Below are 57,671 nucleotides of genomic sequence, written 5' to 3'. Positions count from 1 at the left end.
GGCAGCACCCGAAGCCGGCACAAACTTGACGATTCGGTGCGTACCCGACTTATATCGATTCCACGCATCGATATATTTCTCACAGTCATCGGTACTCGGCGCCAGAATGCCATTGCCCACAGCAGCAACCGATTCGATCTTCAAAAACGGGAAACCGGCTTTGATTTGCGCGATCTGGTGATTCACCTGTGCTTCCGACATACCGTGAGCGGCAATTTGTTTAAGATCTTTTTCTGTCAGCATAATAAAATGAGTTAATGACACAAAAGTACTTAGTTTTCTTAAAAAAGCAAAGAATTATAGCCTTTTTTTGTACTTTTGCATCAGCTATCTGGCTTTTCCGAAAAGTCGGTCAACTAAAAAGACGTGTTATGGGAGATAGATTTGAATTTACGAACACTGAACGAGAAGAAACCGTCAGAATATGGAAAAAATTGCGGGAGACCATCGGCAACACATTGAAAACAGGCGACGAGCAAACCCTGTGCAGGCATATCGGGAAGGCTGTTCACAACCATCAGATTCAGAGAGATGTTTTCGGACTCAACCCCATCATACTTTCCTTACAGACGGCAGAAGTGGCCGTCGATGAGATCGGGCTGAAACGCGACGGTGTTTTAGCCATTTTGCTTTATGAAAACGTGGTTAACGGATTTGCCGACGAGAGCGAAATCACGAACCTGTTCGGCACAAGCGTAGGACAAATCATTCACGGTCTTGTCAAGATTCACGGTCTGTACAAGAAGAATCCCATCATAGAGAGCGAGAATTTCCGCAACCTACTCATTTCGTTTGCAGAAGATATGCGCGTTATTCTCATTATGATTGCCGACCGTGTAGTGCTGATGCGGCAGATCAGAGACACCGACAACCACGATGCTCGGCGCGAAGTGAGCGAGGAATCGTCTTATCTTTACGCACCGTTAGCTCACAAACTGGGCCTATACAAGCTGAAAAGTGAATTGGAAGACCTCAGTTTAAAGTATCTCGAACACGACGCCTACTATCTCATCAAAGACAAACTCAACGCCACAAAGCGTTCACGCGATACTTACATCGAGCGTTTTATCGGCCCAATTCAAGAGCGGTTAGAGGCCGCAGGACTACACTTTCAAATGAAGGGTCGTACCAAAAGTATCCACTCGATATGGCAGAAGATGAAGAAACAAAAATGCGGTTTCGAAGGGATTTACGACCTTTTCGCCATCCGAATCATCTTAGACTCACCCTTGGAAAAGGAAAAAATGCAATGCTGGCAGACCTACTCGATCGTTACGGATATGTATCAGCCCAATCCGAAACGTCTTCGCGACTGGCTGTCTGTGCCCAAATCGAACGGCTATGAGAGTCTGCACATCACCGTGTTAGGCCCCGACAACAAGTGGGTAGAAGTGCAAATCCGAACCAAACGGATGGACGAAGTGGCTGAACACGGCCTTGCCGCACATTGGCGTTACAAAGGAATCAAGAGCGAAGGAAATATCGACGAGTGGCTGGCCAACATTCGGTCAGCTCTCGAAAGCAACGATGACTTGCAGTTGATGGACCAGTTCAAAATGGATCTTTACGAAGACGAGGTGTATGTTTTCACACCGAAAGGCGACCTGTTCAAGTTTCCCAAGGGCGCGACCATTCTCGATTTCGCCTACCATATCCACTCGGGCGTAGGCAGTTGTTGCGTCGGCGGCAAAATCAACGGCAGAAATGTACCTATCCGCCATCCGCTACACTCGGGCGACACCGTAGAAATCCTTACGCAGACCAACCAGAAACCCAATCCCAACTGGCTGAATATTGCCAAGACAAGCAGAGCCAAGGCAAAGATACGTTTGGCGCTGAAAGAAACGCAGGCCAAAGATGGTCTCTACGCGAAAGAGCTACTCGGGCGACGTTTCAAGAACCGAAAGATCGAACTTGAAGAGGCCCTCCTCTACCATACCATCAAGAAGATGGGATTCAAAGAAGTGTCCGATTTCTACCGACAGGTGGCCGAGGAGAAACTGAATCTCAATGAAATCATCGACAAATACGTCGAAGTGCGCAACCATGAGCTGAATATCAACTCACCCAAGACAGCCCAAAGCGCAGAAACGTTCAGCTTTGAAAACCTCGGCGAAGGTTCTACCAACGGCACGGATGACGTGCTGGTTATCGACCGAAATCTGAAAGGCTTAGACTACTCGCTGGCCAAATGCTGCCACCCGATATACGGCGACCAAGTATTCGGATTCGTAACCGTCAACGGAGGCATCAAGATTCACCGAACCGATTGCCCCAATGCACCCGAACTGCGGCGGCGTTTCGGTTACCGAATCGTAAAAGCACGCTGGAGCGGCAAGGGGTCATCGCAATACAGCATCACGCTCAACGTCATCGGAAACGACGACATCGGCATTGTCAACAACATCACAAGCATCATCGCCAAAGAAGAAAAGACCGTGTTGCGGAGCATCAACATCGATTCTCACGACGGTCTATTCCGCGGAAATTTAGTCGTCCGGCTTGACGATGTAAGCAAGTTAGAGGCTCTGTTGAAGAAACTCCGTGTGGTCAAAGGGGTCAAACAAATCAGCAGGATATAACCTCTTTTTAGCAATAAAGGAGGAAGGAGGTGAGTCATAAGAAAAAAGAATTGTGGTAGAAATCTCGCCAAACATCGTTTAAAATACTCTCGAATATTACTAAAAAGACAGCCGAACGCCTTGCAATGAACTGTTTATTGCAAGGCGTTCGGCCATTAACCACAACCATTTTCTCAAAAATCTATCCCTTTTTCACAGAATTTCTATATCCTTTTTTCTAAAACCCTATACCAGGCCTACTACACTATTACTAATAACTATACATAAGAAGAGGTAATGTCAACTATGTATTGTTAGGACCTACAAAAGAGGGGACAATCTGTAAAGACTGCCCCCTTCTTCCATTCATAATTATTTTATTCTTTTACATCATTCCACCCATACCCGGTTGAGCCATCGGCATTGTCGGCTTCTCTTCGGGTTTGTCTACAATGACACCTTCCGTTGTGAGGAACATACCTGCAATAGAAGCTGCATTTTCAAGTGCAACGCGTGCCACTTTGGCCGGATCGATAACACCAGCTTTGTGCATATCCTCATACACATCAGTGCGGGCATTATAACCGTAATCACCCTTTCCCTCGCGAACTTTCTGTACAACGACAGCGCCTTCACCTCCTGCGTTGACCACAATCTGACGGAGGGGCTCCTCAATGGCACGTTCTACGATATTGATACCGGTCTGCTCGTCGGCGTTATCGCCTTTCAAGTCCTTCAATGCATCCAATGCGCGGATATACGTAGTACCGCCTCCAGCAACAACACCTTCTTCAATGGCTGCACGAGTAGCACAGAGTGCATCGTCAACACGGTCTTTCTTTTCTTTCATTTCGACCTCACTGTTAGCACCTACGTAGAGAACAGCTACACCGCCAGCCAATTTGGCAAGACGCTCTTGCAGTTTCTCTTTGTCGTAAGAGCTTGTGGTATTAGCAATCTCATTTTTAATCTGAGCCACACGATCGGTAATGTTCTTCTTGTCACCAGCTCCGTTAACGATGGTAGTATTATCCTTGGAAACCGTAACCTTGTCAGCCGTACCCATCATTTCGAGAGTTGCTTGTTCGAGTTTCAACCCTTTCTCTTCACTGATGACAACACCACCGGTCAGTACGGCAATATCTTCGAGCATAGCTTTACGTCGATCGCCGAAGCCTGGTGCCTTAACAGCACAGATCTTCAAGCCGCCACGCAAGCGATTGACAACCAACGTGGTCAGTGCTTCAGAATCGACATCCTCAGCGATAACAAGCAACGGACGCCCACTCTCAGCTGCCGGCTGAAGAATCGGCAAGAAATCTTTAAGATTGCTGATCTTCTTGTCATAGATGAGAATATAGGGATTCTCCATCACACACTCCATCTTGTCGGCATCCGTAACGAAATAGCCGGACAAGTAACCGCGATCAAACTGCATTCCTTCTACAACACCGATATTCGTTTCACGGCTCTTGCTTTCTTCAATCGTAATAACGCCATCCTTAGAAACCTTGCGCAGCGCGTCAGCCAGCAATTTACCTATTTCAGGATCGTTATTAGCACTCACCGTAGCAACCTGTTCTATTTTCTCGTAATTATCGTCTACCTTCTCAGCTTTGCTCTTAATGAACTCGACAATAGCATTGACAGCTTTGTCGATACCACGTTTCAAATCCATCGGATTAGCTCCCGCAGTAACGTTTTTCAAACCTTCTGTCACGATAGCCTGCGCTAATATAGTAGCCGTTGTTGTTCCGTCGCCAGCATCATCTCCAGTTTTGCTAGCTACACTTTTAACAAGTTGTGCACCAGTATTTTCAAAACGATCTTCCAACTCGATCTCCTTAGCAACAGTTACACCATCTTTAGTGATCTGTGGAGCACCGAATTTCTTTTCAATAACAACGTTACGCCCTTTTGGTCCTAATGTAACCTTAACAGCATTGGCCAACTGATCCACGCCCTGCTTCATCAAATCGCGGGCTTCTATGTTAAATTTAATTTCTTTTGCCATAATAATTTATTTGAATGATTGAAATTAAACAATTACTTATCTAATACTGCCAGCACGTCGCTTTGACGCATAATCAAATATTTCTCACCTTCAAACTCAAGCTCGGTACCTGAATATTTGCCGTAAAGTACATTGTCGCCAGCTTTCAATACCATTTCTTCATCTTTCGTTCCGTTACCTACGGCGATGATCTTGCCGTGTAATGGTTTTTCCTTTGCCGTGTCGGGAATAATGATTCCACCAACTTTCTCTTCCGCAGTAGCAGGTTGTACAAGCACTCTGTCTGCTAATGGTTTAATGTTCATAATCCTGTTATATTTTAATTGTTTAAATGTTATCTCATTGAGAATTACTTCTTACTCTGCCAAAATCGTGCCAAAGACTACTCAGTGACAGTTTTGGCACGATAGCACTGACATATATGTCATTCTTTATTCTATGCAATGGAGATCTACAAATCCACCGCGTTTCTTACGCTCTGCAATCAGTCGTTCCAATTTGTGCCTACGATCGGGAGCAATCCAACGACGAGCGAAAATATTGGGAATGGCTACACCGATAGCAATACACAATATCAGCAGTGACGCACGAATAGCATTGTGCGTGGCAATGGTAACTTCGCCCACCACACCGTGCATCTCGATAATGGCGAAAAGAGCACGATACATCAGCACCCCTGGCACCATTGGGATAACGCTCGGAATGGAGATACAATGGTGTGGAGTATGAAATACGTGCACCAATTTAATGGTAATAATACTAATGAGCGATGACCCGATGAGCGAACCGAGCACAGGTCCCCAATCAAGTCCTATATTATTATTGCTGGGCCCTAAGTTGACAAAGTTCCGCGAACACACAGCAATAATACCACCGATGGCTACCACCCACAATAAACGCTTCGGAAGGTTGAATATCATAGAGAATCCCATTGCCGAAATAGCCGCAGCAATAGCATACTCTATATAAGAATGATGAGGTATCATCGGCAAATCTTTCACGAAATTGTCGATTCCGCAGATCTTAATAGCAAGTGCGATACCGAACGCCATTGCTGCAACCATCAGTAGTGTGTTCACCGCCCGTACAATTCCCACTTCGATATTGTTGTCCAACATATCACTGACGAAATTAATCAACGGTACACCGGGCACGATAAACAGCGCACAGGCCATTAATGGATGCCACGGTGTGGCAGAATGGGTGAAAGGTATCAGCCAAGTGGGTAATAAAGACTCGATGACGGGCATCGAAATAAAGGCCGTTAAAAAAGCCAATAATGTGGAGAGAAATGCAGCAAAAGCAATATTGGCATAGCCATTGGAGCCGATTTCATTGAGCTTTGTGCGAAGTCTGAATCCAAGAATAGCAGCAACAGAAGCATAGAGAAATGCTGGCCAATCACAACCAAATTGAATGCAGAATCCACCACAGGCAAACCCTGCTCCAATAGCTACCTGCCAAGGAGTATAGTTCCGTTTTCGTGAGCCTATTTCTTCCAAAGCAACTTCGTATTGCTCAAGTGAATAATCTTCACTGATGGCTCGCCAAGACAGTCGACTGACAGCAGAGATCGCTTCCATATTGATACCGTGCTTGTCACAACGTTGAAACTTCGAGAATGAATGTTCTTCATCGCTCAAATTCACCATCAACATATTGTAATTAATGTGTATATGCAGAACGTCTTCGGGCAAACCGAGATACGCTGCAGTGCGTTTCATATTGCGCATAATGCGACTTGTGTCGGCCGAACTCTCCACCAAGATCTTTCCTGTACGCAGAAGCAAGTCGAGTTTTCTGCGTAGGAGACATTCGGAATAACCTTTAATTTTCTCCATTTTTATCTTATCAAAATCTCTGTAAGTCTTTTTCAGCTGCAAAGGTAGTACAAAAACTTGAAGAAAACAGGCAAAGACAAGGATATTTGGCGATTTTTCCACGCACTTTACTTGGTATCTGTAAATAAATCTGTACTTTTGCAGTCGAATAACACTACTATTATTATGGAATGGTTAATTAACCTCTTTACAACAACTGACTCTGTGGCGCATATCGCGCTGCTCTACTCTATCGTTATTGCATGTGGAGTCTACCTGGGAAAAATTAAAGTCGGAGGAATTTCTCTCGGTGTAACATTCGTCCTTTTTGCCGGAATCGTGGCAGGACATGTGGGCTTTACAGCTCCCACCAACATTCTGACGTTCATTCAAGACTTCGGACTCATCCTCTTTGTCTTCTGTATCGGACTTCAAGTCGGCCCCGGATTCTTCGAGAGTTTTCGTAAAGGCGGAATTACGCTCAATCTTCTTTCCACAGCACTCATCGTGCTCAACATCGGCGTTATGTTCGGATGTTATTATTTGTTCTTCGATACCAACGATAAGAATAACCTCCCGATGATGGTCGGAACACTTTATGGTGCTGTGACAAACACACCGGGTCTTGGTGCCGCCAAGGAAGCTCTTACCAGTGTTTTTGCACAAGGATCTGTGCCAGAAATCGCTTCCGGATACGCTTGCGCTTATCCTTTAGGTGTGTTGGGTATCATTGGTGCCACCATTGCTGTGCGTTATATCTGTCGTGTAAATCTCAGTGATGAAGAGAAAGAACTTGATGTGCAGGAAGCTGATAACCCGCACGCCAAGCCGCATATTATGCATCTCAAAGTGAGCAATGCCTATATGGCAGGCCGTACATTGGAACAGATTTCCGAATTCTTAAATCGCGACTTCGTGTGTACACGCCTTTTGCATGATGGCGAAGTTTCAATTCCACTGCAAGAGACTGTACTCGAACTCGGTGATGAGGTGCTCATTGTCTGTGCTACGGCCGATGCCGAAGCCATCCAGGCCTTTATCGGTCCGCTAATTGATGCCGAATGGACCGCCGAAGACAAGGCACAACCGATGGTTTCACGTCGAATTGTTGTTACCAAACCATCAATGAACGGAAAAACATTGGGTAAAATCCATTTCAACAGCGTCTATGGTGTTAACATCACACGTATCACACGCCAAGGAATCGACCTTTTTGCCAGTCGTGATCACCGTTTCAACGTGGGCGATCGCGTGATGGTTGTTGGTCCCGAAGATAATGTCAACCGTGTAGCTGATATGATGGGTAACTCTGTGAAGCGACTTGATGCCCCCAATATTGCTACTATCTTTATCGGCATTATCATCGGAATCCTATTCGGGAGTATTCCCATTGCTATTCCCGGAATGCCCGCACCTTTGAAACTCGGTATTGCTGGTGGTCCGTTAATTATCGCTATTCTTGTCGGTAGATTCGGTTACAGGATGAAACTCGTTACTTATACCACGACCTCTGCCAATATGATGCTGCGTGAAATCGGCCTTGTGCTCTTCTTAGCAAGTGTCGGAATCAAGGCTGGAGCCAATTTCTGGCAAACCGTTATCGAAGGAGATGGACTGAAATACGTTTACACCGGTGTGTTGATCACAATCATTCCGATTCTGATTATCGGCACGATTGCCCGCCTGAAATACAAATTCAACTATTTCACTATTATGGGAATGCTAGCCGGAACGTGTACCGATCCACCTGCATTAGCTTATGCCAATCAGGCTTGTTCCAAAGAAGCACCGGCCATCGGTTACTCAACGGTCTATCCACTCAGTATGTTCCTGAGAATCTTTACAGCCCAATTGATCGTGCTTTTTTGTTGTGGATGATGTTCTGAAATTCAGGAGTTAAAGAATAAAGGAGTTAAACCATTGATTTAGTATTTGGTTTAACTCCTTTATTCTTTAACTTCCAGACTTCTTAAACAAGAAATAACAATTTGTTTTCTTAATGATTAGTTATTTGCATCGTCATTTTTCCTGTGTAAGAAATGATAACTTCAATCAAATAGCTACTGGGATTATCGGGCATACAGATAGAAGTATTGTAATGAAGACCGACTACATCGACGTACGTTAATTGCATATCGCTCAATATGCTTTGGTTCAAGAAGTCGGCAGGGACTTTATTTTGGAAATCATTCTTATGGAAGTCGCGTGAGAAAAGTTTTTGTGCACCCTTAAAAATACTGATGTGTATGATATTATCGTGATAAACATTGTCCACCTCTACACCCTCATCGTTATACGAAGTTTTAACAACCTTGAATGTGGTCGGGTTTACTTGTACATAGCTATGATATCGTTGCCCCTCAAAAGTGACTACAGTATCGCGCTTGATCAGCCGATTTTGATTCAAAGCTTGCGGTCTCCGGATGTCAAAAGCCATTAAATCGGCTTTGTCATTACTCAATGTCAGTCTGACAGTTTCACCGTTTTGATTCTTAAAAATGAATAGATGCGGTTTGAGCTTCACAATTAAATATTTCACGTTGTTAGCTCCGTGAAGTACCAACGTATCGCCAAACACCTGAAAAGAAACGGGCTGACTGGTGGTGTCGGGATAGAAAATAGAATCGCCTTTGGCACGAAAGGCCACGTCTTCTTCGTCTTCGTTCACCCAGATTCCTTGTAACATCTGTTTTGCTTTGAGGTCTTCTGCGAGGGAAGAATCCAACTTTGCGTCTCGACTCTTACACGAGCCAAACAGCAACAAGCAAGCAAATACGATGACAAGATAATTTGTTTGTTTCATTATTTCTTTTTATATAGGGTCAACGACCGATACAATAATACTCAAATCCAGCCTCTTTCAGTTCGCCTGAATCGAAAATATTCCGCCCGTCGATAATTAATCGGCGACGCATTGCCTTGCCGATGACATCCCAATTAGGCAACCTAAACTCTTTCCATTCCGTAATTAAGAGCAGTGCATCGGCATCAAGCACAACATCGTACATATCTCGTCCGTATGCGATGGCATTGCCCAGGCGACGCCGACATTCATCCATTGCCACGGGATCGTAAACCTTCACGCGGCAACTAGCCTTGATCAGGTGGTCAATCATCACCAAAGCCGTCGACTCACGCATATCATCGGTTTCAGGTTTGAATGATAATCCCCACACGGCAACTGTCTTTCCAGCCAATGACTCACCCTGGAACGCGGCTTGCAATTTCGTAAACAAAATGCTTTTTTGCTGTCGGTTGACCCGTTCGACAGCCTTCAATACTTCCATCGAATAGCCTGCATCATCAGCCGTTTTGATGAGTGCCTTTACGTCTTTTGGAAAACAACTGCCGCCGTAACCGCATCCGGCGTACAGGAATTTACGGCCGATACGCGTATCGCTGCCAATTCCGGCACGAACCATATTCACGTCAGCGCCCACCAACTCACAGAGATTGGCGATGTCGTTCATAAATGAGATACGCGTGGCCAACATCGAGTTGGCCGCATATTTGGTCATTTCGGCGCTGGGAATATCCATAAATATCACGCGAAAATTATTGAGCAAGAACGGTTTGTAAAGCCGAGTGAGCAACGAACGGGCCTTTTCGCTCTCTACACCTACAACTACTCTATCGGGACTCATAAAGTCTTTGATAGCGTTACCTTCCTTTAAAAACTCTGGGTTACTGGCCACATCGAAATCTATTTCGACGCCACGACGATTGAGTTCGCCCTGTATTGTCTCCCTCACTTGACGTGCCGTACCCACCGGAACCGTACTTTTCGTGACCACGACAATATATTTTTGAAGATTCTCCCCTATCGTTCGGGCCACTTGCAGCACGTAACTAAGATCGGCACTGCCGTCTTCATCAGGCGGCGTACCTACTGCCGAGAATACGATTTGCTGTTCGTTCAGTACTTCAGCCAATGAAGTAGTAAACCGAAGTCGGCCTGCACAAATATTCTTCAACACGAGTTCATCCAATCCGGGCTCATAAATGGGAATGTCGCCACGCTGCAATCGTTCAATCTTCTGCGTATCAACATCCACGCAAGTCACCAAAGCACCAGTGTCGGCAAAGCACGCTCCCGACACAAGTCCTACATATCCGGTTCCGACAATGGCAATATTCATTACTCGAAAATTTCAGCTTCGCACAAGCGTTTGGCGTTAAGGTCTTTCTCACTCGTCACCACATCTTTCGCATCTATGGGCCAATCAATGCCGATTTCAGCATCATCCCAGCGGATGCTCGCTTCAGCCTGCGGCGCGTAAGCATTGTCTACTTTGTACGTAAAGATAGCTTCGTCGCTCAAAACAAGGAATCCATGAGCGAATCCTCGCGGTATAAAGAACTGCCGTTTGTTTTCATCGCTCAACTCAACCATTACATAGCGTCCGAAAGTTGACGATTTTTTACGAAGATCTACGGCAACATCCATAACACGTCCTTTAATGACCCGCACGAGTTTAGCCTGAGAGTGTGCTCCTTTTTGATAATGAAGGCCGCGTAAAACACCAAAACTCGATTTCGATTCATTGTCTTGAATGAAATTGACAGCCCCTACATACGATTCAAACTCCGCTTTTTTCCAAGTTTCAAAGAAGTAACCCCGACTGTCGTTAAACACCTTGGGTTCAAGGATAAATACTCCCTCGATCTCGGTCTTGATATATTTCATAAATCTTAACGTGTCTTTAAATTTACCGACAAAGGTAAACAATATATTTGATAACTGCCAATCTTCCGATAAGATTTATCTTTCCGTTATGACGAAAACCGATTTTTTCAAGAAAATAACTTGTCGCTTTCAAGGAAAAGACGTAATTTTGCAAACGTGATTGAATTAGAAAGACATATCGAAATACTGCTTTTGAGCAATGATTGTGTGATTGTACCAGGCTTCGGAGGCTTTACGGCACACCACGTAGAGGCCCGATATGCCGAAACGGAACAGCTTTTTCTTCCCCCACTACGTACACTCGGATTCAATCCCCAACTTACAATGAACGACTCGCTCTTGGCCCTTTCCTATGTAGAAGCATATGACATCAGTTATCCCGAAGCGCTTCGGCGTATCGAGAACGATGTGTGTGAAATGAAGCAAAGGCTTAATGAAGAGGGACATTATGAGTTGAACTATATCGGAACGATTTGTTTGAACGAAGAAGGTCACTATGAGTTTGAACCCAGTGAGGCCGGAATTCTCACGCCGGATTTATATGGACTCAGTTCGTTTGAGTTCCCCATACTCACCAGTTCGTTGTCAATTGTTTCGCCGAAAGCCGTTACTGAAGAGACGAAAGACATCGAAACAACATCTGAAAGCGCCGAAATTGAACGTCCGATAACGGTATCTGCACAAGTCGTTGAGTTGCGATCGCAGACGAAAAAGACATCTACATCCGAATCGCAAGCAACAGACAACGAGACAGAAAAGACTGTCAGCATCCGCATAAGTGTTTTACGCGATCTTGCCATTGCAGTTTGTGTTGTCCTGGCTTTTTTGCTTTTCCCTACCCGTTTGAGCAATGATGCGAATCAGATTATGCAGACGAGCAAAATCGATACAGGTTTACTCTATCGTATTATGCCTAAGGACATCACCATAGGACAAGTTCCTATCCGACTGACCAAGCCCGAATCACAAACTCTTCAAACCGAAATGGCTGCACGAAAGACTCAGAAACTTACGGAAGAATCGGTTGAAACAGAAAGGGAGAGTCCTTATTACAGCATCATTTTGGCCAGTCGTGTTACCCGCAAAAACGCTCGAATCTACGTTGATCAGCTACATCGCGACGGTTATAAAGAAGCTGCTGTCTTATACAGAAACAAAGGAGCGAAAGTAATTTTCGGTCAATTCGAGACGAAAAATGAAGCTTATACCGTGTTAAAAAAACTGCATCGGCACAGCGAATTTGCTGAGGCATGGGTAATGTTCATCAAGTAATGTCCTTTTAATCGTCATCAACAATGAAACGAGTACGCTGTCCTAAGTGCGACAATTACATCACTTTCGATGAAACGCAATATGCACCCGGCAAATCATTGGTATTTCAATGTTCGGCGTGTGGCAAGGAATTCGGTATTCGAATCGGCGTTTCTAAGCTCCGAAACACGCAAAAGGACGAGGTGTTAGACGAACAGACAAATGCTCAGAAATACGGTTCTATCGTGGTGATAGAGAATGTTTTTCATTACAAACAAGTCATTCCGCTCTGTATGGGTGATAATATTATCGGCCGATATATGAAAAACAGCGGTATCAATTGCCCCATCGAGACTCGTGATCCCAGCATAGATATGACACATTGCACTATCAATGTGAGCCGCGACAAGCGTGGAGCGTTGATATATATATTGCGAGACGGACCGAGTTATACGGGCACTTTTGTAGGCAACGATATCTTGGGCGACCGCGAACGACGTATCATCACAGACGGAACACTGTTTACCATCGGTGCCACCAGCATTGTGTTACGGGCTGCCGAGAACCAAGGCGAATAATTGAAAATGCATCTGTTATCTTTACATTTTCATTATTAGATATAAATTTTATTTACTTTTTCATCTTTTCGAAATAGCAAATGGGAACGGAAAAATAATCCATTAAAAATTGTTTGATTATTAATCGTATATCGAAAATCCGTCTATTTTCTTTTCAAATACAGTTTTTTATCTTCTCATTAACACTTATTCGTGTGCTAAAAGAGTGTTAATAGGAATCCTAAAAGGATCTTTTCGTCTTATAACTAACGGTGAGTTACAAAGAATTTTGAGTCGAACCACCTGTTTATAAGCGTTTATTTATCGCGTATTTTCAGCCGATTCTCCATCCGTTTGAAAATATTTAATTCTCACAAAGGGTAATCAATTTATTTTACTAAATACTCAACTGTGAATCTTTTACAAAATGAATGCTTTTCTATTGTAATATTATTAAGAGTTGAACCGTGTGCAACGGCTTCCCCTTCCTACCCTATCGGTATTATAAACTCATCTGAAAACCAGTTCCGTTTCTGTTTTCCTGACCTGCCATATTATTTCACATTCGACACCAAAATATTGAAATGAAGACACATTATTCAATAGAAAATTCGTAACTTTGCCACAAAATAGCACGGACGAAAGTCATATTATTGTCTAAATATCAAGCGGAATGTTAATAGATTACCAAAAAGTAAATATATATCAGGATGACGAGCTCGTCCTGAAAGAGGCAAATTTCAAAGCCGATGAGGGTGAATTTATCTACATCATCGGGAAAGTAGGATCGGGAAAGACGTCATTGCTCAAAACGATCTACTGTGAGCTTGACATCAATCAAGACGAAGCCGAGAAAGCAGAAGCGCTCGGTCGTGATTTGAAAACATTGAAACGAAAAGAGATTCCGGCCCTGCGTAAAGAGATGGGAATCATCTTTCAAGATTTCCAATTGCTTCGTGACATCAACATCTACAAGAATCTGCATTTCGTTTTGAAGGCAACGGGATGGAAAAATAAGGCCGAAATCGATGAGCGTATCAATGAAGTGCTCGACAGCGTGGGAATGAAAGACAAGCGAAACAAAATGCCGCACGAGCTGTCGGGCGGTGAACAGCAACGTATTGCCATTGCAAGAGCGATTCTCAATAGACCTAAAATCATCATTGCTGATGAACCGACGGGTAACTTAGATGCAGAAACGGCTGCCCATATTGTTGCTTTGCTGAAACAAATCACACAGTCAGGTACGGCCGTTATTATGACAACGCACAATATTCAGATGCTTGACCGATTCCCGGGAATCGTCTATCAGTGCAAGAATAACATCCTTGAAGAGGTAACAGAAGCATATAACAAGTTGGATTTGACGGAAGACGGCGAAGAAGACTGAACCTATTTACATAGTTTTTTTAATCAAATGCGTATGAAAGTAATGAAATTCGGCGGCACGTCTGTCGGTTCAGCAGACCGTATGAAGAATGTAGCCGCTTTGGTCACAGCCTCCGGTGAGAGTACGTTTATTGTCTTGTCAGCAATGTCGGGAACGACAAATGCACTGATAGAAGCCGCTGATTATCTTTACAAAAAGAATCCCGAAGGGGCCAATGAGGTAATCAATACATTGGAAAGAAAGTATTTTCAGCATATCGAAGATTTATATTCCACTGACGAATACAAACAGAAGATGTGTGAATTTATACGAAATGAGTTCGAATATCTTCGTTCTTTCACAAAGGATCTGTTTACTTCGTTTGAAGAAAAGCATATTGTCGCGCAGGGAGAAATTATCAGTACGAATATGGTTGCGAGCTATCTGCAAGAACAGGGCATTCGAGTTGTCTTGTTGAATGCACTCGATTTTATGCGCACAGATAAAAATTCGGAACCTGATTTACCTTATATAAAAGAACATCTTACGGCTCTAATGGCTGAAAATACGGGTTATCAGATCTATCTCACACAAGGTTTTATCTGTCGAAATGCCTATGGTGAGGTGGATAACTTGCTGCGCGGAGGTTCCGATTATACGGCTTCATTAGTGGGAGTTGCACTTGATGCCGAAGAGATTCAGATCTGGACGGACATCGATGGGATGCACAATAATGATCCGCGAATCGTCGATCACACTGAGGCTGTGCATCAATTGAACTTTGAAGAGGCCGCAGAGCTAGCTTATTTCGGTGCAAAGATTCTGCATCCGACGTGTGTTCAGCCTGCCAAATACGCCGGAATACCTGTCCGTTTGAAGAATACTATGGATCCGGAAGCAGAAGGTACGCTGGTTGATAATCATCTTTCGCACGGCAAATTCAAAGCCGTGGCAGCCAAAGACAATATAACCGCCATCCAGATCAGGTCGAGTCATATGCTGCTTGCAGCTGGATTTCTTCGCAAAGTATTTGAAATCTTCGAGAGTTATCAAACTCCCATCGATATGATAGCTACCAGTGAAGTTGCCGTTTCAATGAGTATAGACAATAATTCACGGTTAGTCGAGATTGTAGACGAGTTAAAGAAGTATGGAACAGTGACTGTTGACAGTGGGATGTGCATCATTTGCGTTGTCGGAGATTTACATTGGAGTAACAAAGGATTTGAAACGCGGGCCACGGAAGCGCTGAAAGATATTCCCGTGCGGATGATTTCGTATGGCGGAAGCAATTACAATATCTCGTTTCTCATCAAAGAGTCGGATAAGAAACAGGCTTTGCAGAGTCTTAACAATGTGCTTTTCAAATAAGGAGCAGACGTAAACGATGACACAGATGTTCCCTATTGATAAGTTCGACAACTTGCAAACACCCTTTTATTATTATGACACCGACTTGCTTCGGGCCACCTTGCAGACTATTAATAATGAAATAGCACGACACGAAAACTATGTTATTCATTATGCGGTGAAAGCAAATGCCAACCCAAAAGTGCTGCAAATCATTCGTGAAGCGGGGTTAAGTGTCGACTGTGTAAGCGGCGGCGAGATCGAGAGAGTTATCGAGTCGGGGTTTCAGACAGATCAAATCGTCTTTGCAGGAGTAGGTAAAAACGATTGGGAAATTCGTCTTGCACTCGATAAGAACATCTTTTGTTTCAACGTGGAAAGTGCACCTGAGCTCGCAATTATCAATGAGCTGGCTGCCGAAAAGGGACAAATGGCACGCATATGTCTGCGTATCAACCCCGACATTGATGCCCATACGCATGCCCATATCACAACAGGCTGTGCTGAAAACAAGTTCGGTATTGCGATGAAAGACGTACAGTCGGTTCTCGAAATGGCTGAACAGACAGCACACATCCAACTCATCGGCCTGCATTTTCACATTGGATCCCAGATTGTGCAGATGCAAGATTTTGCCTCACTATGCGCCCGCATCAATATGATTCAAGACGAATTAGAGCGCCGAGGTATTCAAATTGAGGTCATTAATGTGGGCGGCGGGCTCGGCGTCGATTATCAAACGCCAGACAAACAGCCAATTCCTGACTTCCGTTCTTATTTCAATACCTATGCAGAAAACTTACAACTGCGTCCCCACCAGCAGTTGCATTTCGAATTGGGAAGAGCTGTGGTGGCCCAATGTGGCAGCCTGATTACTCGCGTTTTGTATGTAAAACAAGGCTCAACAACACAATTTGTCATCGTCGATGCGGGTATGACAGACCTCATCCGACCTGCACTTTACCAGGCTTCGCATAAGATTGAGAATCTAACAAGCAGTGAACCGCAGGCCATTTACGATGTAGTCGGACCGATATGCGAGTCGAGTGACATCTTTGCCAAGACCATATCGTTGCCTCGTTGTCATCGAGGCGACTTGTTGGCCATACGTTCCGCCGGTGCGTATGGCGAAATAATGGCTAATCAATACAACTGTCGGAGCCTGCCGGCAAGTTTTATCAAAGAAGAAATAGACCAATGAGCATCCATCCTCTTACACTTATTATCAGCATATCTATCCTCTTATCGGCGCTCGTTACACCGCTTTTCAATCCGTTTTTTAGATGGAAACGTAGTGCGCGGAAATATCGGACAGAAAATGATAACGCTGCAATAGCTACGCCATTGCAGCCTGTCAGCATTGTCATCACTGCGCATGATCAGCCCGAGGAACTTGCTCGTAACCTCTCATCGATCATCAATCAAGAATATCCGACAGACTTTCAGGTAATTGTTGTCATAGAAAAGGGAGATAATGAAACCGAAGATATCCTCAAAAGATATGCTGATAACAAGCACCTTTATACTACTTTCATACCCGATTCATCGCGATATATGAGTCGAAAGAAGCTCGCCGTGACTCTGGGAGTTAAAGCAGCGCGTTACGAATGGATTGTATTGATAGAACCATTTTGTGTTCCTGTGTCTTCGAAATGGTTGGAAACGTTGGCCCGAAACTTCCGAGACGACAAACATTTAGTCATCGGTTACAATGGATTTGAGACAGAAACGCCTGATTACTATAAGTTTGAGAGGCTGCGATTGTTCTGTTATACGGCGCAAGAAGCTATTAAGAGTACGGCGTATCGTGGTTGCGGACACAGCGTTTCATTCCGAAAGAGCGACTTTATGGAGGCCAATGGTTACAGCGGAAACCTGCACTTGTTACGCGGTGAATACGATTTCATTGTGAATAAGTATGCCCGAAGGGGTACGACTGTTGTCGAAACGGCTGAAGAAGCGTGGCTACGTGAAGAGTCGCCCACCCCAAAAACATGGCGCAATAATCATCTTTTTTACCTCGAAACACGCAAATTCTTACAACGAACTGCGGTTCATCGTCTGCTTTATAATCTCGATATATGGCTGATATACATCAATTTTATTGCCATTTGTTCAAGTTTTACTTATGGGATTATCGTTAACGACTGGATAATTAATATCGCCGCTGGTGTGGCTTTACTCATAACGGTGATTGTTAGGATATTTTTCGCACATCAAATGACGATGCAATTCAAGGAGGATATCGCTCTTTGGAAGATTATTCCCTATGAGTTAAGTATGATTTGGCATAGCTTTGCCAACCGAATGCGATATTCTTCGGCCGACAAAAATGACTTTACAAGTCATAAACTATAAACGTTTATACCCCAAAACGATGAGAATATTGATTTATATACCCCGGACAATAGACCGGATAGAGACGAATCACAAGTTTGTTTCTATTCTCAGCCACTATCTGCAACCATCGGCAGAGATTGAGGTGACAGCCAAACAGCCGAAATCCATTGTCGACTACGATCTCATTCACATTATAGGTGCGTGGGTATATGCATCAGCTCGATTAGCTGCGAAAGCCAAACAACAAAGTATCCCAACCGTGTTCTCGCCGATGGGAGGGCTTCAACCGTGGATCATTCACAAGAAACATCGAAACAAATCGATACAAATTATTGCTTATCAACGCATTATGGCAGAGACTGTTTCGGCTGTACATCTCTGCAATTCGATGGAGAATGAGACTTTTAAACACTTGGGATGGAATGACAAAACACAAGTAATCAGAAATTCACTACTTACCAATGAACTGTCGGATAACGATATGGCACAACAGATGATGGCGCTTTATCAGAAAGTACTCGACTCCAATTGCTATGCTATGATCGGCGAACAGACTGAAGATGCCATCTGTTTTCTCCTACAATTCGGGATTGATGAGATGGTCGCAAGTAACGATCGACTGCGTAAAGAAGCTGCAGCCTGTCTGTCGAAATTGTCTGATGAGGAATGGAGACGCATCTTTATCTATACTAATGATGAAGGAGTGCTCGACATAATTAAGCTGGGTCTCGTCCGACTTCAACACCCTTTACCCGATATTTCCATTGAACACATTGACCGCTTCCCCACAAGTCTATCTATCCCTACGGGACATTTGGAACGTGAACAGGTGTTTACCGGCAGTCTGTTTACCCGTAACTGTTTAGATGATTTCACCGAAGAAGACGGCGAAACGGAACGGATGATCTGCACGATGATGCTCAATCTTAAATATGAAATCAGTCATCGTAATGTCTCGATGCGACATCTCATCGATCTGTTCGAACTGATTCGCTTTGAGAATTACAATGAAGACGGACTGACAAAAATGCTTCGTCATCTCAGGATCAAGAAATTTGCTTCTCGATTATTATTCGTTATGAAAGATATTCTCGGTTTGACGGAAGGCTTTATGCCCATAGAAGCCGTTGATGACAAGGTAACCGACAGATTGAGAAAGCTGATTACGAAGCTGAAATAATAACCGATTACAAATAGGGAAGCGAAAAGACGAAAGAGTGGAAAATATCTCTTACTTTCCACCCTTTCGTCTTTTCGTTTCTAATTAACCGTTAATTACACTGCAATTAACTGTTAATCATCGTTCGTTTAACCGTTAAACGTAAGACAAATAACAACTAAACGCAATGCAATCTATACTTATCTGATTCTCAGTTATATACAAGCGAACATTAATTCTATTTTCTCTAATGACAGGTCGAGATAAAATCAATTTCTTAATGCCACTTAAAATGGCAGATCATCGGCACTATTCTCCGGCATTTGAGGTGGGAACGGAGCCTGGGCATCACTTTGCGGAGCTGCGGGTTGTGCAGAATCCATCGGTGCTTGGGGCGGAACTTGCATTCCGATAGAAGCCGGATCAACCATCCGAACATCAAAAGCGCGGATGCTGTTGAACCATCTGCCGTTGTATTCACGTGCATCGATGTCAAAAGAGACCATCACTTCCTGTCCGATCTGTATATTGAACCGGGCTAAGCGGTCTGCACCGAATACGGTGAACACCATCTTATGTGGATAAGCTTCGTGTGTTTCGATGACGAAATCCTGCGCTTTCCATTCTCCACGAGCCGAAACTCCACTTCTCTCCGGTAATGCTGCGATTACTTTTCCTTGTAATTCCATCTTCTTGTTTGTTTATAGTTTATGGCTGTTCAGGCCTGTCTTCGAGATGCGAAATTAATAAAATAGTTCTAAAATGCGAAACTTTTCCCGCCTTTTTTTTGCTTGGCACACCGCTTTTTTGTATTTTTGTACCTAATTAATAATTATCGAGTAATAACTAAAAGATAAATACTAATGCGATTTACATTATCCAGTACGGCTCTCAGCAACCGTTTGCAGACATTGGCGAAGGTGATAAACAGTAGAAATTCACTGCCTATTCTTGACAGTTTCTTATTCAATGTAAGTAATAATCAGCTGCATATTACAGCCTCAGACAGCGAGAATGTTATGCAATCTGTGCTCACGCTCGACCAATGCGACGGCGACGGAAACTTTGCCGTGCCCAATCGGACAATTCTCGATGCACTAAAAGAACTGCCGGAACAGCCTCTTTCATTTGAGATCGACCTCAATGCACTGACAATCAATGTGATGTATCAGAATGGACGATATAACTTCACAGCGCAAAATGCCGACGAATATCCCCGCGTTCAGCCCATTCCCGATGGTGCAACAGCTATTACTCTCAGTTCGTCAGTACTGAGCGATAACATTACACGTACGCTTTTCGCAACAGCTCAAGATGAGTTACGTCCCGTAATGAACGGAATCTATTTCGATCTTACCGCAGAGAGTTTGGCCATTGTTGCCAGTGACGGACATAAGTTGGTACGAGACAAGAACTTTTCAATTAAGAGTGATGTTCCCGCTGCATTTATTTTACCGAAGAAACCAGCCACACTCTTGAAGAATGTATTAAGCAAAGACGGCGGCGATGTCGTCATTAAATTCGATGCTCGCAATGCAGAGATCCGCTTTGCAGACGGTACTCTCTCATGCAGATTAATCGAAGGACGTTATCCTAACTATAATTCCGTCATCCCACAAGATAATCCCAATCAGCTCACTATTGATCGCAAAGCTCTTCTCGGAGCCTTGCGCCGTGTACTTCCATTCGCCAGTGAGAGTAGCCAATTGATACGTTTCCATTTGGAGTCGGGTAAACTTGAATTGTCTTCAGAAGACATTGACTTCGCAACCAGTGCCAAGGAGAGTCTCGTTTGCGACTACAACGGTCAGGCAATGAACATCGGATTTAAGGGTAGTTCACTGTCGGAGATTCTGAGTAACTTAGAGAGTGACGAAGTGATTATTAAGTTGGCAGATCCCAGTCGGGCTGGAGTTATCATTCCGGTGACACAACCCGAGAACGAGGATGTGCTGATGCTGATTATGCCGATGCTGCTGAACGAATAACGAAAAAATATGAAATTAAATTTGACAAAGCCCCTAATCGTCTTCGACTTGGAGACGACGGGGCTTGATCTTGTGAACGATCGGGTTATTCAAATCTCTTATATAAAGGTGTATCCGGATGGAAAAGAAGAGCGTGAAAATATCTTTGTGAATCCGGGAAAGACTATTCCGAAAGAAGTTTCTATGCTGACGGGCATCACGGATACCGACATTGCCGATGCACCAACATTCAAATCGCTGGCCGCTTCGCTGTCAGAGAAGTTTAAAGGATGCGATTTTGCTGGCTTCAACTCAAATCATTTCGACATTCCGATGCTTGCAGAAGAGTTCTTGCGAGCAGGTATTGACTTCGATTTCTCACGTTGCCGGCTTATTGATGCACAAACAATTTTCCATAAAATGGAGCGTCGTAATCTGGCTGCTGCCTACAAATTCTATTGTGGAAGAAAGATGGAAGAAGATTTTGAAGCACATAGAGCCGACCAGGATGCAGAAGTAACATATCGCGTTTTACAAGGAGAGCTCTCGAAATATGATCCAAGTCAGACTGAAGAAGCCGATCGTGCACTGCCGAATGATATGGATTTCCTGGCTGATTTCTCAAAGATTAATGACAATGTAGATTTTGCCGGGCGTATTGTTTGGCAAAACCAAAAGGGGAAAGATGGTCAGCCACTGCTCGATGAGGCCGGAAACACACGTAAACAAGAAGTGTTCAATTTTGGGAAATACAAGGGGTGGGCTGTTGCCGACGTGCTGCATAGAGACCCGGGATATTACAGTTGGATGTTGGCCGGCGACTTCACGAATAATACGAAACAAGTACTCACCCGCATCCGATTGAGAGAATTCAATTCCAAATAATTAAAACGCAGTCGATATGTTAGCAGGAAAGAAAATCGTTTTAGGCATAACGGGGTCTATTGCAGCGTATAAAGCGTGTTTGATAATCCGCGAACTCGTCAAACGAGGTGCCGAAGTGCAGGTCGTTATTACGCCTTCAGGTAAGGAATTTATTACGCCTGTCACACTGGCAACGCTGAGTCAGCACCCCGTTATCAGCGACTTCTTTGCCCAAAGAGACGGAACGTGGCACTCGCACGTGGATCTTGGGCTTTGGGCCGATGCAATGTTGATTGCTCCCTGCACGGCAAGCACATTGGGAAAGATGGCCAACGGCATTGCAGACAATATGCTTGTTACTACTTATTTGTCGATGAAAGCCCCTGTTTTCATCGCTCCTGCGATGGATTTGGATATGTTTTCGCATCCTACAACACAGCAGAATATAGATCAACTCAGCATTTTGGGCAATCGAATTATTGCTCCCGAAAGTGGTTTTTTGGCCAGTGGACTTGAAGGAAAAGGCCGGATGGCAGATCCGGAAACGATTGTCCGAATCTTAGACGATTATTTTTCGGATATTCAACAACCCGCAGAATCGTCTCTATTAACGGGGAAGCACGTGCTGATTACGGCCGGACCAACCTATGAAAAGATTGATCCTGTGCGTTTTATTGGTAACTATTCGAGTGGGAAAATGGGCTTTGCACTGGCTGAGGAATGTTTGGCACGAGGTGCAAAAGTAACCCTTATCTCCGGACCAGTGGCCCTATCGTGCGCGAAAAAGATTCATCGTATCAACGTAGAAAGCAGTAAAGAAATGTACGATGCAGCCCTTTCGCATTTCGAAAAGGCCGATGTGGGTATTCTGTGTGCTGCAGTTGCCGACTTCAAACCGGTTCAATCGGCCACGACGAAAATCAAGCGGGAGGGCAACGAATGGTCTATTCACCTGCAACCGACGCCCGACATTGCTGCAACTTTGGGTGAACGGAAAACAAAAGCCCAACGATTGGTGGGCTTTGCACTTGAAACAGACAATGAAGAAATCAATGCTCGTCGCAAACTTGAGACCAAACACCTCGACTTTATTGTACTCAACAGTACCCGAAACGCCGGAACCACATTCCAAAGTGATGACAATCAAATTACGATTATTACGAAATCGGCGTGCAAATCATTTGAAAAGAAGCCCAAAACAGCCGTTGCTCGTGATATTATCGATGAGCTATGCCAGACCTTTTGATGTATCAGCAATGAATGAATGCCCTCTCATCAACCGATTGATTGCAACCTTTCTGCTTATATTGAGTTTGGGGCTGCCCGCAGACTCACAAGAGTTGCGAATGCGGGTAACAATCAATCACAACCAAATTGAGCGTACTGATGTTACGATTTTCGATAATCTGCAACGTACATTAGAGCAGTTTGTCAACGAACGACAATGGACTGATCTGCAATTTCAACCCAACGAGCGTATTGTTTGTAGCTTGAACATTACAGTGACAAGCTATAATACGACCACGAATGCATTCTCTTGCAAGGCGCTGATACAAGCAAACCGACCTGTTTATAATGCTACTTACACCTCTACCTTATATAATAATACAGACAATCATTTCGATTTTGAATTTGCACCATTTGATCAACTCAACTTCAACGACGACAATATAGACAACCAACTCACGGCGTTGATAGCTTATTATGCCTATCTCATCATTGGAATTAACCTTGACAGCTTTGCTCCAATGGGTGGAGAGACTGTTTTGCAGCGATGTATGAACGTTGTGAACAACGCTCAACGGTTGAATTTTACAGGATGGAAAGCCTTTGAAGATAGGCGTAATCGCTTTGCCGTTATCAATGATTACATAGATGGAGCGATGCAACCTTTCCGCCAATTGCAATACGATTATTACCGCAAAGGCTTAGACGAAATGGCCAATAACGCTGAAAGAGGACGCACGAATATCTCGACTGCGATCGAGAATGACCTGAAAAAATGTCACGAAGACAAGCCTCTGAGTGCTCTTCCACAAATCTGGACCGACTTCAAACGCGATGAGTTGGCTCATATTTACAAAGGAAAGGGTACACCGAAAGAAAAAGAACGCATTTACAACATCCTTTTCTCGATCAACGCCAGTCAGCAAAACGCGTGGGAGAAAATCAAAAATTAAAAGATGCTCAAGCAGTTATATATCAGAAATTTCACGCTAATCGATGAGTTACAAATTGCTTTTCGACCCGGTTTTTCAGTCATTACAGGCGAAACCGGTGCCGGAAAAAGTATTATTTTGGGTGCAATCGGCCTACTCTTAGGCAATCGTGCCGACACGAAAGTCATCAAGTCGGGACAAACTAAATGTGTAATTGAGGCGCATTTCGACCTTTCTGGCTATGACCGCCGACAGTTTTTCATCGAAAACGACATCGATTACGAACCCGAAGATTGTATTCTTCGGCGTGAGATTAATGCTGGCGGCAAGAGTCGTTCGTTCATCAACGATACGCCGGTAGCACTCTCTGCGATGAAAGATTTGGGTGAACAATTGGTCGATATACACAGTCAGCATCAGAATCTGATGCTTAATAAGGAAGACTTTCAACTGAAAGTGATTGACACTCTGGCGCAAGACGACGTGCAACTAACGGCATATCGCACGGCGTTTAACGGTTACCGGGACGCTGAAAAACGGTTAAACGCAATGCGAAAAGCCATTAATGAGAGCAGGGATAATGAAGACTTTCTACGTTTTCAACTGAAAGAACTGACGGAAGCACAGTTAGATGTAGACGAACAGACGTCGCTTGAACGGGAGTCAAGTCTTTTGAATCACGCCGAAGAGATCAAAAGTACCCTCTATTCGGCTAATCAGATTTTGGCAGGAGACGACGACGGCATCGTGGAAAGTCTTAATGCGGCAGCCGATCAGCTGCAAAACATCGAGCAGATGTATCCTGATGTGGCCGATTTAGCAACTCGCTTAGACAGTTGTTATATCGATCTGAAAGACATTTCGCGTGAAATCGAAACACAATTAGAAACAATTGACTTCGATCCTCGACGTTTGGCAACCGTCAACGAACGACTCGATACGCTCTATTCGTTGCAACACAAGTTCCACGTTGAATCGGTTTCGGAACTCATTCAGATAGCTGACCGACTACAAACGCAAATCAATAGCATTGATAACAGCGATGAAGAACTGAAAGAACAAGAAGCACAAGTGGCTCAATATGAAGCCGAATGCAGAGAGCTTGCAAGGGATTTGACGACTCGACGGACAGCTGCGGCCCGGCGAATCGAGCAAGAAATGCGAGAAAGATTGATGCCGTTAGGCATACCTAATGTGCGGTTCGAGATACAAATGACGGAGAAACTACTTGCCGATGATGGTGCAGACCAAGTGGCTTTCTTGTTCAGTGCCAACCGAAGCACACCGATGCAACCCGTGAGCGATGTAGCTTCGGGCGGCGAAATAGCACGCGTGATGCTCTCATTGAAGGCTATGATCAGCGGCACCGTTAAACTCCCGACCATCATTTTCGATGAAATAGACACAGGAGTAAGCGGTCGTGTGGCCGAACAAATGGCTCGGATGATGTGCGAAATGGGCGGACAACATCGCCAAGTGATCAGTATTACGCATCTGCCTCAAATCGCTGCGCAGGGCGTTACACATTATAAAGTATCGAAAGAAGAAACTGCCGAGGGTACCATCAGTCGTATGCACGAGTTGGATAACGACCAACGCGTTCGCGAAATAGCGCAGATGTTGAGCGGGAGCGACGTTACCGAAGCTGCGATTACAAATGCCAAGGCATTATTAAAAATATGAATATGAAAAAGATAATTACCTTATGGCTTTGCCTGTTTATCACTTTTACAGGCGCAAAAGCACAGAGCAGTGCAGTGAAAAACGTTGCAAAATCAGTCTTTACGCTGACAACTTTCAAGCAAGACGGTTCTATCTTGGCTTCGAGCAGAGGTATTTTCGTCGATAACCGGGGCACGGCCATCAGCACGTGGACACCTTTTGTGGGTGCGGCAAAGGCCGTTGTCGTCGATGCTAAGGGCAATAAGCAGGACGTTGAAGAGCTTATCGGTGCCAATGAACTATATGATGTGTGCAAGTTTCGCGTGAAAGGAAATTCTGTCGGAGCACTATTGGCCACGTCGTCGGCCGCTCCCGAGAGCAAGATTTGGCTCGTCGGTTACTCGCTCAAAGCCCCTGAGATTCGGTCGGCAATCATCAAGAGCAAGGAAACTTTTATGCAGATATACACTTATTACATCCTCTCAACACCGGCCCCAGATAATGCCACAGGGTCACCTTATGTCAATCAAAACGGTCAAGTACTCGGTCTGCTGCAACATTCCACAACCAATTCGGACGTGTATGCAACCGATGCGCGATTTATCAATAGCTTTACGCTGACAGGATTGTCCGTCAACGACCCCGTGTTGAACCGTTGCGGAATCAGAACCGGGATACCCGATAAGCAGGAAGATGCGCTGCTTACGCTGATGCTTGCGAATGACCGGCGCGACTCTTTGCAGCGAATGAGTTACGTAAACGCCTTTATCCGCAAGTTCCCTATGCTCGCAGACGGCTATACGACACGTGCGCAGATCTTTGCAGATGCCAACCAATTCAGTGCAGCTGCATCCGAAATGGAGACCGCTATCCGGCAAGTAACTCGGAAAGATGAAGCTCATTCGAGCTATGCTAAGGTCATCTATCAAAAGGAAATATACAAAAACGACAAACCTTTTGCCGCTTGGAGTCTCGACAAAGCACTCGATGAAGCCCGTAAAGCCTATGAAATCAATCCACAACCGCTGTATTTGCACCAACAGGCACAGATTATTTATGCACAGGGTGACTATCAGAAAGCATACGACTTGTTTTTATCGCTGACGAAGACACCCATTCGCAATGGTGAATTATACTATGAAGCGGCCCAATGCAAGAGTCATCTCAAAGCGCCGAAAAGCGAGATTATGGCTTTGTTAGACAGTGCCGTAGCCGCGTGTCCGCAGCCGTTGAACAGCGTGGCAGCCCCTTACGTTCTGGCCCGAGGTGCAGAATGGGAGGCGGCAGGCGACTATCGCAAGGCCATTATGGATTACAACCTGTACGACTCACTGATGTTGGGACGGCCAATAAGCAGCCAGTTCTACTACACAAGAGAACAATGCGAGGTGAAAATACGCCATTTCCAACAGGCTTTGAATGATATTGCCCGCGCCATCTTGATGACTCCGGACGAGCCTACATATTGGGCCGAAAAAGCCTCGCTGCATTTGCGCGTTAATCAGTTTGAAGACGCCGTGCGAAGCGCCCGCCATTGCATCGAGTTAGCCCCCAAGTATGCCGATGCCTACATCGTTCTCGGTGTGGCACTTATGCAGAGCAAAGACAAGACAGCAGGCCTTCAAGCCCTGCAAAAGGCCAAAGATTTGGGCGACGAACGTGCAGATGCATTGTTGAAGAAATATAAATAAGCCGTCGGAAATTTGCATATCCCAATGAAAAGTACTACTTTTGCAGTCAACAAATGATGGTTCCGTAGCTCAGTTGGATTAGAGCAACAGCCTTCTAAGCTGTGGGTCTTGGGTTCGAACCCCAACGGAATCACCACTACAAAAGAAGAGGAGTTCAGTACCGAACTCCTCTTTTCTCGTTTATACACAGTTATTCGATTCATAAAACACTCCCGGAAGATATCGGTTTTAACCCAATTCCTATATTGAAACTATGTGCCAAAATGAAAATAGAGGCGAGATACGGCAAGGGAAACACGACAGAAAAAAAGGAATCAACGACAAGAAAAATGACCTAAAAAGCAATCCTGTAACATTCTGTAAATGAGAGATTTATAAAAAGATAGGAACTGTATTAAAAAACGATAGTACTTTTTCTATAAAACGATAGGACCTTTTTAGGAAAACGATAGTATTTTTCATTTAAAACGATAGGACTTTTTAGCAGAAAAGTCCTATTGTTTTCTCCTCAAAGATATAAGGTTTCAATGAAAAAGGTAGAGGGTTTCAGTGAACAAGGTATAAAGATTCGATAAAAAGGGTATGAAGTTTACCAAGAAGACTCCACCATTTTTTAATCAGGCTCTATTGCGTTTCAAACAGGCGTTAATCTCCCGATGAGAGACTATTAAACGGCGTACATCTTAACTATTGGTTACAGGAATCTCAGCGGATCTTGTACAACACGCATCAGATATGATCGATCGTAATGCAATGAACGATAATCGGTGAGCCTTGCTTTTTATAAAGCAAGGCTCACCGATTATGATATGCTCATTCAAACCAAATAATGATAAGAATCAGCAGATGATTTCTTCATTTATTTTTCTGCGTGACCGCCAGCCACAACAGGCCAATATGGATTTTGATACAAATTGCTGTTAGCGGTGCTTCGGTCAGGAGATGCCGTTTGCAAGTCGCCAATTCCGATCGGATTGAGATAGTAGGCTTCGTGCCATTTATATCCGTCTTTCAGTTCATTGCTGGCCTGCATTGATCGGCTGTACGGTCTGAGGTACTTGCCCAAAGTTCTTGAAGAAACCAGAGCTTCAGCCGACCCGTCGGACTTAGGCTCGTTTCCTTTCTTGTCGATGTAAGTCTTGTACATTGCCTCCCAGAAGTTTACACCTTCGGGAATCCACTTGGTGGTTATCATTCGGTCGAATGAACGCCAGCGGATCAAGTCTTGGAAACGCAATCCCTCACTGAACAGCTCGTTCATACGCTCACGACGGATGTTGTACAACATCTTGGAAACAGTTGTCGTACCCGAATAGACTCCGAAATCACCCTCTTTGGAGAGGTCGGTAGCGTCAATCGTTGCCTGATAGTTAGTACTTACACCAGCACGCTCGCGCAGAGATTGCCAGTAACTCTGTGCCGTGGCATCCAAAGAACCGTTCAGCTCATAGCAAGCCTCTATATAATTGAGCAGTGCTTCGGCTGTGCGGAAAATCGGGCAGGCATTGGTTCCTTTCAGCTCATCGTTCATCGTCTGGTTGTAATCATAAGTGTAATACTTGCGCGGCTGGTACCCAGAGATACAGCGAAGTTGCGCCTCCGAGTTCGTGATATGGTTCTGAACCGAATCCGGCTCGCTATACACGGCTCCCCGCCGCAGAGCATTGGGGGCGGACTCAAGCAGGGTGCTCTCGCCCCAGACAAAGAGTTGGAGCCGCTCGTCACGGTCTTTCTTTACGGCATCGATGGTCTTGTCTCCGGCATAAGCACTACCGGCAGCATAGATTGGAAGACCGTTCTTCATCAAGAACGACTCTGTAAACACACGGGTAAAACCGTCATTACATCCCGTTTTCGTACGGTAAGTTGCATCGTGGCTGATACTCAACGCACTGCTGTACTGTCTCCAAAGCAACACTTCGGGTACATTCGCCAAAGAAGGTTGGCTGAACAGCTCGAAATAGGGATTCCATCCGGTGATCGTTCCTACCTTCGGCTGAATAGTATGGTTATTGGTTGTCAGCTCAGCCTTATCGCCTACGGCTTTTGCAGAAGCCATTGCCTCTTGCAGGAAGAACTTTACTTCTGCATCGATATTGAATGTCTTACCTTGGTTATAAGACATTTTGGCTCCGGGCCAATTAGCATCTCCCGGCACACGACCGGATCCTTTATGATACTTCTCGAATGTGGCCTCAAACAAAGCAACACGGGATTTGAACAACTGAGCTACTTGCTTGTTCACACGCTGTCCATTGAACGTACTGCGGTCGTAGAGATTCTGAATGGCCAGATCCAAATCAGAGAGAATGAAACGAGCCACTTCATTGCGCGGAGAACGAATGCTATTAGCCACAATGGTATTGTTTTCATCGGGCAAAACTTCCTTTACGATAGGCATATCTCCAAATCGTACCAATAAACGGAAATAGCAAAGAGCACGGAAAAAATAAGCTTCACCCAGATAATTCTTTACAGCAGCATCATTGGCCAGTGTCTTATTTTCCACACTTTTATTGATCTTATTGATCAAAAAATTATACATGCGCACACCACCGAAGTAATCTTGCAATACTTTTCCCGAACTCACTTCCCAGTGATTATCGGCAAATAATGTAGTATTCCCGCCTCCCTGTACGAAGATGTCCGTATTGACATCAGACTGGGCCATACCGTCGTTATAAGTTGCTGTATGAAACATTCCGGTATATGGATTCGACAGATAATCGGCCTAATAGCTATTCAGATAGGCAGCCAACTGGTCTGCGGATTTATAATAGTCTGACGGTGTAATCTGACTGATAGGTTTCAGGTCAAGCAAATCATTACAGGACGTTGCCGACAACCCGGCAACAGCCATTATTGCACATACACCGATATTCTTTATTTTGATTTTCATAATGATGAATTGTTTAATGATGATTAGAAACTAACATTCACTCCAAATGAGAACGTTCTCTGCAAGGGATACAATTTTCCACTTCCCCATTCACCACCGAGCGATTCAGGATCAAAGACACGGGATAGGCTCGTCACGGTAAACAGGTTGTCACAAGAGAAATAAACACGGCAATTGGTCATACCGACGCGATTGATAAGTGCGGAAGGCAGGCTGTAGCCGAACTGAATATTCTTGCAACGCATATACGCAGCGTTCTGCAAGTAACGAGTCTGTGATTTGTTATTTTTCGTAATTCCGCGATCCAGATAGGGTTTGGGATAATATGCGCCTTTATTACTTTCCGACCAATAATCAAGATGTTTCTTGAATACCGTCGACTGCCACATATCCCCTACTGCACCCCAGAAGTAAGAGTCAGATTCTCCAAACATCCAGTCACGCTTCATCACACCCTGGAAAAAGATGGAGAAGTCAAAGCCTTTCCATTCTGCGTTGAGATTAACTCCGAAATTGTAACGAGGCGTCGAATTACCGATTACTTTCCAGTCACCGTGATCACCGATTGTTCCGCTTCCGTTGTTCACGACTCCTTCGTCTATCTTCTTTCCATTCTCATCAACCCGATCTACCAGATTCTTGTATTTCACGTCACCTGCTCCCCAGTTGCTGCCCCAGTTAGGCTTATTGTTCTTCAACCATTCTGTCATTTCAGCATCAGACTTTGCCAAACCGGCACTCTCATACCCCCAAATTTCATTGAGTCGCTTGCCATTGTAATACCCAGTAACCTTTTGATTTTCGAACTTACCGTCATAAGGATAGCGCAATATTTTGGCCGTAGCATCTGCAAGATTAAGCTTAACGCCGTATTTCACATCACCGATATGGTCTCTCCAACCAATCTCAACCTCCCAACCTGTCGATCGCATATCACAGTTATTGGTCTTAGGTGCGTTTGTACCTAAAACGGAACCTAAAATCGGAGCCGGACCAATCATATTCTTTGTCGTACGACTATACCAGTCAAATGCACCTGTCAGACGACCGTTGAATGCAGACCAATCGAAACCGAAATCCCAAGTCTCGATCGTTTCCCACGTCAATGTGCTATTAACGATACCCGGAAGATTAGCGGTATTTTGTTGTTTACCATTAATCAACCAATTGCTATTCTCAGAAGCAATAGACTGTTGCTGATAAAAAGGATACCAATCCCAGAAAGAATCATACTTTGAACTGGTATTTCCAAGCTGTCCCCACGAAGCACGAAGTTTTAACGTACTGATCTTATCGGTCAACTTATGGAAAAATTTTTCACGGGCGATATTCCAACCGGCAGAGACTGACGGGAACCAAGCCCACCGGTTGTCATTGGTAAATCTTGAAGAACCATCATAACGGAGATTAAACTCTAAGATATATTTTTCGTCATAGTTGTAATTGATACGCCCGAAGTAACCGGCTGTTGCCCGATTCCAATAAGAGTCACCGACTTTGGGATTTTTCTGTGTTTGACTGAGATACGGTTTTTCGGTCGTTGTCAAATGCGTACCTTCCCCGGTAGCAGAATCCCGATTGTAACGTTCATAGTTCAGACCAAGTAAGCCCTTGAGATAATGCAAACCAAGAGTTTTCGTATAATCCGTATACACATTTATCGAATAATAATTCTGACGCCAACGATAATCCTGATACTTAGACACTGTACCATAACCACTGTCGCGCAGTATCGGTTCGTTCTTTACATTATAATTATAGATTGGTATCAAACTGGTCGTCTGCTTAAAGTTATCTACTTTTAAAGCACCTTCTGTATAAATATTCCACCCTGTAACAGGCGTGAAGATGAACTTCAATTGCTGTGTAAACAAATCGTCATTATTACGACGGATACCTCCGTCCTCCAATTCATAAATCTCCATTTCAGCCATATAACGCCCATTAGGATCGATCACGGGACAAGTAGGCCAACGACGAGCAATGTTATGGTAGAAAAGACCACTCATATATTGAGGCCGTTCATAATCTTCACGTGTCCACTTCGTAATATATTCCATCCGCGCCCAATCAGTAAGCCAAGCATTGATCTTACCATTCATCGTATAACGATCCAGTTCATCGTGACCGTGACGGATTAAACCGTTATGCAGGAAATAGCTACCGCTGACGAGCCAGTTAAATTTCTCAGTACCGCCGCTCATACTCAGATTATGTTGAGTAGAAGGAACATTTTTCTTATAATGCTCCTTAAACCAATCTGTATTGGCAAACGAGCCTGTATAATTATTCCACCTGCCATCACTTCCGGCTGTGGTTCCATAGTATTCGGGCTTCTTCGGATCTGTAAACTCACCGTTGAAATACTTCCGCATTTTCTCCATCGTCTCATCGTTGAAAGGATTACTACCACCAGCATTCCGACTTGCCACATTAAAATAGTCGGCCCACTCCAACGAATTGGCCATTTCAGGCAACTGGGTTGCCGTGCTGAAACGAATATCACCTGAATAATTGATTCTTACCTTACCCGACTTGCCACTCTTGGTTGTTACCAAAATCACACCGAAAGCGGCACGCGTACCATAAATAGAAGCAGAAGCGGCATCTTTCAAGACCGATATATTTTCAATATCATTGGGATTGATAGAATTGAGATTACCTTCTATTCCATCGATCAAGACTAACGGACTGTCCGAAGATCCTTCACTGATAGAACCTATTCCGCGAATACGAATACCCATTGAGTTATTCAACTCTCCACCACTGTTATTCGCAGAGAAGTTCAAACCGGGCACCGTCCCTTGCAATGCCTGTGTGACATTGGCCACAGGACGATTTTCCAAAGCCTCGCCGCCCACCATACTGACAGCACCGGTCACATTCACCTTTTTCTGCGTTCCATAACCGACAACCACCACTTCTGTCAAGTCTGTTGTTAAAGATTTCAACGTGACGTTAATGGTTCTCCTGCCATTGACCGAAATCACCTGCGGCTCATAGCCGATATAATTTACTTCTAAGGTGGCATTCGGGGCACACATAATCGAATAATTACCGTCAATATCGGTAACGGTTCCACTTTTAGATCCCTTAACTCGGATCGTAGCACCAATTGCCGGTTCACCACTTGTGTCTTTGATCACACCGGTCACCTTGATGTCCTGTGCTGAAACTGTTGCGCACAGCATCATCAATAGCCCAGTCAGAAAGATTCTCAATCGAAAATGCTTCTCGTTTTTGTCCATTGCTATTATATTTACGTGTTAATTAAAGAAATCTCCACAATATTTATTCTGATTAGGTAGGTATCAATATCTCACGGCATCGTTCCACTTATCGCTTATACGCTACCTTTTATGTATCAGACCATTATTTAATAATTGTTGCAAAAGTATGCAATTTATCTAATATAATCTTTTTTTTTGCATTTATTAACACGCAAGATACGTTTTCTCTATTAATCTTTGACCAAAACTTAAATACGCATTCTAAATTAATTCCATAATAATAAAATTATACATATATGCACTGCTTATTTCTTTGTTTTGAAAATTGCTGAAAATCATAAGGAAACAGAGTGTTTCCTCGACGATAATCATAAAACCTTGCTTCAAATAAATTATATTATCCGTTTTATAGGTATTTTAGTAACAAATAAGAGGTATAGGAGTAGACGATGAGAAGTATAGGACTACTGCTCATCTCCTCATATACCTCTTATTACAAAGATAGTGCGGAAATTGCTACTTCACGACAATCTCATCGGTAAAAATCCATCCACCCTGTTTGTCGGCTTGGGCCTGACAACGGATATAACGCGCAGTGATATCACCGGTCCATCGATGATCGGCAACAAAGAACTCGCGACGGGTGTCGCGGTCGGTATGCTTATGATATATTGATGTAAAATTCTTTCCATCATCCGAAACCGAGATAGCGACATCGGCAGGAGCAAAAATATCAGGACCGACTGACTGTAAAAATTCGACAGAAATACAATGAACGGATGTCGGTGTACCCATATCGATGACTGCATCCAAACCACCTGCACCGATAAAGCCTTGCCAAACACCATCGCCGAAATCCCAATTACCACGCTGTCCATCAGTCAGCGCACTGTCGCCTGCGGCTTTATACTTCTCTGCATAAGGGGCCTTATAGAACACCGTTTTGCCGCGGGCCAAATGAACTATAGCCTGCCGTGACTCTGGGCGTCGCCCAATTTCCTTACTCAAATCAAAGGGATGGTAACCATTATGTTTCATCCAAGCCACGGCTGCAAGTGCCCGACGACGGAAATCGTCATAGGGAGCTGGTTGCCAAGTCCATCCTCGTTCGGCAATGGCCAGCAGACGAGGATAAAGCATATATTCGACGTGTGCTTCAGTATCTACATATTCGGTCCAGAGATTACCTTGCACACCGTCGACAAAATGCTCGATATTGGTTCCTTTAAACTTTTCAGGTACAGGCTCGTAGCTATACACTTTCTCTAATGGCAGATATCCACCAAACGATTTGGGCTGTGTACCGGGTGCATCCTGTGCCTTATCAAGATAGCAATATCCCCCGGGCGACATAATGACGTGATGCCCAGCATCGGAAGCATCTATTCCTCCCTGCTCGTCTCGCCACGACATCACGGCCGCACGAGGGGCAATCTTTCCTTCGAGAATCTCGTCCCAGCCTAATAATTTACGCCCGTGGGCATTGAGGAATCGCTCGATACGAGCCGTGAGATAACTTTGGAGTTCGGCAGTAGTAACAAGATGCTCATCGCGCATCCGCTGTCTGCATCTCGGGCAGGTAGCCCACGCCTCACGCGCAGCTTCGTCGCCCCCAATATGTATATATTCCGAAGGGAATATCCGCATCACTTCGGTGAGCACATTCTCCAAGAATCGGAACGTTTCTTCATTACCCACACAGAGATCGGAAAGTGGTTCGCCGGTACAAGAGAGTGCGGGATAAGCGTGATTGACTTCATTGCTATGACCCGGCATTTCGATTTCGGGAATGACGGTGATGCGTCTCTGTGCAGCATAACGCACAATTTCGCGGAGCTCTTTCTGTGTATAAAATCCGCCATAGGCACCCGAATCTCCTTTGTGACAATAGCGACGGTCATTCTCATTCCACCATTTTTGCCAGTCACTTTGCGTGCGATAAGCACTTTCGGATATTAACTTAGGATATTTCTTAATCTCCATTCGCCAACCGCCGGCATCGGTCAGGTGCAGGTGCAACCGATTCAGTTTAAAGTAAGCCAACGCATCGATCTGCTTTAAAATGAAATCTTTGGACCAGAAATGGCGTGAGCAATCGAGCATCACACCACGATAAGGAAATCGTGGAGAATCTGTAACGGATACGCTACGGATACACTTGCCATCACAAAGCTGTCGCAAGGTTTGCAGACCATAAAATAGTCCTGTGGCAGAAGGTGCTCGAACAGTTATCAATTGGGGTGTAACCATAAGCCGATAACCCTCGGTTCCCATATCGGCGGAACTGTCGGCCAACACAAGTTGAACTACATTCTGCGTTTCTACGGCCTTGGCTTTCAGTCGCCCCACAGGCAACGTAGCAGCTACATAAGAACGAATAAACTTACGGTCGCGCCCTTTAAGATTAGTATAGAGACCCGTTTGGTCGTCGAATACAAACTCGCCATCGGCCCACAACAGGCAATTGGGTTGCGGAATGGTATTTCGTCCCTGTACTGCCAGCATTATCCCCAAAAACCAAAGACAAACGAATATTTTTTTTCTCATAACCGATATATTTGATTTTATTTACTGTTTCTATTACCAGTCTACAAAATTACAAATAAATTCAGAGAGAAGTGCTTTTCTAAATTCATAATTCGTTATCCTTATTTATAATAATTGGATATGTTTAGCGTTATCGTATAAGAAAATTTAGGTGAGGATGCTCCGATAACCCTACATATTTATTTATATAGATGAAACAAGAGCACGAAGAAATAAACAAATGGATTGAACTCTATTCCGAATCTCTTCTGAATAGAGCTCTCTCAATGGTGAGGGACAAGGAAGATGCAATGGACTTAGTTCAGGAAGTATTCATTTCTGCAACTGCCGCTTACCGTACTTTTGAAAGAAAGAGTACACCGTTGACGTGGTTGCTGAATATCCTGAAAAATAAAATCGCGGATTTCTATCGACACAAATATCGCAAACCAGAAACTGTCAATATGCCAGAGTTTTTCGACCATACAGGCTCGTGGAAAGACGACTCTATTCTTCACGAGTGGTCACAGAACTTCGATGAACCGGATGAACAAAAAGCATTAATGAATACATTGGATAAATGCATTAATCATCTTCCCTCCCAATGGCAAGTCACAGTAAAGCTCTATTATTTAGAGGAGAAAAAAGCCAAAGAAGTGTGTCAGGAGTTGGATATTACCACGACCAATCTTTGGAAGATCCTTCAACGTAGTCGTATGCAATTGAGGAAATGTATAGAATTAAACTGGTTTGACAAATTATGAAAGCATTGCTTAGTAAATTCATCCACATCATCATTATGCCGTGCAATCAGGTACCGATGCGGATAGAACAGCAAAAGGCCGGTAAACTCTCATTCGTGGGAAGAATTAGGCTTCACGCACATTTAGCTATGTGCAAATGGTGTGCTGCTTATGCAAAAAAAGTAGAACAAATAGACCGTCTTCTTACAAAGAAAATACTGGAAGACAAAAAAAAGATACACTTTGAAGATATTGAAATACAGCAGTTTAAGGATAAGATAAGAAAAAAAATATTATCTTAATCTTATCTTTTTGTCAGGATTAAGAGGGATTGTCGACTATAAGAGCGGAAAGTATCTCTAAGGGTTTTCTCTCTGATAGCAAACAACCTCAGAAACTGACAATATGAATATAGGAAAGAATTTATTTTCAGGTAACAAAATATATAAAATAGGGTACGACATTACTCAGTTCGGCACTGCTACCATTCTTTTGTGGATAGGTATATTTAAATTTACACCGACAGAAGCAGCATCCATCAAGCCATTAATCGAATATCACCCTTTGACTTTTTGGGTATATGATGTATTCAGTAAGCAAACTGTTTCTAATTTTATCGGTATAATAGAAATATCGCTTGCAGTTATACTGCTACTGTCTATCAAGTTTCATTTTCTGAAACGATATGCAGGTTTAGGAATCATTTTTACATTTCTGATTACACTCAGTTTCTTGTTCTTCACACCAGGAATGTGGAGAATAAAAGATGGCATACCCATAACTGACTATTTCATCCTCAAAGATTTAGCTTATCTCGGATTCGGATTTATATTGCTCAGCCAAGCAATGACAAGTGATAAAAAAGAAAAAGATACGAAGATACTCTCTTCTTATTAATTTAATAAACAATTGTGTAATACAACTAAAAAACAATGAAAAAGAATCGATTTAGAGCCGCATTGTCGGCAGTAGTGTTAGCAGGATTAGTGTTTACTTCTTGTAGCAAGGATGACGATATGAAGCCTTCTACGGGCAGTATGCGTACCTTGACAGTCGAGAACATCGTTACACCAAAGCTTTTCGTAGAAAGCGGATCTTTCAAAAATATGGGAGAATCTCCCATTATTCAACCCGGACAGAGCGTTAGCTTTAAGTTTAAGGCAGGGAAAGGGCAGGCCTTAATGTTCACTACGATGTATGGAAAATCAAAAGACTGGTTCTTTGCCTCTCAGCAGCCGGGTATCAAATTGTTCAATGCTCAAGGGAAAGCAATGACAGGAGATGTATCCTCACAGGTGAAGTTGTGGGATAACGGAACAAAGAATGATAAGACGGGAGCCAGCGAATCGAATCCCATTATGGAAGTTAAGGGAGTGGATGCTTCAAAACTGCTGAATGTGATGTTATCATATGAAGAACCTACTTCCGAATTTACACTTACCATCAAAAATACTTCTGCTGGTACAGGAAATGAAACGCCTTTCTCTCCGGGTATATGGGCTGTATCAACTTTTGACGGCAATAAACTGCTTGCCGAGAAACCATTCTTCACTCCCGGTGAGAAATCTAATCCTGAAATGACGGATATTGCCCAGATGGGAAAAATCGACAAGCTGAAAATGAAAGTAGAAGCTAATACCGGCATCATTACTGGCATCTCTCCCGTGCTTGTGGTTGTATATCAAGGTGAGAAGAATCCCATTTACGAACTTGGAAAGAATGACCCAGGTATGGGATTGAAGGATTTGGCACAGAAAGGCAATGCAAGCAAATTGCAGGAAAGTCTGAAAAAGATGAAAGGCGTGAAAGGAATCTACATCGCTGGTACGGCTCCTGTCGGCCCTGGTCAAAAGGTAATGACACAATACAAGGCAGGAGACGGAGATAAACTTGCTTTCGTCACAATGTTCGGTTTCTCTAATGATTGGTTCTATGCCAACGAACAAGCTCTTTCAGCTAAATTAAGCGGAGATATCACCAATAAGACTGCACTCTTTGATTCAGGAACTGGAGTAGACCAATATCCCGGAGCAGGCAATAGACAAGCACTTTTCGGTGGAACACCGCAAGCAGAGAATAAACCTATTAGCAAAGTAGGAACTACTTTCCCCGTTCCTCCTGTTAATAAAGTATTAAAAATAACAATTCAATAAAGGATAGTGTTTCTCTGACACAACAGGCAGTGTAAATAGAATTAGAAAGTTCTATTTACACTGCCTTATTATTGTGTTTTACAGCTTATCGACTGTATTAAACAATTACGAAGTACTGAAAGACTACTGGAATTCTACGCATCTCAATCCCCATTTACGAGTACTTCTGTATATACCAAGTCGACGTGCCTTAATACCAAACTGGAATGCACCATAGGTTCCATCTGATAAATAGTAAGGAGTAGAGCTCCAATACATACCTTCTAAGCCCATACCATATCCACTTTCATTTCTGATTCTACCGTCCATATAACCTTCATAGGTAGGCAGGAAGAAATATTTACTTTGATCCTTACCTAATTTAGAAGGAGAATCCTGCCCTACATAAAAATTCTTTGACCATTCAGTTTGGAATTGGTCCAGATGTGGACCATCCGGATTACGGTAATCATATCTTTCCGTACCCAGAGCCGGGTTATTTTTATCTTTCAGACCTATAAAGTGTTCGCGGGAGAAGTTAGCAATATTTTCCTTTTTCAGTAGCCAAGCACCGCCCTTGTACAAATGCTTGAGTATGGTCCATAGCTTATTGGCATCCCAGTGAGGATTGCCTTTCATACAATACCACAACATTTCGTTCACATTGGGGCAGCTTTTTGTCGGCTCATTTACGGCTTTAGTCCCTCCGATGCTTTTCAAGTTGGCCATGCTATGCCAACGCTGATCTGGAAAACTCTTGGGATAGTTCGGGCCCTGTACATCGGGCAGCGCCGGCTGCTCGCTCTCATAATTATACCAATAATCAAACTTGGCATCCCACATATACACCTTACTATCATAAGCCTGCACATTAAGCTTGGAACTGATGTCATAATAGTTGTTCTCATCATATTTTTTTGACTTAAGAGTCTTGGTAATCACACCCTCCACTTTGGTCTGTATATCTTTCACGTGATATTTTATGGTGAGTGTATGGGTGCCGGGAGCTATCACCATAAAAGCGCCATTGGTAGCCAGCGATTTATCGTGGTTATTGAGCTGGAAGCCATATTTATAGTTGCCACCGCCACCCAAGTGGAGCCTGATAGTCTTGGAGTTACCTGATCCTTCAAGTTTATTGGTAGTCGGATCAAGGGTATAAGCCCCTGCAATATTATTGTCGGAAACCACTTCAATCTCCGTGATATAGGTACTCACAAAATCGTGACTCGTAAAGGGCAGGAAACAAAGATAAGCAGCTTTGTGAACAAGCGTGAAGTCGAACCGTTTTTTACCGTCCTTCGTCTCACCAAATCCCATACCGCAGTCGCCGGAAGTGCCGAAATGCTTGTTGCTATTAGGTTCATCCTGCTGCTGATAGTCTTTAATGGTCACTTGATCATTGACACCTTCCTCACCGGGATAGTAGACCATATATTTGTTTTGGGCCTTATAGGTGCCGGGTAACATAAACTTAAAGACGGCCTGCTTGCTTTCCACTACAGCGTTACTGCTTCTATTGAACTGCTTGTTTTCATCTTTCACGTAAACACGATCGTTCTTTTCCCAAAAGAAACGTCCGGTGTTGTAATCCATCGACGTGCGGGTACCGAAATTTCTCGGTTTGTTCGATGCATTGTTGGGTAGACCCGTCGATACAAAAGTGGTCAAACCAACATTTTCCTTATTATCGACAGCTTCCCCGGACTTCTCTGTGTTTTTAGTTATATCGTCGTTTGAGCAGCTTGCCGTAAATACCAATAGAGCCGAAGCTGCGATAAATGCTAAAATATTCTTTTTCATTATCATTGTTTTTCTGTTTCATTTCATTTACTTAATCTTCCCAAAAGGATGATTCATTATCGAAGAATCCTCTTTTTGCTCCGTTTTGATCATCAGTATCCTCTTCGGGAGAACCACCCTTATGTCCGGGATTATGCTGGCCCGGATAAGAGGTTTCTTGCAACAGATTCTCTGTATCAACATTGAAAACTTTGATTTTGGGTTTACAATAAAACCCTTTTTTAACTTGATTTTCTTTCATCGTTATTGAATTTATATAGTGAATATTTATTCTTATTTCCTTTTGTCGGACTTTGAAAAAAAGACATAACAAACGAACAAGGGGAACTCACGATAGCCCTTTGTTTATAAGAATTACAGCACACTTCGCGCGCGCGTAAAAGAAGAAAACTTAAAGAGAAATTAGCGACGATGCGCGTGTGTGTGTGTGTGTGTTAGCAAAATCCTGAATAAACCAAAAGAAATAAGTCAAAAGACACAAAAACACTTTGCTTTCTTTGTATCCCACATATATCTCTATCTATATAAGAAGAGAGATGTTGATATTCCTCCTGTTTTTGAGTGTAAAACATCTTGCTATTATAACTCGCGGCAAAGGTAACTAATAAATTTTAAATACGCAAGTATTTATTGAAAAATCACGAGAAACGTAAATAAAAGACCAAGTGAGAAATTTAATCTTCAAATACACAGAGTATTAATAACATCTAATAAAAAGGTTACAAATCCCCTATCCGAATTTTCACTGAAAAGAGAATTGATTGTTCAAAAGAGGTCAAAAACTAATAGAAAAAGCCGCCAACGAACATCAATTTTATACACATCTTAACTTAAAACAAATATTTTATTCATTTTATCCATATATTTATATCAAATAAGAACTCCGGGACTTCTTGGGCAGAAGTCCCGGAGTTGTAGAAAAGAACTATGGGAGGCGTCATCGTCAAATATAGGTATTGATTTCGACGAATATACCTCCTTTTACATTGAACCTTTACAATACTTTAACCATAAAGATATAATATTCTATAAAACATCACAAATCAAACTTGATTGTTCCACCCGCCATTAGCCATAGCCCCGGCTGTTTGACACCGCCAATATCATAATATCGATGAGCCGTAAGGTTATCGACTTTTACATAAAGATTATACGCAGGTACGTCCCACTGCACCTTACAATCGATTTTCGTATAAGGGTGATAACCGTTCATCCGCTGTTGCCAACGCAGTGCCCAACTTGCCGACAGATGCGACCAAATGCGGTGATCCACAGTCATTGTAATCTTGTGACGCAAATATTCCAGCGCATAGAGCGACTTAAAAATAGGCTGCTCCGTCTTGTGTGTCTGATGAATATAGGCATATCCGGCCTTGATACGGGTAAGAAATGAGCGGGGAAAGAGCTCGGCAACGTACAACATAGCATCGAGCGATGTCCCCATATTATCTAATTGACCGATATTCAGGGCGTGATAGCGTGTAGATGTCGGTGCCTCAAACACCCAGTCTATCATATCCTTTCCTCGGCTATAAAAAGAATTGACCATCGCTTCAAGTCCAGTGGTACGATAGCGGGCACCGAGTTTAAAGGTAGAATTGCGCTCGGGCTTCAAGCTTTTATCTCCCTTTTGCGCTTTATTATCCGTATAAAGATCGGTGTAAGTGGGTATGCGCATCGCTCTATTCCACGAAGCAAAGAGTTTCCAGTGATCATTGGGTCGATAAGCGATATCGATACCGGGCGAAAATCGGAAGCGATGGTCAAGCCCGGTATTGCGATTAGCTAAGAGTCCGGCAGAGAATGTCCAACGATCCAGCACAACATTGTGCTCTAAAAAGAGATTCGTATTGTGCCGTCTACCTTTCCGCGTGTATTGACGGTCGCTGCCGCGAATGTCTCGATACTTATCGGACGAGAGTTCTTCACCATAAGCCGTACTAAGCAGTTGCTCATTGCTGTAATCGATTCCGACTGCCGTCTTCCCCATCGACCACGCCATAGTGGCACCCAGCGTGAGTCCATAAACATTCAGGTGATGGTAATTCTCGCCATTGGCAGCTCCCTCTTTACCGCGAATCAACTGGAAATGGTCCTCAAAATAATTATTACTGCCCCCTGCCGTTATGTCTAATCCTTTGACAAGGTCGTGAAGAGTCAGCGAAGCAGAAGTGATCAGATGGGCCGTTTTCTCGAACTGATTATCAAATCGTGGACTATAAAACGTATTGGCACCATATCTCTGCGTATTCAATCCTACTTGAAGATTAAGCCTAAGCAACTCTGTCTTTCCGAACTGGAAGTTGGTATAAAAACGTCCTTTTTTAAAATCGCTGTGCGGAGTACCCCCATCGGAGCGCACATAACCGCCACTGGCCAAGAGATGATACGCAAGAGGATTGCCCATTTCATAGCCTATCCCCCCGCCAAATGTACCGAACGAACCGCCTTCACCGCTACCCCGAAGCCTTTGACCATCGACATTGCTGCGCGTAACGATATTGATCGCACCGCTAAAAGCCGACGACCCGAAAATTCGGGCTGATGCACCTTCAAGTACTTCGATACGCTCGATATCATCTAAAGCTACGGGAAAATCAGCCGCATTATGGCCTGTTTGAGGATTGCTGATGTTAACACCGTTCAGAAGAATCGTAACCTGATCGTGCGTTCCACCGTTGATCGAGATATCCGTCTGTACACCAAAGCCACCGCGCTGACGGACATCCACGCCCGTGGCTAACTTTAACACATCGTTGATACTCGCTGCCGCTGCACGATGAATATCCTCGCGCGTAATGACAGCCACCATTTTAGCCGACTGCAAGGCAGTCAGCGGCGCTCGCGATCCGGTCACCACCACCTCATCGAGCTTCAACTCTTGTCTGCTCAGGGAGTCTGTAGCCACCAGTGGCTTCACACTCACACCGTCGGCCTTGGCATATGTCAAGGTAGCGATGCTCAGTGTACCCACAAGGACTTCTTTCCCTAAACAGTTGAAGAGCGCATAGCCCTTACGGGAAAAGTGCTTGAATCGGATGATCGAGCGCTTGTTAAAACTGTTTTTTTTCATTACTCGTTTTGTTAAAACGAGTGCAAAGGTAATAAAAATTACTCAATTAGAAAGTCTTTCGGGTTATTTTGCTTTCCTTCAAATGTGCGGAAAACAAGATAGGAGCCGTCACCATACAACGTGAAACTATCCCCGATAGACTCATTGAGTGTTCCCTGCCACAGACTTTGATAGGGAAATGACGGCCATCTCAGACCTTCGCTTCGAAAGTCGGTACAACCGAAATTGAAGATACTCACCTGTTGCTGAAGGAAAGAGTCAAAAATATTCATACCGCTTGCCGGAACAAACCAACCATAATCGGTAACCAAGTTCGGCTGTAAGCCGAATTCACACATATAACGTATCATCAGTACGATGTTTCCCAATGTATGGTCTTCACGTTTCCCTGTGGTTCCCAAATAAACAATACGTTGTATTCCCCGTGCAAGACAATGCCGGGTAGCCTTAGTAAGATCGTTATCATCTTGCTCTCGAATAAGATGTATGATGTTGCAATACCTCCGGATGAAATCAGGCGAAAGCGAATCGCCGTCGCCGACAATGGCATTCGGCATCAGTCCGTGTTCAATGCAGCGCCTGCCTGCACCGTCGCAACAACACAGGTAAGCACTATTATGCAGCAGAGCCGTGGCTACCGGATGCACGGGAAAATCACCGTCACCCAGTATCACAGCCTCAACCTGATTGTTCTCGTCAATCAATGGATAGTTCATTGCGCATCATTCCTTTCCACTTATAATAGCCCAAGACAGCAATAATAACATACAGCGCATAGAGTCCTGCTTTAAACGGTATGCCTTTATAGGCATAAAGAACTGCACTGACCACATCTACTATAATCCAAATGAGCCACTGCTCTAAATATTTTCGGGCCAAAGCCCACAGACCAATGAAACTGAGTGCATTGATAAAGCTATCGGTGATGGGTACGTCGGAATTGGTAAATCGCACCAAAATGAGATAAATAGTAGCCCATGCAATGATAAATATTAGTAATGCAGGCATTATCAGACGATGTTTGAAATGTGTTACAGGCAATTCTTCATCAGCTTTCTGATTGTATTTATGTCCGAAGCGCCACACTGCATAACCGTAGATAGCAGCCAACGTGTAATAAATGGCCATCCCGAAATCAGCATAGAGTCCCACAGACCAAAAGAGCCAGATATCGATGGCAGGCATCACGATGCCCACGAGCCACAGAGCAATATGCGCTCTGTACTCAAGGACAATATAAATGATACCCAATACTGTGCTCAACATATCGAGCCAGTGGGCAGACAGAAAGGTTTCGAGCGTCATCAGAACGTGAATGAAAGATGGGCTAAAACGTGTGTCGGGGCCTGTGCAGAGAATGTTGCCCAAGCCCAACCACCGTCATAAGCCACAATTTTACCATTATCATTCTTAAAATTCATTGAACTACTGCCATTACTTTCATATTTTTCATTAAAAACGTTGTATATGGTCAAACCGACAGTAGCACTTTTCAGACCGCGCAATTTAAACGTATAAGATAGGTCGAGATCGTTAACGAACATTGCATCGAGCATAGCACGTGTATAGGTTTTGCCATCGGTGTTCAAGAATTCCTTATATCCAGAGTTTGTCATATATTGTTCACTGATATATTTCGACATCAAAGCAGCCCGCAATCCTTTATACTCGTAACTCAATACACTACCCACAATCAGATCGGGAGAATAAGAAAGATGTGTCGTTCCCACATTGGCATAACTCAATGTCCAGTCGGGATTGATCACCGTTACCGTGGTATTTTTAGCCCGATTCTTACTCCACGTAGCATTAACATCCCACCGGCAGCCTTCAAAAGGTCTAATACCAGCCATCAGTTCGACACCCATTCGATAAGAATCCTTGATATTGCGGGCTACCATTTCGCCGTTTGAATCTTGCGCACCGGTCAAAACAAATTGGTTATCATAGTCCATATAATAAAGGTTGACACCCGCATTGAAGACAGCCGACTGATATTGATACCCCAATTCCAGGTCATTCAATCGCTCGGGTTGCGGGGTTACCGGATCCTTTTCAGCCAACATATTTTCGAAGTCATTGCGGGTAGGCTCCTTATGAGCAATGGCATAAGAAGCATAAATAGTATGTTCGGGTGCAAAATGATAGGTAAGGCCGAATTTGGGATTGAAAAAGTTATAATGACGGTTCACATTCAGCGGTTTCTGTTGTTTATTGTCGTCAAACTCCTGTGATGTTCCCGTTGTTTTATAAGTGATGTGTCGATATTGCAAATCAACGTAAGCATTGAGACCTTTTACTAATTCATAGTTGAGTTTGCCATAAATGTTGCCATCGGTCTTTTTTGCATTGTTATCGTAATATTTATGATTGGGATTGAGTTTGCCGCTGAATTGTCGCACCCAAATCACATTTCCGTAATGATCCCCGTCATATTTATTCCATCCTCCTCCAATATTGAGACTCAGACCACTGTGATTATCATAGTTGACTGATGCAACAGCACCATAGAAGTCATTCTTCATTTTCTTTTGACGAACTAAGTCCGACTTCGCTCCAAGTGCCGAAGTTAGTAAATATTTATACAACTTCTGCCCTTCCTTATATTGTTCATAATAACCGAAGCCGTGCGTATAATGCAACGCAGTATTAAGAGTCCAATCGCGGCCGAGTGTCTGATTCAAAATCAATTGATAATGCTGCTGATGATAATTATCCGTTTGATTATCGTAAAAAGTTGTATTCCCGTCAGCATCCGTATATTTCCCACAAGGATTATAAGTACGGCCATATTTTTCCATAGCAGCTTTCGACGCATAGTCCCACGCGTGATAAGTTTTCTCAGTACCGTTAAATGTGACGAACTTTACCACGGTATTATCTGCAAAGTAGCCCCCTTGCAGGAAATAAGAGTTCAACTTGACCGACGCACGATCAATGTATCCGTCGCTTCCAATATTCGACAGTCGTCCTTGAAAGCCCCAGTGACCGCCTAATAAGCCCGTAGAAAAACGAAAAGTCTCCTTATGCGTACCGTAACTACCTGCTGACAAATCAATGCTTCCATACGGATGCAGTCCGATATTATCCGTTTGCAGATTAATCGAAGCCCCGAATGCCCCCGCACCGTTAGTCGATGTACCTACACCCCGCTGTATCTGAACCGATTCGAGACTTGAAGCGAAGTCGCCGATATTGACCCAATAGACGGCTGAACTCTCGGCATCGTTCATCGGAATACCGTTAGCCGTAATGTTGATGCGCGTCGGATCGGTACCCCGTATATGTATACCGGTATAACCGAATCCCGTACCCGCATCCGACGACATTGTGACAGAAGGAGTAAAATTGAGCAACGAAGGAAGATCTTTGCCGTAATTCAACGTTTTCAATTGGCGCTTCGATAAATCCGAGAACGCCACCGGTGTCTTCCGAGTGGCTCGTGTAGATACCACTTGTACGTTTTGCAATTGATAACTCTTAGTTGTGTCAATCCGTTCTTGCAAGGGATTGGCTGCCGCTGTTGCAACAGTCATCGTAAACGTTGCCAACAGAGAAAGGCTCTTTTTCATCAATAATTAATTTGAATAATACACAAAAAGGGGTACTTTTTATGTTTCCTTTTCCCTACGCCGGCATTACCCGGATCAGGTCAGAGGGTCTAATCTCAGCCCAACGTTATGAGGGCACCCCTTAACTCACAGTCTGTAAGTCGTGTGCAAAGGTAAAGGGTTTTCCCGAAACAGCGAAAAGAAACACCGTTTATTTTGATTTCATACACCAGGTTAAGAGCTTTTCTCAATATAACTTCTTGTGAACAGATACACAGATCCACCTCTAAAAATTCTTAGAAAACAATCATTCAAAATGATTTCTACTCTCAGCTGTCAATCAACAACTGACGAATATATTTGTCGTCCAGTATCCTAATGCATAAGAATGAATATTATTTTACCCGTTGTTTATACCGTCTCATTTCTGATTTCCATACTCCCAACAGATAATTTTATTCGATATATTTGCCAAGGACAGATAAAAGTCGTAACTTAGCACACCGAAACAGCGATTGCAAGATTACATTCAATGATACGAATCTATCGATTTATAGCGGCAAGTTTAGGCTTTTGGGTATACTTTCGCCCCAAGTCAAAGATCTTTTTTCGTGTAAGAATCCATGTCTCGCAGTGAATGAGCATGTCAGTGACCTACTCCGACAAATGATTTTAGAAGAGATGCAAATCAACAGTTCGTCAGATAATATTTATTTACGTACCATTATAACAATCAAATAACAAAATGAGAAAGACCATTTTAAGCATTATTGCATTCGTCTTGCTGCCGCCGGCAATGTCGGCACGCAACTATACGCAGTTCGTCGACCCCTATATCGGTACCGGCGGACACGGACACGTGTTCTTGGGAGCCAACGTTCCCTTTGGACTTGTGCAAGTAGGACCCACCGAAATGACACGAGGCTGGGACTGGTGTTCAGGTTATCATTACAGCGATTCAATCTTAATAGGATTCGGACAAATGCATCTCAGCGGCACAGGAATCGGTGATCTCGGCGACATAGCATTGCTCCCAACATTAGATAATCGCCAACGGTCAGCCCGTTTCTCGCATTTAGCCGAGCGGGTAAGGCCCGGTTATTACTCGCTGATGCTCGATGGTTCGGGTATCCACGTAGAATTGACCGCCACACAGCGTGTAGGCTTTCATCGATATAGCTTCCCCGCCGACACCAAAACAGGTAGAATCATCCTCAATCTTAAACAAGGCATAGGTTGGGACAAGATGACCAGCGCCGGGTTTAAGCAGGAAAGCCCCACTGTCGTGACCGGTTTCAGGCACTCATCAGGCTGGGCCAAGAACCAACAAGTATATTTTGCAGCTGTCTTTTCACGCCCTGTTATACTCGAAAAACAAGAGAACGACAGTGTCGGAATCTTCTCCTTCACCAATCATAACGAGCCCGTGATGGTGAAAGTAGGTATCTCTGCCGTTAGTACTGACAATGCTTTGAAAAATGTCGAAGCCGAAATTCCGGGATGGGATTTCAACGGAGCGGTAGCCGCAGCCAACAAAGCGTGGAACGACGAACTTGGAAAGATCGATATACAAACCGACAATGAGCGCGCACGTCGTATCTTTTATACTTGTCTCTATCATACAATGTTCGCCCCATCCATATTCAATGACGTGAACGGTGACTATCGAGGAGCAGACGGGACGGTGCATCACGGCGACTTCGTAAACTATACTACTTTCTCTCTTTGGGACACTTATCGGGCTGCTCATCCGCTTTCCACACTCATTCATCCCACCAGACAACGCGACATTGCAGCTACGATGCTTAACATTTGTGCTCAACAGGGTAAACTACCTGTGTGGCACTTGATGGGGAATGAGACCGACTGTATGGTCGGGAACCCCGGAATCCCCGTGTTGGCAGACATAGCTCTCAAAGGCTATAACGTAGACAAAGAAGCTGTTTACAAGGCTTTAAGACAGTCGGCAATGTGCGACGACCGTGGTTTGAACCTCTTGAAAAAATACGGCTACATCCCGACCGACCTCGATTCTACTTACGAGACCGTAGCCAAAGGATTAGAATACGCGTTGGCCGATGCCTGCGTGGCTCGCTTAGCCAAACAATTGGGCAAGACAGAAGATTACAAATACTTCCTCAAACGCAGTCTGTCTTATCGCGACCATTACTTCGACAAACGCACGGGATTTATGCGAGGCGTTACATCTAAGGGCCGATTCCGCGAGCCTTTCGATGCTTTCAAATCCATCCACAGACAAGATGACTATACAGAAGGCAATGCCTGGCAATACGCTTGGCTCGTTCCGCACGACGTTCACGGCTTGGTGAAATGTTTCGGAAGCGAAAAACGCTTTGCTGCCAAGCTCGACTCGTTGTTTATTGTAGACGGAGATGCAGGAGAAGAAGCTTCTCCCGATATTTCAGGACTTATCGGACAGTACGCTCACGGCAACGAACCGAGCCACCATATCATATATATGTACGATTACATTGGCCAGCCTTGGAAAGCTGCTTCCAAGCTACGTTATGTGATGAACAATCTTTATCGCGACTCCATCGACGGTCTTTGCGGCAACGAAGATGTCGGACAGATGTCAGCATGGTATATTCTTTCCGCTTTGGGCTTATATCAAGTGGAGCCCGCCGGTGGTAAATACGTATTCGGCTCGCCGTTGTTCAAAGAGGCAGCGGTTAATGTTGGTAATGGAAAAACGTTCAGAATCATTGCCAGGAACAATAACGAGCAAAACATCTACATCCAAAACGCCAAGCTGAACGGCAAGACTTATACCAAGTCTTATATCTACTTCCAAGACCTGAAACGCGGAGGCACGTTGGAGTTCGTAATGGGTCCACACCCGTCTAAGTTCGGAACGGCAGTCAAAGATCGTCCTTAAAACTCACAAATCACGATGATCCAAATCAATAAACAAATTCTGGCAAACTCGGTTTTGTTATTACTGAGCCTACCGATGACAGCTCAAACCCAGAAGGAATACGGAAAGGCGTATATCGAAGCGATTGCAGACAACACACATATCTATGTCTCCAAGCGCCCGAAACCGCAAGATCGGCTCTTCCGATCAGCCATAATTGACAAGAAGATAGCCGAAGTGAAACGACTGTTGAAGAGCAATCCATATCTTGCTTGGATGTTTGAAAACTGCTTTCCGAACACGCTCGAAACCACCGTTCACTATCGACAGGTGAACGGCGAAGATGATACCTTTGTCTATACAGGCGACATTCACGCAATGTGGCTGCGCGATTCGGGGGCCCAAGTATGGCCTTATGTGCGGTTTGCCAATCAAGATACCAAGCTGAAACGTATGCTTCGCGGTGTCATTCTGCGCCAATTCAAACTCATCAATATTGATCCTTACGCCAATGCTTTCAATGACGGGCCCACCGGAGAAGGTGCACAGACTGACGAAACGAAGATGTGTAAAGATGTTTTCGAACGTAAATACGAAATCGACTCGCTGTGTTATCCCATCAGACTGGCTTATGAATATTGGCAGATAACGGGCGATGCATCTATCTTCGGAGCTGAATGGAAAGAGGCAATAGCGCATATCCTACGCGTATTCCGCGAACAACAACGCAAAAGTGGGCACGGTTCTTACAAATTTCTGCGTGTAACCGATCGTGCACTCGACACGCTTCCGTGGGGTGGCTGGGGTGCTCCTGCCAAACCGGTAGGACTGATTGCTTCTGCATTTCGCCCTTCCGACGACGCAACAACATTGCCGTTTCTCATTCCGTCCAACTTTATGGCTGTCTCAGCAATGCGTAAAGCGGCTGCAATTCTCAGCCAAGTAAACGGCGACCAAGCTTCGGCCAATAGTTGCCAAGCATTAGCAGACGAAGTAGAAACAGCTCTCCACAAATATGCCGTATACAATCACCCCAAATATGGCCGTATTTACGCCTATGAGGTGGATGGGTTCGGTAATCAACTGTTGATGGACGATGCCAACGTTCCCAGTCTTTTAAGTCTTGGTTATCTCGGAGATGTCGACCCTAATGATCCAATTTATCAGAATACTCGCCGTTTCGTGTGGAGCGAAGACAATCCCTGGTTCTTCCGAGGTAAGGCCGGCGAGGGTATCGGCGGTCCGCATATCGGACACGATATGCCGTGGCCGATGAGTATTATGATGAAAGCTTTCACTGCAAAAGACGATGATGAGATCCGCTATTGCATCCGAATGCTGACATCAACAGATGCTCGTACGGGTGTCATTCACGAATCTTTCAACAAAGATAACGCGTCTATTTACACTCGTCCGTGGTTTGCTTGGCAGAACACTTTATTCGGAGAACTCATCCTCAAACTGATAGATGAAGGCAAAACAGAGCTTTTGAACAAGTAACTTTTCTGATTGTAAGCGGACGGCAGACAATTAATCATTTTGGAAATAGGATTCAGACGAATGGATAAAGAGACACAGGTAGAAAAGCAAAGGATTTTACTTATAGGGGGTAATCAATACATCGCTCCGTAATTAAGGAATAAAACGTAAATCCAAAAGAACATAATTAAAATGGGATTTGTATGTGCTTGATTTTAGCTACATACAAATCCCTTTTCAATTTACGGTTAAATACTGTACAACTAATAGTAAAACACTGGCTGAAAAGCCAGTAAACGGTGCACAATTAATTGTCAATCAGAAGATGATTAATGGTTAGTCGGAAGATAATTAACAGTTAATTATGAGATGAAAGACTATTAATCGCAAAGCGAAAGGTCGTCTTTCTGTTCTTAGGAAAATGCTTTTCACTTTTCATTCACATTTTAGATGTTTTTTATCATCTTATTTTCTCTTAGCTTTTTACCTATTTTAGGGTCAAGATCATACACACTTTGAGGTATAATATCACCTATCGATACAAAAAAACTCGCTTCAAACAAATCTTGAAACGAGTTCTTTTTCTTATCGAATTCTGTCTGCTGCTCTGACAAGCCGCTCATCATTCAGTATCTCCCTACGTGCCATCCAATATAAAATGACGGAAATCAATGGGAGACAAACTGTGAGCGATGGTTTGAATGTACCCAGATCAATCGATGGATTCAACCAACGATAAGCAGAATAGATATACCACGCTACATTAAGGATAATACACCATACACAGATTTGAGCCTGGAGTGGTCGATTTTTATAAAAAAAGATAGCTGCGACAGCTAACGGACACGATAACAACAACAATGTGAACTGCGGCCAATTATTATTAAAACTGAATGTTCCATTGCCGTCTTTCATTCCCAAGTTATAAACAACCGGACTAACACCCATTCCTTTCAACTCGATGACTCCCAATGGGAGACATAAACATACGATGGTGAGTATCAATGCAATCAGCAGAAAAACGGTCTGCTTACGCTGTATCATTATGCCTGATTTTCCTTAGACGGATCACGCCAATAAACATTTCCGTCAATAAATTCCTGTGTTGCCAACAGTGCTGGTTTAGGCAGTTTCTCGTAATAACGTGAGATTTCGATCTGCTCTCTATTCTCAAAGACCTCTTCCAAAGAGTCGTTATATGAAGCAAATTCTGCCAATTTCTTATTCAAATCCTGCTTAATCTCAGCGGCAATTTGGTTTGCACGCTTAGAGATAATGGCCACGCTCTCATAGATGTTACCCGTCTCTTCACACAGATCCATAATGTTCCGAGTGGTCGTATTGACCGGGGCTTTCGATTTTCTATAATCCATAAATACCTATATTGATTTTATTCTTTCTACTGTTAATTCTTAGTCACTTTTTTACATCTGGCTATATATCGCTCAGCTGTACCTTTCTCTTTTGAGTCGGGAAACTCATTCAGAAAACCATAACATTCGTCTTCAGCATCCTGATAGCGCTCGATTCGTTTCTCTTCAACGCTTTGCTGAGCCAGTTCAAATTTACTTTTCATTACGAGTACGGAAAAATCTTCACGTAAATTGCTATAAGGATAATCTTTTAAAGCATTCTGTGCCGTGACGATGCACGCTGTATAGTTGTTTTCTCCACGCGAACAATTGCCAAAATAAGAACCTAAATTATAGTAAAGTTGTGCTGAATATAACTCTTTGCGAACAAGTTTGTCTTGTAATTTAAAGAGTCGCTTCTGCGCCAAGGGCTTCAATTCGGCATCGGGAAACAAGTCTAAATACTCTTGAAAAGCTGAAATCGCCGATACGGTTAATGACTGATCCAATCGGGCTTCTGGCGTACTCATAAACAAGCTCTGCCCGACATAGAACTGGGCATTCTCTGCATAGTAGCCTTTCGGATAACTCTGATAATATTTCTTGAATGTTTCTGCCGCTCCCTCATAGTCTTTGCTGCAATATTCAGCCATTGCCAGCATATAGAGACTTTCCTGCGCATTCTCTGTTCCTTTTTCAATTGTCACGAGTTCTTGCAGTAAAGTAATGGCACGTGTGTATTTACCGGCAACAAAACACTCCTTAGCATATTCGTATTTATATTGGTAATTATCCGTCTTATACACTCGATTAAACTCATTTGCACAACCAGAAAAGAGCAGCAGAGCAGCTACGACAGGAACAATTGCTTTCTTCATATTCAGTACTTTAATGTGCAAAATTACACAATAATCCCCAATTGACAAACAGATAATTTGCTTTTTTCGTTAAATTATCATTTCTCTCATCGCCTATTGACCGTAGAGCATATAAAAAATGTCTCAATTCTACTTGTAATTAAGGAGAATCGAGACTTCATTTCACAAAACAATCCGTTATGAATTCAATTTATTTTTACCCCATTTGATAGATCGGATAGGATTAATTATTGACAGTTCCGCCCACAATATCAAGCAATTCGTTAGTAATAGCCTGCTGACGACTTTTGTTAAACTGCAAATTGAGTTCACGCAGAAGCTCGTCAGCATTGTCGGTAGCCGTTTGCATTGCCACCATCCGAGCCGCGTGTTCACTCGCATTACTGTCGAGCAGAGCTGTGTAGAACATCAGATGAAGCTGTTTAGGGATAAGTGTATTAAGCACTGTTGTGAGATCGGGCTCGACAATGAAATCATCATTGAGTGGATTGGCTTCTATCACTTTACGCTCTTCATTCCGCTGCTTCTTGCGCAAATACTCCTGGGCACGAGCGGTAGTGATATTCGAGGAGAGATCTCGCTCATCATCATACTCCAACTCGGTGGAAAGATCAATGGGCAAAAACGTTTTACGGGTAAGAATCTGCGCCCCGGCACTCTTGAAATGATGGTAAATCATCTCCACTTTATCAAATTCTCCGTCTAAGAATTTCAACGCAATATCGTGCGCAATATCCTGACATTGGCTCACATTAGGCTTGTCTGCTAATTCGATAAAGCTACCTGCCATAGGCAATCCTAACTTCGTAACCCGCTCCTCCACCTTACGTCCAATGGGATAGACGACGATTTCCTCTACGCCTTGCTGCCGATAGTCGTCAATTGTCTGTTGCATCAGTCGCAGAATATTGGCATTGAAGCCGCCGCACAGACTGCTATTAGAGGCGTAAACGACGAGAGCCAAACGCCGAATCGTCTTTCGCTCCGTCTCGAACGGCGTTCCTGTGTCGGGTGTAGACACAAGAAATGATTTGAGAATATGCTCTAACAAATCTTCATATGGCAACATATTCTCGATCATTTGCTGTGCCTTGTGCAGTTTACTCGACGCCACCATTTTCATCGCACTCGTTATTTTACGGGTGCTGTTGACACTGGCAATACGCGTCTTGATTTCTTTCAGTGACGGCATAAGCAGTTAAGATTTATACTGTCCGGTAATATCGGCCATTACACGTTCAATCGTTTGCGTTGCATCGTCTGTAAGTTGACCAGCTGCCAAAGTGTCTATGACATCGGGATGGACCGTTCGTATCTTGTCGAGAAATGAGTCTTGACATTGGCGTACACTGTCAATGGGGACATCGCGAAACAGGCCATGCATACCGCAATACAAAATAGCGATTTGCTCTCCAACAGGCATCGGACTGTATTGAGGCTGAATCAGCAGCTGGTTATTCTTTCTTCCACGGTCGAGCGTCATTGCTGTTACGGCATCCATATCACTTGAAAACTTTGAGAACGACTCTAATTCGCGATATTGTGCCTGGTCGATCTTCAAGGTTCCGGCCACCTTTTTCATACTCTTAATCTGTGCACTACCGCCCACACGAGACACGGAAATTCCCACATTAATAGCCGGACGAAATCCCTGATTGAACAAATCGCTCTCCAAATAGATCTGCCCGTCGGTAATGGAAATCACATTCGTGGGGATATATGCAGATACATCGCCGGCTTGGGTCTCAATAATCGGAAGTGCAGTGAGCGACCCTCCGCCCCTAACATGTCCTTTCATACACTCTGGCAGATCGTTCATCTGCTCGGCAACTTCCTGCTGTTCGTTGATCTTTGCAGCCCGTTCGAGTAGTCGACTGTGTAGATAGAAGACATCACCTGGATAAGCTTCGCGTCCGGAAGGCCGCCTAAGAATTAGTGAAACCTCGCGATATGCAACGGCTTGTTTGGATAAATCGTCATAAACAACAAGTGCAGAGTAGCCTCGATCACGAAAATACTCACCGATAGCAGCGCCTGCAAATGGTGCATAATATTGCATCGCAGCCGGATCTGCGGCCGTAGCACTGATGATTATCGTGTAAGGCAGCGCACCATATTCTTTAAGTGTCTGTACCAAAGCAGCCACAGTAGAAGCTTTCTGACCAATAGCTACATAGATACAATATACCGGTTGACCGGCTTCATAGAAACTTTTTTGATTAATGATGGCATCAACGGCAATAGCCGTTTTACCCGTTTGCCTATCGCCGATAATCAATTCACGCTGTCCTCTACCGATAGGAATCATTGAATCGACAGCTTTCAGGCCTGTCTGTAATGGTTCTTTCACCGGTTGACGATAGATAACGCCTGGCGCTTTACGGTCAAGTGGCATCTCAAATGCCCCGGTCAAATCGATGTCTCCATTACCATCAATAGCTTCTCCAAGGGGATTGATAACGCGTCCCAACATATTGTCATTCACAAGAATAGATGCGATGCGGTGCGTGCGTTTGACAGTCTGTCCTTCTTTGATACCGGCAGTCGGACCGAGAAGAATACAACCGACATTATCTTCTTCAAGATTCATCACGATGGCCATCGTTCCGTTCTCGAACTCCAACAACTCATTGGCCTCAGCATTACGGAGACCGTAAATGCGTGCAACGCCATCACCGATAGTGAGAACAGTACCCACCTCATCGAACTTCTCGCTTGCACTGATGTCTTGTAGCTGTTGCAAGAGAATTTCAGATACTTCGCTTGGTTTGATTTTATCTGACATTGATCGTTATTCTTTATTTTCTTAAATCTATTTTCTTAGTTGAGTGAGGATGGTATTCAGCTTAGACTTTACGCTGGCATCCATTCGATAGGTGTCATATTCAAGGACAAACCCACCGATTAGGTCAGGATCAACCTCTGTTTTGAACTCTACCTCCCCCTGAGTTCTATTCTTCACCATCTGTTGCAACTTCTGCTCAATAGCTGGAGTAACAACAGTGGCGGTAATAAGTTTACCACTAGTGATGTTCTTCTGCCTTCTATAAAGCGTAATGTAGGATACAGCAATGAATTGCAGAACTTTCTCTCTGCCCTCTCGAAGAACCAAATCCAAGAATTTACGGGTGATAGGCGAGATAGATTCACCACACGCTGCCACAAGTAAATCTCGTTTTTTGTCCTTTGAGAGCATAGGATTATCTATCGTAAATCTTAGTTCGGAGATCGTGAGAAAACTGTTCAGAAGTATCTGCATCTCTTGATATACCTTGCTTTCGATCCGTTTTGCGATGGCACCTTTCAGCAAAGCACGGGCATATCTGACTGATATTACACCTATATCCATACGCTTCAATTCATCTTTTGATCAACAGAAACCTCATCCAACAGTTTATTAATCATAGCCATCTGCCTATCATCGCCAGAAAGTTTCTCACGGAGAACTTTCTCGGCAATCTGTACGGACAGCTCTGCCACTTGTGAACGAATATCACGAATAGCGTTCTGCTTCTCTGCTTCGATAGCTGTCTTAGCCTCGGAAAGCAGTCGCTCCCCCTCATCGCGTGCCTTTGCTTGTGCCTGTTCCACAATGGCTATGCGACTGTCTGCAGCTTCTTTCAGTATTTGGGCTTGTTTTTCGCGAGCTTCTTGCAAGATTACCTCGCCCTCCTTT

44 protein-coding genes, 1 tRNA gene, 1 pseudogene and 1 riboswitch (2 of these 47 cut by a window edge) are annotated in these 57,671 nt (G+C 43.9%); of the genes and pseudogenes, 22 read left to right on the top strand and 24 right to left on the bottom strand.

Features of this window, described 5'->3' with window-relative positions:
- Nucleotides 1-243, bottom strand: the 5' end (the start) of a protein-coding gene (locus RWY97_RS01970) for a DUF4301 family protein (protein ID WP_315565211.1). The gene continues 1,275 nt to the left of window position 1, outside the view; the window shows 243 of its 1,518 coding nt (coding positions 1-243); it begins with the start codon at nucleotides 241-243; the stop codon falls past the left edge of the window.
- Between the two features lie 128 nt (nucleotides 244-371).
- On the opposite strand from RWY97_RS01970, the gene RWY97_RS01965 reads away from it, so the two are divergent.
- Nucleotides 372-2,582, top strand: coding sequence for a RelA/SpoT family protein (locus RWY97_RS01965; RefSeq protein WP_315565210.1), 2,211 nt, complete (start codon nucleotides 372-374; stop codon nucleotides 2,580-2,582).
- Nucleotides 2,583-2,946: 364 nt separating this feature from the next.
- On the opposite strand, the gene groL is transcribed toward RWY97_RS01965, so the two are convergent.
- The 3 genes from groL to RWY97_RS01950 form a co-directional block, all read right to left on the bottom strand.
- The gene (gene groL, locus RWY97_RS01960; protein ID WP_021584408.1) at nucleotides 2,947-4,575 is read right to left on the bottom strand and encodes a chaperonin GroEL; all 1,629 of its coding nucleotides are present in this window, start codon (nucleotides 4,573-4,575) and stop codon (nucleotides 2,947-2,949) included.
- A 32-nt stretch (nucleotides 4,576-4,607) separates the two neighbouring features.
- On the bottom strand, nucleotides 4,608-4,880 hold the full coding sequence (locus RWY97_RS01955; protein ID WP_315565207.1) for a co-chaperone GroES: 273 nt from the start codon (nucleotides 4,878-4,880) through the stop codon (nucleotides 4,608-4,610).
- 126 nt (nucleotides 4,881-5,006) lie between these two features.
- Nucleotides 5,007-6,416 carry a threonine/serine exporter family protein gene (locus tag RWY97_RS01950; protein ID WP_039876722.1) on the bottom strand — a complete coding sequence of 470 codons (1,410 nt, stop codon included), beginning with the start codon at nucleotides 6,414-6,416 and terminating at the stop codon, nucleotides 5,007-5,009.
- Between the two features lie 165 nt (nucleotides 6,417-6,581).
- Here RWY97_RS01950 and RWY97_RS01945 point away from each other — a divergent pair, with 165 nt between their 5' ends.
- Nucleotides 6,582-8,273 carry a putative transporter gene (locus RWY97_RS01945; protein WP_315565206.1) on the top strand — a complete coding sequence of 564 codons (1,692 nt, stop codon included), beginning with the start codon at nucleotides 6,582-6,584 and terminating at the stop codon, nucleotides 8,271-8,273.
- Between the two features lie 118 nt (nucleotides 8,274-8,391).
- Here RWY97_RS01945 and RWY97_RS01940 read toward each other — a convergent pair whose 3' ends face one another.
- Genes RWY97_RS01940 through rfbC form a run of 3 tightly spaced genes read right to left on the bottom strand, consistent with a single transcriptional unit; the run spans nucleotide 8,392 to nucleotide 11,082 of the window.
- Nucleotides 8,392-9,198: a DUF4738 domain-containing protein gene (locus RWY97_RS01940; protein WP_315565204.1), complete on the bottom strand. Its 807-nt coding sequence runs from the start codon at nucleotides 9,196-9,198 to the stop codon at nucleotides 8,392-8,394.
- 19 nt (nucleotides 9,199-9,217) lie between these two features.
- Nucleotides 9,218-10,534: a UDP-glucose dehydrogenase family protein gene (locus RWY97_RS01935; protein ID WP_315565202.1), complete on the bottom strand. Its 1,317-nt coding sequence runs from the start codon at nucleotides 10,532-10,534 to the stop codon at nucleotides 9,218-9,220.
- Entirely contained in the window at nucleotides 10,534-11,082 is a 549-nt protein-coding gene (rfbC, locus tag RWY97_RS01930) for a dTDP-4-dehydrorhamnose 3,5-epimerase (RefSeq protein ID WP_315565200.1), read from the bottom strand. The genes RWY97_RS01935 and rfbC overlap by 1 nt, the downstream gene beginning before the upstream one ends.
- A gap of 156 nt (nucleotides 11,083-11,238) precedes the next feature.
- Between rfbC and RWY97_RS01925 the strand changes: the two genes are divergently transcribed.
- The 7 genes from RWY97_RS01925 to RWY97_RS01895 all read left to right on the top strand — a co-directional run bounded on the left by RWY97_RS01925 (nucleotide 11,239) and on the right by RWY97_RS01895 (nucleotide 19,129).
- Nucleotides 11,239-12,354 carry an HU domain-containing protein gene (locus RWY97_RS01925; RefSeq protein ID WP_315565199.1) on the top strand — a complete coding sequence of 372 codons (1,116 nt, stop codon included), beginning with the start codon at nucleotides 11,239-11,241 and terminating at the stop codon, nucleotides 12,352-12,354.
- A gap of 23 nt (nucleotides 12,355-12,377) precedes the next feature.
- Nucleotides 12,378-12,911 (top strand): FHA domain-containing protein, encoded by a 534-nt coding sequence (locus RWY97_RS01920; protein WP_021584373.1) that lies wholly within the window; start codon nucleotides 12,378-12,380, stop codon nucleotides 12,909-12,911.
- Nucleotides 12,912-13,563: 652 nt separating this feature from the next.
- The gene (locus tag RWY97_RS01915; RefSeq protein WP_315565197.1) at nucleotides 13,564-14,280 is read left to right on the top strand and encodes a cell division ATP-binding protein FtsE; all 717 of its coding nucleotides are present in this window, start codon (nucleotides 13,564-13,566) and stop codon (nucleotides 14,278-14,280) included.
- 33 nt (nucleotides 14,281-14,313) lie between these two features.
- Nucleotides 14,314-15,630: an aspartate kinase gene (locus tag RWY97_RS01910; RefSeq protein WP_311441971.1), complete on the top strand. Its 1,317-nt coding sequence runs from the start codon at nucleotides 14,314-14,316 to the stop codon at nucleotides 15,628-15,630.
- A gap of 16 nt (nucleotides 15,631-15,646) precedes the next feature.
- The gene (gene lysA / locus RWY97_RS01905) at nucleotides 15,647-16,810 is read left to right on the top strand and encodes a diaminopimelate decarboxylase (RefSeq protein ID WP_315565195.1); all 1,164 of its coding nucleotides are present in this window, start codon (nucleotides 15,647-15,649) and stop codon (nucleotides 16,808-16,810) included.
- Complete coding sequence (locus tag RWY97_RS01900; protein WP_315565194.1) at nucleotides 16,807-17,967, top strand: glycosyltransferase; 1,161 nt, start codon at nucleotides 16,807-16,809, stop codon at nucleotides 17,965-17,967. Before lysA ends, RWY97_RS01900 begins: the two co-directional genes overlap by 4 nt.
- Before the next feature lie 19 nt (nucleotides 17,968-17,986).
- On the top strand, nucleotides 17,987-19,129 hold the full coding sequence (locus tag RWY97_RS01895; protein WP_315565193.1) for a glycosyltransferase family protein: 1,143 nt from the start codon (nucleotides 17,987-17,989) through the stop codon (nucleotides 19,127-19,129).
- 266 nt (nucleotides 19,130-19,395) lie between these two features.
- Here the strand turns inward: RWY97_RS01895 and RWY97_RS01890 are convergent, their stop codons facing one another.
- Complete coding sequence (locus RWY97_RS01890; RefSeq protein ID WP_024991238.1) at nucleotides 19,396-19,797, bottom strand: DUF3127 domain-containing protein; 402 nt, start codon at nucleotides 19,795-19,797, stop codon at nucleotides 19,396-19,398.
- A gap of 174 nt (nucleotides 19,798-19,971) precedes the next feature.
- Between RWY97_RS01890 and dnaN the strand changes: the two genes are divergently transcribed.
- From dnaN to RWY97_RS01855, 7 genes are all read left to right on the top strand, one after another.
- Entirely contained in the window at nucleotides 19,972-21,096 is a 1,125-nt protein-coding gene (gene dnaN, locus RWY97_RS01885) for a DNA polymerase III subunit beta (RefSeq protein WP_315565192.1), read from the top strand.
- 9 nt (nucleotides 21,097-21,105) lie between these two features.
- Nucleotides 21,106-21,960, top strand: a complete 855-nt coding sequence (locus RWY97_RS01880) for an exonuclease domain-containing protein (protein WP_315565190.1) — start codon at nucleotides 21,106-21,108, stop codon at nucleotides 21,958-21,960.
- Nucleotides 21,961-21,976: 16 nt separating this feature from the next.
- On the top strand, nucleotides 21,977-23,185 hold the full coding sequence (coaBC, locus tag RWY97_RS01875) for a bifunctional phosphopantothenoylcysteine decarboxylase/phosphopantothenate--cysteine ligase CoaBC (RefSeq protein WP_315565188.1): 1,209 nt from the start codon (nucleotides 21,977-21,979) through the stop codon (nucleotides 23,183-23,185).
- Nucleotides 23,186-23,195: 10 nt separating this feature from the next.
- Entirely contained in the window at nucleotides 23,196-24,119 is a 924-nt protein-coding gene (gene porD, locus RWY97_RS01870; RefSeq protein WP_462675850.1) for a type IX secretion system protein PorD, read from the top strand.
- Between the two features lie 3 nt (nucleotides 24,120-24,122).
- On the top strand, nucleotides 24,123-25,781 hold the full coding sequence (gene recN / locus RWY97_RS01865; RefSeq protein WP_315565187.1) for a DNA repair protein RecN: 1,659 nt from the start codon (nucleotides 24,123-24,125) through the stop codon (nucleotides 25,779-25,781).
- Nucleotides 25,782-25,783: 2 nt separating this feature from the next.
- The gene (locus RWY97_RS01860; RefSeq protein WP_315565186.1) at nucleotides 25,784-27,451 is read left to right on the top strand and encodes a tetratricopeptide repeat protein; all 1,668 of its coding nucleotides are present in this window, start codon (nucleotides 25,784-25,786) and stop codon (nucleotides 27,449-27,451) included.
- Nucleotides 27,452-27,509: 58 nt separating this feature from the next.
- Nucleotides 27,510-27,587 (top strand) — tRNA-Arg (locus tag RWY97_RS01855).
- A gap of 723 nt (nucleotides 27,588-28,310) precedes the next feature.
- Here the strand turns inward: RWY97_RS01855 and RWY97_RS01850 are convergent.
- From RWY97_RS01850 to RWY97_RS01840, 3 genes and pseudogenes are all read right to left on the bottom strand, one after another.
- Nucleotides 28,311-30,350: pseudogene (locus RWY97_RS01850) on the bottom strand (RagB/SusD family nutrient uptake outer membrane protein).
- A gap of 23 nt (nucleotides 30,351-30,373) precedes the next feature.
- A complete protein-coding gene (locus RWY97_RS01845; protein ID WP_390883241.1) occupies nucleotides 30,374-33,598 on the bottom strand; it encodes a SusC/RagA family TonB-linked outer membrane protein in 3,225 nt (1,074 codons plus the stop codon).
- Between the two features lie 498 nt (nucleotides 33,599-34,096).
- Entirely contained in the window at nucleotides 34,097-36,127 is a 2,031-nt protein-coding gene (locus RWY97_RS01840; RefSeq protein WP_315565185.1) for a glycoside hydrolase family 20 protein, read from the bottom strand.
- A 191-nt stretch (nucleotides 36,128-36,318) separates the two neighbouring features.
- Here RWY97_RS01840 and RWY97_RS01835 point away from each other — a divergent pair, with 191 nt between their 5' ends.
- The 4 genes from RWY97_RS01835 (at nucleotide 36,319) to RWY97_RS01820 (ending at nucleotide 39,002) form a co-directional block, all read left to right on the top strand.
- Nucleotides 36,319-36,870: an RNA polymerase sigma factor gene (locus tag RWY97_RS01835; RefSeq protein WP_315565183.1), complete on the top strand. Its 552-nt coding sequence runs from the start codon at nucleotides 36,319-36,321 to the stop codon at nucleotides 36,868-36,870.
- A gap of 56 nt (nucleotides 36,871-36,926) precedes the next feature.
- A complete protein-coding gene (locus RWY97_RS01830) occupies nucleotides 36,927-37,151 on the top strand; it encodes a hypothetical protein (protein ID WP_231371346.1) in 225 nt (74 codons plus the stop codon).
- 103 nt (nucleotides 37,152-37,254) lie between these two features.
- Complete coding sequence (locus RWY97_RS01825) at nucleotides 37,255-37,746, top strand: DUF417 family protein (protein ID WP_315565180.1); 492 nt, start codon at nucleotides 37,255-37,257, stop codon at nucleotides 37,744-37,746.
- Nucleotides 37,747-37,781: 35 nt separating this feature from the next.
- Nucleotides 37,782-39,002, top strand: a complete 1,221-nt coding sequence (locus tag RWY97_RS01820) for a spondin domain-containing protein (RefSeq protein ID WP_021584394.1) — start codon at nucleotides 37,782-37,784, stop codon at nucleotides 39,000-39,002.
- 123 nt (nucleotides 39,003-39,125) lie between these two features.
- Here the strand turns inward: RWY97_RS01820 and RWY97_RS01815 are convergent, their stop codons facing one another.
- From RWY97_RS01815 to RWY97_RS01790, 6 genes are all read right to left on the bottom strand, one after another.
- Nucleotides 39,126-40,784, bottom strand: a complete 1,659-nt coding sequence (locus tag RWY97_RS01815) for a hypothetical protein (protein WP_315565179.1) — start codon at nucleotides 40,782-40,784, stop codon at nucleotides 39,126-39,128.
- A gap of 31 nt (nucleotides 40,785-40,815) precedes the next feature.
- Nucleotides 40,816-41,025, bottom strand: a complete 210-nt coding sequence (locus tag RWY97_RS01810) for a hypothetical protein (RefSeq protein WP_024991227.1) — start codon at nucleotides 41,023-41,025, stop codon at nucleotides 40,816-40,818.
- A 795-nt stretch (nucleotides 41,026-41,820) separates the two neighbouring features.
- Nucleotides 41,821-43,857, bottom strand: coding sequence for a TonB-dependent receptor plug domain-containing protein (locus RWY97_RS01805; RefSeq protein ID WP_315565178.1), 2,037 nt, complete (start codon nucleotides 43,855-43,857; stop codon nucleotides 41,821-41,823).
- Nucleotides 43,858-43,895: 38 nt separating this feature from the next.
- Nucleotides 43,896-44,573, bottom strand: coding sequence for a thiamine diphosphokinase (locus RWY97_RS01800; RefSeq protein ID WP_314080555.1), 678 nt, complete (start codon nucleotides 44,571-44,573; stop codon nucleotides 43,896-43,898).
- Nucleotides 44,554-45,162 (bottom strand): nicotinamide riboside transporter PnuC, encoded by a 609-nt coding sequence (gene pnuC, locus RWY97_RS01795; RefSeq protein WP_021583705.1) that lies wholly within the window; start codon nucleotides 45,160-45,162, stop codon nucleotides 44,554-44,556. The genes RWY97_RS01800 and pnuC overlap by 20 nt, the downstream gene beginning before the upstream one ends.
- Nucleotides 45,162-47,429, bottom strand: coding sequence for a TonB-dependent receptor (locus RWY97_RS01790; RefSeq protein ID WP_315565175.1), 2,268 nt, complete (start codon nucleotides 47,427-47,429; stop codon nucleotides 45,162-45,164). Before RWY97_RS01790 ends, pnuC begins: the two co-directional genes overlap by 1 nt.
- A gap of 35 nt (nucleotides 47,430-47,464) precedes the next feature.
- A riboswitch (TPP riboswitch) is annotated at nucleotides 47,465-47,561 on the bottom strand.
- A gap of 592 nt (nucleotides 47,562-48,153) precedes the next feature.
- Between RWY97_RS01790 and RWY97_RS01785 the strand changes: the two genes are divergently transcribed.
- Nucleotides 48,154-50,307 carry a GH92 family glycosyl hydrolase gene (locus RWY97_RS01785; protein WP_315565174.1) on the top strand — a complete coding sequence of 718 codons (2,154 nt, stop codon included), beginning with the start codon at nucleotides 48,154-48,156 and terminating at the stop codon, nucleotides 50,305-50,307.
- 75 nt (nucleotides 50,308-50,382) lie between these two features.
- Entirely contained in the window at nucleotides 50,383-51,786 is a 1,404-nt protein-coding gene (locus tag RWY97_RS01780; RefSeq protein ID WP_315565172.1) for a glycoside hydrolase family 125 protein, read from the top strand.
- Between the two features lie 564 nt (nucleotides 51,787-52,350).
- Here the strand turns inward: RWY97_RS01780 and RWY97_RS01775 are convergent.
- The 7 genes from RWY97_RS01775 to atpF form a co-directional block, all read right to left on the bottom strand.
- Complete coding sequence (locus RWY97_RS01775; RefSeq protein WP_315565171.1) at nucleotides 52,351-52,809, bottom strand: DUF4293 domain-containing protein; 459 nt, start codon at nucleotides 52,807-52,809, stop codon at nucleotides 52,351-52,353.
- Complete coding sequence (locus RWY97_RS01770) at nucleotides 52,809-53,138, bottom strand: DNA-directed RNA polymerase subunit omega (protein WP_021583703.1); 330 nt, start codon at nucleotides 53,136-53,138, stop codon at nucleotides 52,809-52,811. The genes RWY97_RS01775 and RWY97_RS01770 overlap by 1 nt, the downstream gene beginning before the upstream one ends.
- Nucleotides 53,139-53,170: 32 nt before the next feature.
- Nucleotides 53,171-53,995 carry an outer membrane protein assembly factor BamD gene (locus RWY97_RS01765; protein WP_021583664.1) on the bottom strand — a complete coding sequence of 275 codons (825 nt, stop codon included), beginning with the start codon at nucleotides 53,993-53,995 and terminating at the stop codon, nucleotides 53,171-53,173.
- Between the two features lie 223 nt (nucleotides 53,996-54,218).
- The gene (locus RWY97_RS01760; RefSeq protein WP_021583731.1) at nucleotides 54,219-55,187 is read right to left on the bottom strand and encodes a F0F1 ATP synthase subunit gamma; all 969 of its coding nucleotides are present in this window, start codon (nucleotides 55,185-55,187) and stop codon (nucleotides 54,219-54,221) included.
- A gap of 6 nt (nucleotides 55,188-55,193) precedes the next feature.
- Nucleotides 55,194-56,780, bottom strand: coding sequence for a F0F1 ATP synthase subunit alpha (gene atpA / locus RWY97_RS01755; RefSeq protein ID WP_273178207.1), 1,587 nt, complete (start codon nucleotides 56,778-56,780; stop codon nucleotides 55,194-55,196).
- Between the two features lie 27 nt (nucleotides 56,781-56,807).
- Nucleotides 56,808-57,344 carry a F0F1 ATP synthase subunit delta gene (locus RWY97_RS01750; protein WP_315565168.1) on the bottom strand — a complete coding sequence of 179 codons (537 nt, stop codon included), beginning with the start codon at nucleotides 57,342-57,344 and terminating at the stop codon, nucleotides 56,808-56,810.
- A 5-nt stretch (nucleotides 57,345-57,349) separates the two neighbouring features.
- Nucleotides 57,350-57,671, bottom strand: partial view of a F0F1 ATP synthase subunit B gene (gene atpF / locus RWY97_RS01745; RefSeq protein ID WP_315565167.1) — the 3' portion only. The gene runs 185 nt beyond the window's last position; the window shows 322 of its 507 coding nt (coding positions 186-507); its start codon lies off the right edge, out of view; the stop codon is at nucleotides 57,350-57,352.

Origin of the sequence: Hoylesella pleuritidis (assembly GCF_963541955.1) — a bacterium.
Taxonomy (GTDB): Bacteria; Bacteroidota; Bacteroidia; order Bacteroidales; family Bacteroidaceae; genus Prevotella; species Prevotella pleuritidis.
Note: the sequence above shows the minus strand (reverse complement) of the source record. Positions and strands in the feature narration are given on the sequence as shown.

Bases quoted from the DNA above. Each gene is read 5' to 3' on its own strand.
- RWY97_RS01915 (WP_315565197.1), top strand. From the start codon at position 13,564: ATGTTAATAGATTACCAAAAAGTAAATATATATCAGGATGACGAGCTC.
- RWY97_RS01750 (WP_315565168.1), bottom strand. From the start codon at position 57,344: ATGGATATAGGTGTAATATCAGTCAGATATGCCCGTGCTTTGCTGAAA.
- RWY97_RS01945 (WP_315565206.1), top strand. From the start codon at position 6,582: ATGGAATGGTTAATTAACCTCTTTACAACAACTGACTCTGTGGCGCAT.
- RWY97_RS01965 (WP_315565210.1), top strand. From the start codon at position 372: ATGGGAGATAGATTTGAATTTACGAACACTGAACGAGAAGAAACCGTC.
- RWY97_RS01835 (WP_315565183.1), top strand. From the start codon at position 36,319: ATGAAACAAGAGCACGAAGAAATAAACAAATGGATTGAACTCTATTCC.
- RWY97_RS01780 (WP_315565172.1), top strand. From the start codon at position 50,383: ATGACAGCTCAAACCCAGAAGGAATACGGAAAGGCGTATATCGAAGCG.
- RWY97_RS01820 (WP_021584394.1), top strand. From the start codon at position 37,782: ATGAAAAAGAATCGATTTAGAGCCGCATTGTCGGCAGTAGTGTTAGCA.
- RWY97_RS01840 (WP_315565185.1), bottom strand. From the start codon at position 36,127: ATGAGAAAAAAAATATTCGTTTGTCTTTGGTTTTTGGGGATAATGCTG.
- dnaN (WP_315565192.1), top strand. From the start codon at position 19,972: ATGCGATTTACATTATCCAGTACGGCTCTCAGCAACCGTTTGCAGACA.
- rfbC (WP_315565200.1), bottom strand. From the start codon at position 11,082: ATGAAATATATCAAGACCGAGATCGAGGGAGTATTTATCCTTGAACCC.
- RWY97_RS01940 (WP_315565204.1), bottom strand. From the start codon at position 9,198: ATGAAACAAACAAATTATCTTGTCATCGTATTTGCTTGCTTGTTGCTG.
- RWY97_RS01910 (WP_311441971.1), top strand. From the start codon at position 14,314: ATGAAAGTAATGAAATTCGGCGGCACGTCTGTCGGTTCAGCAGACCGT.
- RWY97_RS01770 (WP_021583703.1), bottom strand. From the start codon at position 53,138: ATGGATTATAGAAAATCGAAAGCCCCGGTCAATACGACCACTCGGAAC.
- RWY97_RS01880 (WP_315565190.1), top strand. From the start codon at position 21,106: ATGAAATTAAATTTGACAAAGCCCCTAATCGTCTTCGACTTGGAGACG.
- RWY97_RS01800 (WP_314080555.1), bottom strand. From the start codon at position 44,573: ATGAACTATCCATTGATTGACGAGAACAATCAGGTTGAGGCTGTGATA.
- RWY97_RS01895 (WP_315565193.1), top strand. From the start codon at position 17,987: ATGAGAATATTGATTTATATACCCCGGACAATAGACCGGATAGAGACG.
- atpA (WP_273178207.1), bottom strand. From the start codon at position 56,780: ATGTCAGATAAAATCAAACCAAGCGAAGTATCTGAAATTCTCTTGCAA.
- RWY97_RS01785 (WP_315565174.1), top strand. From the start codon at position 48,154: ATGAGAAAGACCATTTTAAGCATTATTGCATTCGTCTTGCTGCCGCCG.
- RWY97_RS01890 (WP_024991238.1), bottom strand. From the start codon at position 19,797: ATGGAATTACAAGGAAAAGTAATCGCAGCATTACCGGAGAGAAGTGGA.
- RWY97_RS01955 (WP_315565207.1), bottom strand. From the start codon at position 4,880: ATGAACATTAAACCATTAGCAGACAGAGTGCTTGTACAACCTGCTACT.
- pnuC (WP_021583705.1), bottom strand. From the start codon at position 45,162: ATGACGCTCGAAACCTTTCTGTCTGCCCACTGGCTCGATATGTTGAGC.
- RWY97_RS01900 (WP_315565194.1), top strand. From the start codon at position 16,807: ATGAGCATCCATCCTCTTACACTTATTATCAGCATATCTATCCTCTTA.
- RWY97_RS01860 (WP_315565186.1), top strand. From the start codon at position 25,784: ATGAAAAAGATAATTACCTTATGGCTTTGCCTGTTTATCACTTTTACA.
- coaBC (WP_315565188.1), top strand. From the start codon at position 21,977: ATGTTAGCAGGAAAGAAAATCGTTTTAGGCATAACGGGGTCTATTGCA.
- recN (WP_315565187.1), top strand. From the start codon at position 24,123: ATGCTCAAGCAGTTATATATCAGAAATTTCACGCTAATCGATGAGTTA.
- porD (WP_462675850.1), top strand. From the start codon at position 23,196: ATGAATGAATGCCCTCTCATCAACCGATTGATTGCAACCTTTCTGCTT.
- RWY97_RS01815 (WP_315565179.1), bottom strand. From the start codon at position 40,784: ATGAAAAAGAATATTTTAGCATTTATCGCAGCTTCGGCTCTATTGGTA.
- RWY97_RS01805 (WP_315565178.1), bottom strand. From the start codon at position 43,857: ATGAAAAAAAACAGTTTTAACAAGCGCTCGATCATCCGATTCAAGCAC.
- RWY97_RS01830 (WP_231371346.1), top strand. From the start codon at position 36,927: ATGCGGATAGAACAGCAAAAGGCCGGTAAACTCTCATTCGTGGGAAGA.
- RWY97_RS01760 (WP_021583731.1), bottom strand. From the start codon at position 55,187: ATGCCGTCACTGAAAGAAATCAAGACGCGTATTGCCAGTGTCAACAGC.
- RWY97_RS01950 (WP_039876722.1), bottom strand. From the start codon at position 6,416: ATGGAGAAAATTAAAGGTTATTCCGAATGTCTCCTACGCAGAAAACTC.
- RWY97_RS01935 (WP_315565202.1), bottom strand. From the start codon at position 10,534: ATGAATATTGCCATTGTCGGAACCGGATATGTAGGACTTGTGTCGGGA.
- lysA (WP_315565195.1), top strand. From the start codon at position 15,647: ATGACACAGATGTTCCCTATTGATAAGTTCGACAACTTGCAAACACCC.
- groL (WP_021584408.1), bottom strand. From the start codon at position 4,575: ATGGCAAAAGAAATTAAATTTAACATAGAAGCCCGCGATTTGATGAAG.
- RWY97_RS01775 (WP_315565171.1), bottom strand. From the start codon at position 52,809: ATGATACAGCGTAAGCAGACCGTTTTTCTGCTGATTGCATTGATACTC.
- RWY97_RS01920 (WP_021584373.1), top strand. From the start codon at position 12,378: ATGAAACGAGTACGCTGTCCTAAGTGCGACAATTACATCACTTTCGAT.
- RWY97_RS01790 (WP_315565175.1), bottom strand. From the start codon at position 47,429: ATGAAAAAGAGCCTTTCTCTGTTGGCAACGTTTACGATGACTGTTGCA.
- RWY97_RS01825 (WP_315565180.1), top strand. From the start codon at position 37,255: ATGAATATAGGAAAGAATTTATTTTCAGGTAACAAAATATATAAAATA.
- RWY97_RS01765 (WP_021583664.1), bottom strand. From the start codon at position 53,995: ATGAAGAAAGCAATTGTTCCTGTCGTAGCTGCTCTGCTGCTCTTTTCT.
- RWY97_RS01845 (WP_390883241.1), bottom strand. From the start codon at position 33,598: ATGGACAAAAACGAGAAGCATTTTCGATTGAGAATCTTTCTGACTGGG.
- RWY97_RS01810 (WP_024991227.1), bottom strand. From the start codon at position 41,025: ATGAAAGAAAATCAAGTTAAAAAAGGGTTTTATTGTAAACCCAAAATC.